The organism is Desulfobacter curvatus DSM 3379, from assembly GCF_000373985.1.
Taxonomy (GTDB): domain Bacteria; phylum Desulfobacterota; class Desulfobacteria; order Desulfobacterales; family Desulfobacteraceae; genus Desulfobacter; species Desulfobacter curvatus.
In genome coordinates, this window is the sequence record NZ_KB892946.1 from 1 (window position 1) to 57,671 (window position 57,671).

General features: G+C 48.1%; 46 protein-coding genes and 1 riboswitch (1 of these 47 running past the window's edge). Of the genes, 19 read left to right on the forward strand and 27 right to left on the reverse strand.

Features of this window, described 5'->3' with window-relative positions; all coding sequences use genetic code 11:
* Window positions 1–216 precede the first annotated feature (216 nt).
* From B147_RS0104990 to B147_RS30055, 10 genes are all read right to left on the reverse strand, one after another.
* On the reverse strand, window positions 217–2,442 hold the full coding sequence (locus tag B147_RS0104990; protein WP_157237784.1) for a hypothetical protein: 2,226 nt from the start codon (window positions 2,440–2,442) through the stop codon (window positions 217–219).
* 608 nt (window positions 2,443–3,050) lie between these two features.
* Window positions 3,051–3,296, reverse strand: a complete 246-nt coding sequence (locus B147_RS0105000) for a hypothetical protein (RefSeq protein WP_020586141.1) — start codon at window positions 3,294–3,296, stop codon at window positions 3,051–3,053.
* A 14-nt stretch (window positions 3,297–3,310) separates the two neighbouring features.
* Complete coding sequence (locus tag B147_RS0105005; protein ID WP_020586142.1) at window positions 3,311–3,724, reverse strand: hypothetical protein; 414 nt, start codon at window positions 3,722–3,724, stop codon at window positions 3,311–3,313.
* Between the two features lie 137 nt (window positions 3,725–3,861).
* Complete coding sequence (locus B147_RS30960) at window positions 3,862–4,302, reverse strand: class I SAM-dependent methyltransferase (protein WP_020586143.1); 441 nt, start codon at window positions 4,300–4,302, stop codon at window positions 3,862–3,864.
* Window positions 4,271–4,759: a hypothetical protein gene (locus B147_RS0105010; protein WP_020586144.1), complete on the reverse strand. Its 489-nt coding sequence runs from the start codon at window positions 4,757–4,759 to the stop codon at window positions 4,271–4,273. Before B147_RS0105010 ends, B147_RS30960 begins: the two co-directional genes overlap by 32 nt.
* A gap of 1 nt (window position 4,760) precedes the next feature.
* Window positions 4,761–5,333 (reverse strand): hypothetical protein, encoded by a 573-nt coding sequence (locus B147_RS0105015; protein WP_020586145.1) that lies wholly within the window; start codon window positions 5,331–5,333, stop codon window positions 4,761–4,763.
* 86 nt (window positions 5,334–5,419) lie between these two features.
* A complete protein-coding gene (locus B147_RS0105020; RefSeq protein WP_020586146.1) occupies window positions 5,420–6,889 on the reverse strand; it encodes a DUF1302 family protein in 1,470 nt (489 codons plus the stop codon).
* 9 nt (window positions 6,890–6,898) lie between these two features.
* A complete protein-coding gene (locus tag B147_RS0105025; protein WP_020586147.1) occupies window positions 6,899–7,729 on the reverse strand; it encodes an outer membrane lipoprotein-sorting protein in 831 nt (276 codons plus the stop codon).
* Between the two features lies 1 nt (window position 7,730).
* On the reverse strand, window positions 7,731–10,199 hold the full coding sequence (locus tag B147_RS0105030; RefSeq protein ID WP_020586148.1) for an efflux RND transporter permease subunit: 2,469 nt from the start codon (window positions 10,197–10,199) through the stop codon (window positions 7,731–7,733).
* A 25-nt stretch (window positions 10,200–10,224) separates the two neighbouring features.
* Window positions 10,225–10,839: a TetR/AcrR family transcriptional regulator gene (locus B147_RS30055; RefSeq protein WP_020586149.1), complete on the reverse strand. Its 615-nt coding sequence runs from the start codon at window positions 10,837–10,839 to the stop codon at window positions 10,225–10,227.
* 214 nt (window positions 10,840–11,053) lie between these two features.
* Here B147_RS30055 and B147_RS0105040 point away from each other — a divergent pair, with 214 nt between their 5' ends.
* The gene (locus tag B147_RS0105040; RefSeq protein ID WP_020586150.1) at window positions 11,054–11,569 is read left to right on the forward strand and encodes a shikimate kinase; all 516 of its coding nucleotides are present in this window, start codon (window positions 11,054–11,056) and stop codon (window positions 11,567–11,569) included.
* A gap of 24 nt (window positions 11,570–11,593) precedes the next feature.
* Entirely contained in the window at window positions 11,594–12,514 is a 921-nt protein-coding gene (locus B147_RS0105045; RefSeq protein ID WP_020586151.1) for a helix-turn-helix transcriptional regulator, read from the forward strand.
* A 54-nt stretch (window positions 12,515–12,568) separates the two neighbouring features.
* Here the strand turns inward: B147_RS0105045 and B147_RS0105050 are convergent, their stop codons facing one another.
* From B147_RS0105050 to B147_RS0105080, 7 genes are all read right to left on the reverse strand, one after another.
* On the reverse strand, window positions 12,569–13,900 hold the full coding sequence (locus B147_RS0105050) for a YdgA family protein (RefSeq protein WP_020586152.1): 1,332 nt from the start codon (window positions 13,898–13,900) through the stop codon (window positions 12,569–12,571).
* Window positions 13,897–16,038: an SF1B family DNA helicase RecD2 gene (gene recD2, locus B147_RS0105055; RefSeq protein WP_020586153.1), complete on the reverse strand. Its 2,142-nt coding sequence runs from the start codon at window positions 16,036–16,038 to the stop codon at window positions 13,897–13,899. Before recD2 ends, B147_RS0105050 begins: the two co-directional genes overlap by 4 nt.
* Entirely contained in the window at window positions 16,035–16,610 is a 576-nt protein-coding gene (gene gmhB / locus B147_RS0105060; protein WP_020586154.1) for a D-glycero-beta-D-manno-heptose 1,7-bisphosphate 7-phosphatase, read from the reverse strand. Before gmhB ends, recD2 begins: the two co-directional genes overlap by 4 nt.
* Before the next feature lie 169 nt (window positions 16,611–16,779).
* On the reverse strand, window positions 16,780–17,538 hold the full coding sequence (locus tag B147_RS33120) for a septal ring lytic transglycosylase RlpA family protein (protein ID WP_020586155.1): 759 nt from the start codon (window positions 17,536–17,538) through the stop codon (window positions 16,780–16,782).
* 133 nt (window positions 17,539–17,671) lie between these two features.
* Window positions 17,672–20,023 carry an endopeptidase La gene (gene lon / locus B147_RS0105070; RefSeq protein WP_020586156.1) on the reverse strand — a complete coding sequence of 784 codons (2,352 nt, stop codon included), beginning with the start codon at window positions 20,021–20,023 and terminating at the stop codon, window positions 17,672–17,674.
* A gap of 99 nt (window positions 20,024–20,122) precedes the next feature.
* Window positions 20,123–20,575 (reverse strand): Hsp20/alpha crystallin family protein, encoded by a 453-nt coding sequence (locus B147_RS0105075; RefSeq protein ID WP_020586157.1) that lies wholly within the window; start codon window positions 20,573–20,575, stop codon window positions 20,123–20,125.
* Window positions 20,576–20,695: 120 nt separating this feature from the next.
* Window positions 20,696–22,309, reverse strand: a complete 1,614-nt coding sequence (locus tag B147_RS0105080; protein WP_020586158.1) for a hybrid sensor histidine kinase/response regulator — start codon at window positions 22,307–22,309, stop codon at window positions 20,696–20,698.
* A gap of 144 nt (window positions 22,310–22,453) precedes the next feature.
* Between B147_RS0105080 and lnt the strand changes: the two genes are divergently transcribed.
* From lnt to B147_RS0105100, 4 genes are all read left to right on the forward strand, one after another.
* A complete protein-coding gene (lnt, locus tag B147_RS0105085; RefSeq protein WP_245568929.1) occupies window positions 22,454–23,950 on the forward strand; it encodes an apolipoprotein N-acyltransferase in 1,497 nt (498 codons plus the stop codon).
* Window positions 23,950–25,054, forward strand: a protein-coding gene (gene prfB / locus B147_RS0105090; RefSeq protein ID WP_211216912.1) for a peptide chain release factor 2 whose coding sequence is annotated in 2 segments (ribosomal slippage) — window positions 23,950–24,018 and window positions 24,020–25,054 — 1,104 coding nt in all. Because the reading frame shifts where the segments join, the coding sequence is not laid out codon by codon here. Before lnt ends, prfB begins: the two co-directional genes overlap by 1 nt.
* A gap of 174 nt (window positions 25,055–25,228) precedes the next feature.
* Window positions 25,229–25,783 (forward strand): HD domain-containing protein, encoded by a 555-nt coding sequence (locus B147_RS0105095; protein WP_020586161.1) that lies wholly within the window; start codon window positions 25,229–25,231, stop codon window positions 25,781–25,783.
* A 48-nt stretch (window positions 25,784–25,831) separates the two neighbouring features.
* A complete protein-coding gene (locus B147_RS0105100) occupies window positions 25,832–26,458 on the forward strand; it encodes a class I SAM-dependent DNA methyltransferase (protein WP_020586162.1) in 627 nt (208 codons plus the stop codon).
* An 84-nt stretch (window positions 26,459–26,542) separates the two neighbouring features.
* Here the strand turns inward: B147_RS0105100 and B147_RS0105105 are convergent, their stop codons facing one another.
* Window positions 26,543–27,574, reverse strand: a complete 1,032-nt coding sequence (locus B147_RS0105105) for a hypothetical protein (protein ID WP_020586163.1) — start codon at window positions 27,572–27,574, stop codon at window positions 26,543–26,545.
* A 427-nt stretch (window positions 27,575–28,001) separates the two neighbouring features.
* Between B147_RS0105105 and B147_RS0105115 the strand changes: the two genes are divergently transcribed.
* From B147_RS0105115 to B147_RS32750, 5 genes are all read left to right on the forward strand, one after another.
* Window positions 28,002–29,252 (forward strand): thiolase family protein, encoded by a 1,251-nt coding sequence (locus tag B147_RS0105115; protein WP_020586165.1) that lies wholly within the window; start codon window positions 28,002–28,004, stop codon window positions 29,250–29,252.
* Window positions 29,253–29,414: 162 nt separating this feature from the next.
* Entirely contained in the window at window positions 29,415–29,972 is a 558-nt protein-coding gene (locus B147_RS27470) for a hypothetical protein (RefSeq protein WP_020586166.1), read from the forward strand.
* A gap of 4 nt (window positions 29,973–29,976) precedes the next feature.
* The gene (yjgA, locus tag B147_RS0105125) at window positions 29,977–30,522 is read left to right on the forward strand and encodes a ribosome biogenesis factor YjgA (protein ID WP_020586167.1); all 546 of its coding nucleotides are present in this window, start codon (window positions 29,977–29,979) and stop codon (window positions 30,520–30,522) included.
* Window positions 30,523–30,963: 441 nt separating this feature from the next.
* Entirely contained in the window at window positions 30,964–31,476 is a 513-nt protein-coding gene (locus tag B147_RS0105135) for a PEP-CTERM sorting domain-containing protein (protein ID WP_020586169.1), read from the forward strand.
* A 71-nt stretch (window positions 31,477–31,547) separates the two neighbouring features.
* Window positions 31,548–31,667: riboswitch (cyclic di-GMP riboswitch) on the forward strand.
* 74 nt (window positions 31,668–31,741) lie between these two features.
* The gene (locus B147_RS32750) at window positions 31,742–35,632 is read left to right on the forward strand and encodes a carboxypeptidase regulatory-like domain-containing protein (RefSeq protein WP_020586170.1); all 3,891 of its coding nucleotides are present in this window, start codon (window positions 31,742–31,744) and stop codon (window positions 35,630–35,632) included.
* A gap of 187 nt (window positions 35,633–35,819) precedes the next feature.
* Here B147_RS32750 and B147_RS0105145 read toward each other — a convergent pair whose 3' ends face one another.
* The gene (locus B147_RS0105145) at window positions 35,820–37,019 is read right to left on the reverse strand and encodes a patatin-like phospholipase family protein (protein ID WP_020586171.1); all 1,200 of its coding nucleotides are present in this window, start codon (window positions 37,017–37,019) and stop codon (window positions 35,820–35,822) included.
* A gap of 130 nt (window positions 37,020–37,149) precedes the next feature.
* Between B147_RS0105145 and B147_RS0105150 the strand changes: the two genes are divergently transcribed.
* Window positions 37,150–37,515, forward strand: a complete 366-nt coding sequence (locus tag B147_RS0105150) for a VanZ family protein (RefSeq protein ID WP_020586172.1) — start codon at window positions 37,150–37,152, stop codon at window positions 37,513–37,515.
* A 273-nt stretch (window positions 37,516–37,788) separates the two neighbouring features.
* Window positions 37,789–38,154: a CGGC domain-containing protein gene (locus B147_RS0105155; protein WP_020586173.1), complete on the forward strand. Its 366-nt coding sequence runs from the start codon at window positions 37,789–37,791 to the stop codon at window positions 38,152–38,154.
* Window positions 38,155–38,374: 220 nt separating this feature from the next.
* On the opposite strand, the gene B147_RS0105160 is transcribed toward B147_RS0105155, so the two are convergent.
* On the reverse strand, window positions 38,375–39,235 hold the full coding sequence (locus tag B147_RS0105160; RefSeq protein ID WP_020586174.1) for an NAD(P)-dependent oxidoreductase: 861 nt from the start codon (window positions 39,233–39,235) through the stop codon (window positions 38,375–38,377).
* 644 nt (window positions 39,236–39,879) lie between these two features.
* On the opposite strand from B147_RS0105160, the gene B147_RS0105170 reads away from it, so the two are divergent.
* The gene (locus B147_RS0105170) at window positions 39,880–41,664 is read left to right on the forward strand and encodes an SLC13 family permease (RefSeq protein ID WP_020586176.1); all 1,785 of its coding nucleotides are present in this window, start codon (window positions 39,880–39,882) and stop codon (window positions 41,662–41,664) included.
* 19 nt (window positions 41,665–41,683) lie between these two features.
* Here the strand turns inward: B147_RS0105170 and B147_RS0105175 are convergent, their stop codons facing one another.
* The 7 genes from B147_RS0105175 to B147_RS0105205 all read right to left on the reverse strand — a co-directional run bounded on the left by B147_RS0105175 (window position 41,684) and on the right by B147_RS0105205 (window position 52,257).
* Window positions 41,684–42,394, reverse strand: a complete 711-nt coding sequence (locus tag B147_RS0105175) for a TerC family protein (protein WP_020586177.1) — start codon at window positions 42,392–42,394, stop codon at window positions 41,684–41,686.
* Between the two features lie 95 nt (window positions 42,395–42,489).
* The gene (locus tag B147_RS0105180; protein ID WP_020586178.1) at window positions 42,490–43,446 is read right to left on the reverse strand and encodes an SdiA-regulated/phytase-like domain-containing protein; all 957 of its coding nucleotides are present in this window, start codon (window positions 43,444–43,446) and stop codon (window positions 42,490–42,492) included.
* A gap of 34 nt (window positions 43,447–43,480) precedes the next feature.
* Window positions 43,481–44,332: a sirohydrochlorin cobaltochelatase gene (locus B147_RS0105185; RefSeq protein WP_020586179.1), complete on the reverse strand. Its 852-nt coding sequence runs from the start codon at window positions 44,330–44,332 to the stop codon at window positions 43,481–43,483.
* A gap of 138 nt (window positions 44,333–44,470) precedes the next feature.
* Window positions 44,471–47,542, reverse strand: coding sequence for a type I restriction endonuclease subunit R (locus B147_RS0105190; protein ID WP_020586180.1), 3,072 nt, complete (start codon window positions 47,540–47,542; stop codon window positions 44,471–44,473).
* A gap of 23 nt (window positions 47,543–47,565) precedes the next feature.
* Complete coding sequence (locus B147_RS0105195; RefSeq protein ID WP_020586181.1) at window positions 47,566–48,549, reverse strand: virulence RhuM family protein/type II toxin-antitoxin system death-on-curing family toxin; 984 nt, start codon at window positions 48,547–48,549, stop codon at window positions 47,566–47,568.
* Window positions 48,550–48,566: 17 nt separating this feature from the next.
* Window positions 48,567–49,877, reverse strand: a complete 1,311-nt coding sequence (locus B147_RS0105200) for a restriction endonuclease subunit S (protein WP_020586182.1) — start codon at window positions 49,875–49,877, stop codon at window positions 48,567–48,569.
* Window positions 49,870–52,257 (reverse strand): type I restriction-modification system subunit M, encoded by a 2,388-nt coding sequence (locus tag B147_RS0105205; protein WP_020586183.1) that lies wholly within the window; start codon window positions 52,255–52,257, stop codon window positions 49,870–49,872. Before B147_RS0105205 ends, B147_RS0105200 begins: the two co-directional genes overlap by 8 nt.
* Before the next feature lie 332 nt (window positions 52,258–52,589).
* On the opposite strand from B147_RS0105205, the gene B147_RS0105215 reads away from it, so the two are divergent.
* The 5 genes in view from B147_RS0105215 to B147_RS0105235 are tightly spaced (at most 52 nt apart) and all read left to right on the forward strand, a layout consistent with a single transcriptional unit that may run on beyond the window.
* Window positions 52,590–53,453, forward strand: coding sequence for an SPFH domain-containing protein (locus B147_RS0105215; RefSeq protein WP_020586185.1), 864 nt, complete (start codon window positions 52,590–52,592; stop codon window positions 53,451–53,453).
* Window positions 53,450–54,580, forward strand: coding sequence for a FecCD family ABC transporter permease (locus tag B147_RS0105220; RefSeq protein WP_020586186.1), 1,131 nt, complete (start codon window positions 53,450–53,452; stop codon window positions 54,578–54,580). Before B147_RS0105215 ends, B147_RS0105220 begins: the two co-directional genes overlap by 4 nt.
* Entirely contained in the window at window positions 54,577–55,377 is an 801-nt protein-coding gene (locus tag B147_RS0105225; protein WP_020586187.1) for an ABC transporter ATP-binding protein, read from the forward strand. Before B147_RS0105220 ends, B147_RS0105225 begins: the two co-directional genes overlap by 4 nt.
* 29 nt (window positions 55,378–55,406) lie before the next feature.
* Window positions 55,407–56,465: an ABC transporter substrate-binding protein gene (locus B147_RS0105230; RefSeq protein ID WP_026259523.1), complete on the forward strand. Its 1,059-nt coding sequence runs from the start codon at window positions 55,407–55,409 to the stop codon at window positions 56,463–56,465.
* 52 nt (window positions 56,466–56,517) lie between these two features.
* On the forward strand, window positions 56,518–57,671 hold the 5' portion of the coding sequence (locus tag B147_RS0105235; protein WP_211216913.1) for a TonB-dependent receptor plug domain-containing protein. It continues 958 nt past the right edge of the window; only the first 1,154 of its 2,112 coding nucleotides appear in the window; the start codon lies at window positions 56,518–56,520; its stop codon lies beyond the right edge, outside the window.

Here is a 57,671-nt window from a genome sequence, read left to right on the forward strand (position 1 = left end):
TGGGAGGAACCGGTTTTTTCCTTGACTTATCCTGGAACGAAGTTACAAATTTTTGGGGGTAAGGGTAAAAATACAATGTATGAGACGACAATTACCGATCCTAAAATCCATTTAATGTGGTTTAACAGGCGTCAATTACAATGAAGGATTGAGTCAGTCTGCTAAATGTAAAGATCGTAACAAAAACGGAACAGAATTTATGCACTCAAAAAGCATTTATTGATATAAAAAAACCGGACAAGATAATTGACGCGAACCGGACAAAGTAATTGACATTTGATATCCGGGCAATATGTCTTCTAATCGTTCCTTTAATTCTTCATAGGCGAGCAGCGCTTGAGGTTCGGTTAAGGAAAAATTAAAATCATATGTATGCCAATCGTTTACGTGTTCGATTTCAACTTTATGCCGCCCTTTTTTCAATGAAATCCTTCTGCCTTTGACCTCCTTGTCATCAATTAACACCCTGGTGGCGGAGTTACCGGAATCCATATTGATTTCCATCTCTTTGTCTTTCTCCAGAACGACATTGCCAATCCAGAATGCACCGAAATTCTCAGGGATTATCCCATATTGGTATACTATGGCCGATCCTGTACTGTTATTTTTTATCTTGCCGGAACTATTGACTGAGGCATCCTCAACAATGCCGATGAATTTCGGCTGGCCCGGATTGAAGATATCGAAATAAAAGGCTTTAAAGGCTCCTGTCGGGATGTCTTTTGTTGCGCCAAGGGGTTCAGCCCAGGATTTTCTTTGGACCTCCGGTTGAATCTTTCTGCCCGGCATATATTCCCGGGTTCTGTTCGGATCAACATATTTGGTTGCCACCGGATTAAAAACAATATCAATTTTTTTGGGATGTTCAATAAAGATATTATAATCCGGTGATACATCTGCAAAACCGATATACCGGTATTTTTCCCGGTCAAGTATCGTTTCCGGCGCTTCTATTGTATCTGTTTGATCCGCCCCGCTAAAACCCGCCGGTAATTTTCCGGTCAAGGCAAGGATTTGCAGAGCAGCTTGTTTGAAGGTGTCTTTTATGTTTAATCTTTTTCCGCGAACAGGGATGAATCGGGTCGTATTCGCCAACTTGAAAAAATGATAGATGGGTATATTTTGAGGAAGGTTTTTAATAGATACGGCGGCGTTTTTGGCAGAGGTTACAACTGCGGCAAGTTTATCGGTATTGCAGCTTTTAAAATCCCAGGTTGCCCGTCTATATGAGGTTAAAAAAAGCACAACCGGTTTTTTTGAGTCTTTAAGGATAATATCCACTGTTTGATCCGGAGATTGGCTTTTCTGCACCCCGCAGTAAATCGAATCAAAGTCCCCAATCCCTTTCAGATAGGCGGCCAGTTCGTCATATTTTAGGTCTTTGGCGGTATCTGTGATCGACACATTTAATTTTGCCGCCCTGGATTCTACTTCGGGGTAGGCCACAAACATAACCTCGTGCCTTCCCGGCTTGAACTTATGCTGATAGACCTTTTCACGGGAATTTTTCCCCCGCCAGACAGACCTGCCGTCTATTATCAGTTCAGCCCTAAGTCCCTGGTGTGAAATTGTAAATGTTTTATCAATTGGTTTTAAAACTTCAAAGTACCCTTTCCAGTTACCTTTGATAAAGGTGCCGTCAAGGGCAGGTTCCTTGACAACCTGGGTTTGAGTAACCGTATTATTCTGCTGTTGAACAACCAGGGATTCGACAAACGAGTTGACCGGATACGGGTCAGTCCGGCCCGGAGCAGCACTATCCGAAGCGCTTATCGAACCGTTTTTTGGGGGGAGGTCATTTGCTTTGGCCTGGAAAAATTCAGGGATAATAATATTGCTTAAACCATATTCTGTGAATGCATAGTCTGCATTTTTCCCGGTAAATGCCCGGATATCATAAGAACTCTTGTATGCGTTCCTATTTGCCGGCAATTCATAAACAGGTGCAGGAGAGGTCATTGCAACCGTACTTCCGGGTGATCTCCCGCGAAGCACTACACCGGTAATTTTTGCATTGTGAGGGTTGTTGAACACCCAGTTGACTGCCCGGTAACTGTTTAAAAAAATAAAAATCGGTGCCGATGATCCGGGTAGTGTAACGAGAATTTCATTGTAATTATTTCCGGCGGTATTGGCGCTTGCCTCGTAAGCGCCTAAATAAACTATTTTAGTCGAGTTAAAGTCTATATCTTTAAATAGTTCCACAGCTGCCGATTTGTCCAATTTTTGATAATCGGTGAAGGAAACGTTGAAAGAGGTTGTATGCCAATGGTTATGTAACTCAATCCTTATTTTGTTATCGCCTTTGTTCAGGGTGAACCGGACTATTTTAGAATCGTCTCTCCATTTATCCACCAGATCATCATTCACGTATAAGGCGACATCTCCCTTTGAGACATCGAAGTGAGCCTTGACGGATTGCCTTTCGTTGAGAACGGTCATCGTACCTTTCCAGACACCATAGAAATTATACGAATCTATTCCGTGAAAAGAAAAGTTTAAATTTATAGATGGCCTTTTGACGGACTCCGTAAACCGGAGTTTTGAGACTATATCTTTTATTGTCCCGTCGTTGCCTTTGCCGGGATTCTTTCCATCATTTTCAGTATAATAATATGCTTTAAAGGGACTGATTCCTACATTTTTAAGGTTAATCTGGGCCTTCCCTGGTTTCGTTTCTTCAATTTTATTTTTTGGAGATGGATGAAAAAAATCGCTTTTCTGACGTTCTTGATTTTCGCATGGATAATCCTGAAATTTTAGGGTTCCATCGCTTTCTATGCATTTATATATTTCCCCGTAGGCGCTTATTATAAAGGATAGATGTAAACAGATAACCAAGAAAAGCAATTTCAGATTACGCATATTATTTATTCCCAATGATTTAAGCATTCAATTATGGATAGTTGGGGCTGCCGTCTAATATCTTTTGGCTTTTGAAATTTTTTGATTAATTAAAAGGTTCTTACCATTACCCGAAATAATTCGTAAAGAACTTAATTCAAAAATTGAATTGTGATTCAAGAAAAATTTGATCATTTCCCCCAATGTCATTGAAATAGGCAGGTCCCCTGACTGGTAAAATACAACGTTTCCCCATATCCTGCGGTTAAAAATGTCAAGGTCAGGGTTTCGTGCAGAAAATCTTTTTCAATGCAGGCGACCCATTGAAGCAGATCTTCATTAACGCTGTTAGGATCGTTTTTCAGTTCGCTTTGATATTTAAAAAGATGCTGGTTTACCAGTTTCAGAGTGATACGGGTATCTGTGAAAAGCAGCGCTGGCCAGCCAGTCATAGTGAAATGCCGGATTAGCCACCGGATGAAATTAATGGAAAAATTGAAATCCCTATCCAAGTTATAAAACCTAAAAGAATTATTAATTGTGATGATAAATATTTTTTCATATATTTATCAGGCAATTGAAGAGTTTTCAGTTTTTTAAAGGAGAAAACCTGTATTACGATCATGAACAATAAAATTGCAACTAAGAATAAAATATAAGGAATGAAACCATTAAAATGGAATATTTTTTCAGCAAAGAAAAAAAATCCTAAAATCAACACTAATGGAATCAAATTATACATTCGCATTTTTGAGAAAGAATCAAGAATTGAAATTTTCTGTTCAGGCGATAACTGTTTAAGCGCTTTTTCAGAAATTATTTTGCTTAGAATTATTGCAGCAAATAAAATTATAATACTAATTGTTGATAACTCATTCATTTTATTATTCCATATTTGTGGCTAATTATTTTGTTCACTGTTATGTAATGTATGGATAAATAGTCGGCGACCATCTTTTGTAGTTACCGCTATGTGTAGCCTGCCGTTTGCCGCCTTGGCATCGGCGGTGAGTTTTGTTAAACACGTTTTGCCACCAGCATTTCTTTGGCACCTTTTTGAAATTCATATTCAACTGAAACCAGTGAAGTACTGATCCCACTGCTTAATAAAGAGGTCATGACAGGATTAAGATGCTTTGACTGTTCATTATCTTCAATTGACAGTAGTGGATATATTCGAACTTCTTTGGATACACGGCATAACTCTTTCAAAGATAAAATATGTTGGTTTAAAGTTACATGTTCACTATATAAGAATAAATAATGAGAACATAGCGCCAGTTCGAATTCGTCATCATTGAATGGTAATACAGGTAGTGATCCATTAATATATCTCCCCGCCTTCTTTCCGATAATTCCATGATGCTTTCTTGTGGTACTAATCAGCGCGCGACCATTGGCGCCAGCGACATTAGCATTATTAAATTTATTCTGACGTACAGGTTGGTTCTGACTCATATCCAAGATAATAATAACCTTGCCAAATTACGGAACTGTTTTTTGATATTGAAAATTGTACTCCTTCTGTAGTAGTGCAATAAGAAAATTTTAATCCAGATATAGATAGCTCTTCAGGATTCAGGAGTCCAATTGCTAAATTCACAGGCCGCTCTGATTTGATTATATAAAAAAAATATCCAGCATTCTTGTTAACACTGGCTCTATCATCCATCAGTGGGTAGCATTCTTCACTCTCCGTCGTTTTTTTTAGGACTATAGCTTTTTCAAAAGTTACTTCGTCGTCAAGATGCACCAATTTAATTTGATACTGAGGAGGAATGTCAGCGTTTTTTATTGCCAGGCATCTTCCATGTAACCAACCTATCTCATTATCCAAACCATTATTATCCTGCTTTGATAATGGTGAACAGGATGTTGCCATTACAGCAATTATAAAAAGAATAAATAGTTTCATTTTATCGTCCATTGTATGACCAATGAGGAGCATCTGTTTTTAATTTTTTTACACCATAAGACTCTCCAATAGAATGAAGTATTGTATTGGTATTTACGTTTGGAGAGGATGTGACAGACACCGCTGTTCCGTCCTTTTTTTTCACTTTTATAGTGCCGGTCCATGTGATGGTCATATCAATCGCTTTGCCACTTATATGATTGCTTGTCAAAGAAGGAGGATTAATGCTCCTGGGCGGAATAGCTAAGCCAAAACCGTTCACCATCTCAAGTGCGCCTGATTTGCTCTTGGCCAAATCCCCATGATTCCACTCTATGTCGACTCCGATCATCTTCTGTGCATCAGAAGGTTTACACTTGCCTTGTGAAATCTTCCATGACCAATGAAAAAGATAGGCCCTTTTATCACTTCTTTTGGTTGTTGATACATTCACTGTGGCGCCAGCATCTTTTAATGCCTTTATAAAAGCGGTTGCAGCGTTTTTAAATGAGACTTCGAGATCATCAACTTTGTTGCTGTTTTTTGCATGAGCATTGGCCCATGTAACCCAATATATTCCACTTTTAGTAGCCATTCTTCTCCTATAACTATCTAAATAGACAAAGATATTTGAATTTTAAACTCTTACCATTTCCCGAAATAAGTCGTAAAGAATTTAATTCAAAAACTGAATTTTAACTCAAGGAAAATTTGATCATTTCCCCCAATGTCATTGAACATAGGCAGGTCCCCTGACTGGTAAAATACAACGCCTGCTTTTACTGTAACACTGTCTGCAATGTCGTATTCTGCTGAAACCCGCTGGTAGGCGCCGCCTTGCCACTTTTCCCCATATCCTGCGGCTAAAAATGTCAAGGTCAGGGTCTCATGCAGAAAATCTTTTTCAATGCAGGCGACCCATTGAAGCTGATCTTCATTAACGCCGTCAGGATTGTTTTTCAGTTCGCTTTTATATTTAAAAAGATGCTGGTTGACCAGTTCCAGAGTGATCCGGGTATCTGTGAAACCACTGTATTCAAAACCTGCCATGGCGTCCAGCCGTGAGAATTCGTCATTGAGTGTATTAGTATATTTCAGTCCGTCCCAATATGCTGATTCGGCTTTGATAATCCAGTTCCCTTTTACCAGGGTTGATGACGCCCCGAACATCTTCACCCGTTCATGTTTTTGTACCGGGACAGGCGTGATACCATCTGAACCGTTTTCAAGATAAGTGTCCGGATGGTATATATCTGCCCAGTACAGCCCTAAATCCAAACCGGAGAACCTTCCTTTAAGCGCCAGCGCAAATTGGCTGTTCTCTAAATCAGAGTCCGGTTTTTCTTCATATGCCGGGGCTTGGGAATACGGATAAAATCCAGACCCGTAAGATGGTGTTTCATTGAACCGGACTTCATGGATCATGATACCGGATAGATTAAAGGGACCCAGGTAATAGTCGATTTTGCTCATGGCTACAGGCAGCCGAAGATCTTCAATGTCCGTGGTGCCGGGATTTTTAAGATCAAGAGGATTTAGAATGTCCACCACCCGGACATAATCGGATGTCCCCCATACAACAATCTGGCGGCCGGTTTTGATGTCCAGCTGCTTTGCAGGACTTGCCTGAAGATAAAGTTCGCGCAATTCCGTTTGATTTTCGTACGCATCCAGAACCTCATCCGTATAATTTTCACGCCCTTTGACTGTGTAGATGAAATCATACCCGGCAAGACCACTGGCAAATACAACCCATTTAAATATGGACCATCTATCTATTGGTTTAATTTCAAGTTCCAGCAGCATTTCCGTCTTCAGGCTTTTAACGCCCTGCCAGTCTGTGTCTTCCCGAACCGGTGCATCATGGGAAAAGTTATATGCACCGGCAGTTTTAATATGCCCTGTCAGACGAAAGATTTGTGGGGCGTGGGCGGCGTTACCGGTTAAGGCATCCCCGGCATTATCATCTTTTGTTGTTTCAAGATCCTCAAATCCGTCAAGCAGCGCATCAGATCCGTCATGGGCCAGGGCCGCCTGACACAGGATTCCGGAAAGTATCATGAATGAAACTAAAGACCAAAAATGTAAGGTAAAATTGGGTGCCGCAGGCGCCTCGCCCTTTTGTTTCTTGTATCTTGTTTCTAGTTTCATGTAAAAGCTTTACAATCCTTTTTCCATCTGCCGGACGGAAAACAGCCCTTCATCCAGATCCTGGTTAAATTTAACCCCGTCCAGGGTCAGATCGGTTTTATGAATAATCTGTTTTCCTTTCTTACGGGTGATCTGCAGGTGTGTGGACACCCATATGCCGTCAATTTTGTCCAGTTGACGGACCATCATGTATTTGAGGTCCGGGCTGTTTTCCACCCAGCTGATGGACCGGATCACCACATCGTTGTCCTGGCGGACAAACAGGAGTTCCTTGTCGTATCCGGTCTCTTTGATGATCTTTTCTGATCTGGGAATGGCCCATATGGCCCAGGTTTTGACACCGTCAAAAATTTGCTCCCGGCCTTTTTCATAAAACCTGTAATCATAGTATGTCAGTTCGCGGTCGGTCATGTCCGAGTAGTTCAGGTCCGAGCCCATGAAACTGCCGCTTTTATCCGCAGATGCAATGCGTTTGGTTTTTTTCAATGCCGGCAGATAGAGCCATTGATCGTCCTCATGTTCTGGATCATCATAATCAATGTTTAAAAAGGCGGTTTTATTCACATCCGCCGGAGAAAGGAAAAACATCAGGGACAGGGTGTCCGGCCCCTTGTCTTTGGTAAATGTTTGGATTTCTCGAATCCGCTGGCCGCCGTTCCGATCGGTCAGGATCATTTCCATTTGCGCGACCCGGTTGTCCCCGGTGTCCCTGGCATCCACCTGTTCCATAATTTTGCGTGCGGCAGGGTCATCGGCCAGTGCCGGAGCCGAACTCAATATCAACAGCACCAAGGTAAATAATCCCTGCCAAAGCCACCTGTTTCTTTTTTGTTTTTTCATTTTATATTCCTTTGAGATTTTGTATGTCGTTTTGACCGGCTGCTTTGGCGACTGCTCCTAACGCCGGTTCCCGCCGCTTATAAATCAGTGCCAGAAGTGCCGGCAATAGAACCAGGTCCGCAGTCAGGGCAAACAGGACAGCGCTGGCGGTTAATATGCCGAACCGGACATAACAGGATAGATAAGCGGTGGTATAAATTAAAAATCCCCCGCAAAGCACAATGCTTGTGATCACCAACGCCCGGCCGGTATTGTGAAGGGTCTCTTTGACCGCAGTTTCAACGCATCCGCTCACATCATAGGCCCTTCGGAAATGGTGCAGGAAATGGATGGTGTCATCCACCACCAGGCCTAATACAATACTGCCCACAAGAATGGTCACCATGTCTATGGGGAAGGAAGCCGTCCCCATGATCCCGAAAATCATTACAATGGGAACAATATTGGCAATCATGCTCATCAAACCGATTTTAAAGTTACCCATCATCACCATCATCATGAGGGTAATGGCCACAAAGGCGAACAGATAGCTTTTGGCCATGCTGGTGATAAACATCTTTGTGATGCCGATGAACAGCGCCATGTGGCCTGTGAGGGTGACGGCTTCATGGGGGAATTGACGGTCCAGGTAGGCTTTGATCTTTTCGACATAGTCCTTGTAAAGGATTGAGTCGGTAAAGGGTGCCAAAACAGACATGCGCGCCTTTTGGTAAGTCCCGTCCGCAAGTTCGGCCAGATCATCACTGCCGCTGGATTCAAACAGGATCAGTTCCTGGGCTGCCAGCTGCCGGGTGTCCGGCACAATGTAAGCGGACTCAATGTCTTCGTTCAGGGCCCGGTTGGTCTCCTTGAGAACATCGACCATGGAAACCACTTTGCCGGCCCTGATATTGTGTTCGCAGATTGTTGGAATCGTTTTACCGGCTTGATCCATGCGCAAAAGCAGGTCCGGGTCATGCAGCCCGTTTTCGCGTCCTGCGTCAATGATAACTTCCAGCATGACCGTGCCTCCGTTTTTTTGGTCCATCAGCCGGGTGCCCACCCGGGCCGTGGAGTTGTGGGGCAGCCAGGACATGGCATTGTGGGAAAACCGGACATTGAACGCAGCCAGTGCGGCAAGTAAGAATAAAACAGTCCAGACTGCCGTGATCACCAGGGGCTTGTGCGTTGCCGTTTTGGCAATGCCGTCGAAAATCCGGTCCGCAACGGGCGGTTTTCCTTGGGTCCGTAGCTGCTTTGTTTTTATGGGAAAGACGGCAACCAGGGCCGGCAGCAGAAAAAGCGTATATAAAAATGCAATCATAACCCCTGCCGGTGCAATATACCCCAGGTGGGAGATGATGGCCACATCGGCCCAGACAAAGGATAACAGCCCGCAGGCGGTGGTCAGGCTGGTCATGAGGACCGGCAGCCCGGAATGGCCCACAGCGCAGATGATGGCTGCTTTTTTATCCGGGTTATGACCCGGGGACTTTTGGAGATTGCGGTAGAAGATAGTGAGGATATGGACGGCATCCCCGACACCCACAACAATTAGAAAGGTGGGCAGAATCATGATGGCATTGGAGATGGGAATCCCCCAGACCGCCATAAGCCCCAGGGAAGAGATCAGCGAAAGCATCACAATGATCATCGGATATATCACACCTGAAACCCGCCTGAAGAGGATGGATAAAAATATAATGATCAGTAGAAATGACAAGGGGGTCATCAGACCCAGATCTTTTTCAAGCCCCCGCTGCAGTTCCGCTGCAAAGACCGGGGTGCCTGCAAAGAAAAATTCAATGCCCCGGCCGCGATATGTGTCAACGATTTCACGAATCCGGTCATTGATTTCAATATTTTGTTGGTTGTCCAGGTACTGGGCCGCAGATGGGGCGTTTTCGGTGATGTCCGATTCAAACCCGGTTAACAGGTCATCCTGGGGTGGTTGTACAAAGGCCTGGGCCTTGACCATAATCATGGCCAGGGTGCGGTCTCCTGAAACCAGAAAATCTTCATAAAGGGGATAGTGGTCGATCAGTTTTATAATACGCTGATTTTCGTCCCGGGTTTCCGGCGGTTCCGGGATCAGATCCTCCACAATGAGCGTATCGTTGTCCGCCCGGACAATACGTCCGTTGATCAGGCTGTCCACTTCGTCCAGATAAGGGACATTTTTTTCCAGATCCCTGTGAAGCCGGCGCATTGTTTTAAAAAAAGATGGGGTCAAGCCCTTTTCAGGTTTCATGGCAATGAAAAAGATGTCGTCCTGGCCAAACTCATACCGGAACCGGTCATAGGCCACCAAGGTGGGATCATCCGGGTGGAAAAAACTTTGATCCCTGGTGTCCATGGTCAGCCTGGGCAATTGAGCCGCAAGCATAACTGACATCAGGAAGATAATGATTAAGGTTAAAACGCCATGTGCATAAACCCACGTTGCAATGGCTTCGAAGAAAGATTCCAGTTTTTTATGAATCACAGCCATGGATTGTTCCTTTATCTGTTTTGTGTCACTGCATTTTCGATGGATTTTCAAGGCCGGTAAGTGTCTGCCTGTTCATTTTTTCCGCCATTTCTGCTGCCATTTTTGGGGTAATGGCCGGATCCCGGAAAAACATAATCTCCACACCAAAATACTGCGAAAAAAGCGACATGGACAGAATCATGCTGTCCACGTCTCCTGCCATCCTGTCTGCTGTTTTTTCATCTTCAATTATGGTTACAAGGCGGTTGAGAAAGCTATCAATATCCTTGCGAAGGGCAGGTGTATCCGCTTCAACTTTTAACACCGTGCTGCTGAGCAGCTCGCGGTATAAATTTCTGTTTCCATCATAAAAGATGAACATGGTCAGCCAGATATGTTTTATACGCGTGGCTATGGTGCCTTTGGCGGGCATGGTGTTTAAAGCGCCCTCCCAGGTCCGCCCGATGTCTTCGGATAGGGCCGCTTCCATGAGCGCGGTTTTGTTTTTAAAATGAACAACAACAGACGCGGCAGAGACCCCGGCTTCAGCCGCAACCCGCCGCATTGTGCACCGGCTGAAATTTTCTTCAAAAAATAGCTTTCTGGCTGCTTGAAGGATTAGCCGCCTTGTTTCCTCTTTAGATGCTTGTTTTCGGTTCATGGCCCCCCACCAAATTTAATTAAACATGTTTAATATAAAAACACGTTTAATTAAATTTGGTGGGTTTGTCAACAGGCAGGTTTTTAAATTTTACGGGCTGTGAAGGAATCAAAAGAGGCGGGCCTATATTGAAACACAAGGTTTATTTTGATATAAACGAACCATTATCCCTGCATTATTCACCCGTGAGCAACATTATTAAACAAAGAAAAAAATGAGATCCCAAGACTTGAACCTTGCGTTAATAGGCATGCCGGCTGTTGGAAAAAGTACCGTCGGGGTGCTTCTGGCAAAACAGCTGGGCTATGCTTTTCTGGATACGGATATTGTGATCCAGACAAAGGAAAATATGACCCTTGCCCAGATCATTAAAAAGAAGGGACTTAATGGCTTCCTGGACATTGAGGCCGGCCACCTGCTCGGTCTTGGCGGCAAACGCCAGGTCATTTCCACCGGCGGTTCCGTCATATACCGGGAACGGGCCATGCGCCATCTTAAAAAAATTGCCACGGTTATCTATCTGCATGCTGATCTGCCCACCCTGCTGACCCGGCTGTCCGATATTGAAGCCAGGGGGGTGGCCATTGATCCGAGCAGCAGCATTGATTGGCTTTATAAAGAAAGAACACCTTTGTACGATAAATTCTGTGACATAAAAATAGAATGTGGTCAAAATCTGCCGGGCCAGGTGGCAGCCGATATTGCCACGGCATTGGCAGTTCAAATGTGAACAAATACCCCAAAGGCATACAATATGGACGAAATGTTGACCACGCGACAGGTGGCGAAATATCTCAATGTAAACGAGAAAATGATCTATTCCCTGATTGCGGAAAAGGGACTGCCTGCCTCTAAAGTAACGGGGAAATGGCTGTTTCCCCTTGAGCTTGTCCGCCAATGGGTTGAAAACGGCACCCGGAATTTTCCGGAACAAGCCAAGCTGCCGCCGTACCACGGACTGGTACTTATATCCGGTGCCAACGATCTGCTGCTGGATACCCTGATTTGCACATTCAATCTGAAACACAGTGAACACATGGCTCTGTTCGGCCTGACCGGCAGTATGGGCGGACTCAAAGCCCTGAGAAAAAATCAGTGTCACATTGCCGGCTGCCGGTCGGCTGATGAACACAGCAATACCGGTTTCCCGTTCATGGATAAAGAAATTGTCCAGGCCATGGCGGTTGTAAACTTATGCCATAGAGAACAGGGCCTGATTATTCAAAAAGATAATCCCCTGGGGATTTCATCTGTAAAAGACCTGTCCCGGAAAGATTTAACCATGGTGAATCGCCGTTTGGGTACCGGTTCCCGGCAACTTTTGGACCGGGAATTAAAACGGTTTGACATAGACGGCGAGTCCATTAACGGATATGAAAATTGTGTATCCCGGCATATGGATGCAGGCTTGGCCATACTTAATGGGAAAGCCCATGCCGCGCCGGGCATCAGATCCGTGGCCAACCTTCTTGGATTGGATTTCATTTCTTTATACTGGGAGCGTTTTGACCTTTTTGTCAATAAAGACAGCTTTTTTGACCAGGGTGTTCAATTGTTTTTGTCCATGCTCAAAGGTAAAGTGATTCAAAGAACAGCCGATGAACTGGGCGGATACGATCTGTCCATGACCGGAAAAATGGTTTACCCTGAAACGGGCAACGATGATGAGCAATGAGTTTTGCGCCATTGCCCGCTGCCGGGGAAACACCACCCCGGCAGCGGAGAACACTTACTGATTCAGTACCACCTGATTCCCGTTAAGAAACAGTTTATCTTCCTTGATGTGCATATCAAGGGACAAAAGGTCGTCTTTGATAATGAAAAACCCGGTGGCCATTCCGGGGAACAGCGGTCTAGTCAGATTAGGGATACCGCCTGCAAGGGCATAGGGCATGTTGAGTTGCGCATCCAGGTTAAAATATGAAAACATCGTGTCCGGCTGCATGGCAAAAGCAAGAACGTTGGAGGGGTCCAGATCTTTTTTTAGCGTAAGATCCAGGCTTCCGGTCAGCTTTCCCTCGGGCAATTCGATATCCAGTCCGGAGATTTCTATACCCAGACCTTTCTTAAGTAACCCATTGAGTGCGGACATGAGTTGGGGCGTGTTCCGAGCCATTTCATCCTTCAGGATCTTCTGGAAATCACCGGGGTTCCCGCTTGTTTTTTCAAAACGCCGGCCCGCCTGGGTCATTATGCCTGAGTACAGGGCCATGCCCTGTTCAAAAGATGCCGTATCGATCTGTTTCACTGTAAATGTGCCGGCCCAGTCAGACAACGGCTTGCCGCCCAGTTCAATGCTGTCTACATGAAAGTCCATGACCATGGTCACTGTTGTTTTATCCTCGGACGCACTTGTGTTGAAATTGAAGGTGAGTCCGGAAAGATTTACGGGATCTGATTTCCCGTCATTTATTTTCAGTTGTTCCAGTGAAATTGTATTTTCCCCAGCCCAGATGATGTCTGTGAGCTGGTACAGATCAGATGAAAAAGTGACCGGTCCCATCACAAATTCACCACCCTGGGACAAACCTTCCCACCGCCCTTTTGTATCCAGGGTTTCAAAGCCGTTCCCCGTGGAAATGTCAAGATCCAAGGTATGAAAATCGACCGTTTTTCCTTTACCTTCAATGGAAAAGGCGTTCATATGTATTTTGGAGCCCATAGTGCCGGCAAGGGAAAACCGGGTCCGGATGGACAAAGGATCTTTGCCGTTCAGATGGGTGTTCACCCATTGCATGTACCAGGGATTTTCTTCAAGACTTGTTTGTGAATTCACACTGAAAAAACCGTGCGTCCCCTGGTTTACCAGCACTATCTGCGCCATATCTTTGCCGCGAAAACCACCGGGATTCTCAATGCACCACTTTACCCGGGAAGAAAACAGGCCCCGGTCATATTCAAGAATCTTGATCCTAAAATCGGTCCCGGTTTTGGCGGCTCTGTTGTTATTTTCTTCAATAGCTGATTTAATCGTACGTTCCATGATAATGCCGTTGGCAATGGGCAGGCCTGCAGCACAGACAACAGCCAGGCAGATTAAAACGATCAACAATTTTTTCATAAGTTTTCCTCCAGACGGTCTTTCAGTCCGGACCGTCGCAAAGCGGTCCTGTTATTGTCAAAGGCCGTTTTAAAGGCCCGGGTGGATCCCACAATAATGACAAGAAATTTTCCACGGGTCATGGCCGTGTACAGCAGATTTCTCTGCAGAAGGGGAAAATGGGCCGTGGTCAGGGCAATGACAACGGCATCATATTCCGAACCCTGGGATTTGTGAACGGAAATCGCATAGGCCAGAGTCAATTCATCCAGTTCCGGCAGATCATAGGCGACGGGTCTGCCCTCGTAATCCACAAGCACTTGGCCCGTGGATTTGTCTGCCTCTATCACTCGTCCTATATCCCCGTTGAACACCTCTTTGTCATAATTATTTTTAAGGTGCATAACCTTATCTCCGGTCTTAAATGTGTGACCATGGGACTCAATACCGCCGGGAGCATCATTCAAAACCGCCTGCAAGCGTTGGTTTAGGCTGATGGTGCCGGCCTCTCCCCGGTGCATGGGGGTGAGTACTTGGGTTTCACGGATGTGGGGAAAGGCGTTTGGAATTCTTTGGGCACACAGTTCACAGATGGTGTCAGCCACCCGGGCCGGTGTGCCGGTTTCAATAAAATAGAATTGGGAGAGCTGGTCCCCAGATGCCGATTTTATGTCCGGCATCTGCCCGTTTCGGATACTGTGGGCATGCATGACAATGGGGCTTTTCCGGGCCTGGCGGAAAATCCGTGTCAAGGCAAACACCGCCACTTGTGCCGAGTCAATAATATCCGACAATACATTCCCCGGCCCCACAGAGGGGAGCTGAAAAGTGTCCCCCACCAGAATCAGACCGGCTCCGGCCGGCAGGGCCTCGGACAGGCGATACATGAGCTGGGTGTCCACCATGGACGCTTCATCCACCACCAGAAGGTCCAGGTCCAAAGGATTGGTGAAATCATGTTCAAAGGTTTCCGTGTCCTGGTTAAAGCCTAAAAGTTTGTGAAGGGTTTTGGCTTTCCGCCCGGTCACTTCGGACAGACGACGGGCTGCCCGGCCTGTGGGGGCGGAGAGCATCACCTTGAGGCGAAGCGTTTTGAATACCACGCACAATGCCTTTATCAGGGTTGTCTTCCCTGTGCCGGGACCGCCGGTGATAATGGAAATTTTCTGACCCATAATCCGGGTCACCACATCCAACTGCTCCCGGGACAACTGAACGGCCATGGCGGAGAGCACCTGGGCCTGGATTGAATCTTCGTCAACGCGGACATCAGGATTGGGCATGGATAAAAGCGCTTTGATGCGACGGGCAATCCCGGCTTCAGCTTTATGTAACGGCGCAAGATATACCCTGTCATTTTCAAGTACCACCTCGTTATCCGCGTCCAGAGCCCCGAGCGCATCTAAAAGCTGTTCCCCGGACACCCCCGCCCGTTGAATACAGGCCCGGATCAGCTCTTCTTTATCTTCAAACACATGTCCGTCCTGCTCCAGGTCCAGCAAGCGGCAGACCAGGCAGGCTTTAAGCCTTTCTTCCGTATCCCTTTCCACACCCAGTGCCCTTGCCAGTTCATCCACGGCGGTAAAACCAATGGCAGGAATGTCCCGGGCAATGCGAAAGGTATCCTGGGTCAACACCTCCAGGGCGCGGTCTCCATATGTTTTAAGGATGGCTGCGGCCTTGGCCGAATCAATACCGGTGCCCTGCAGCGTCTCCATGACCCGCCGCACGCAGTGGTGGGTATTCCAGGCCGTTTCAATCATTTTTTGTTTGGTCTTGCCTATCCCGTAGACATCAAGGAGCTGGTCCGGATCATTTTCAATGATTTCCAGGGTCTGTTCCCCAAAGGTATCCACAATCCTGTCGGCCAGTTCCTGGTTAATACCGGGAATAATACCGGAGCTTAGGTATTTTCGAATACCTGACATGGATGAGGGCAGGGTGACTTCAAACGAGGCGGCCTTAAACTGCTCTCCATATTTAGGGTGGCTGGTCCATGTGCCCTTGAGTTTAAGTCGTTCACCTTGGGCCACTCCGGGCAGATGACCGACCACGGTGATGGCATCGGCCACCTTGGGCACGGCCACACGACACACAGTGTAGTGATTTTCCGGATTCTGGAATGTAATCCGGGACAGGGTGCCGCTGATGGTAATCATAACGCCATATTGCCGGAGGGAAAATTATCGGTTATCCAACAGGCGGCCTCGTAAAGATTTCCGGCAATAAAATCGGGTAAAATGCCTTTTTTTGTCAAATCGGCCAGGGCCTTTTCCCCGTTACCGGTTTTAACCAGAATGGTTTTGGCACACCCGGCATTTTTGCCGCATTCAATATCTTTGGCAGAATCTCCCACCATAAAGGATTTCTTCAGATCAATGCCATGGCACTTCACGGCCTGGAGAATCATTCCTGGCTTGGGTTTTCGACAGTCGCATCCCTGGTCCGGGGTATGGGGGCAGAAAAATATATCCTTGATCCGCCCACCGGCCTGTGCCACCCCGCGGGCCATTTTTTTTAAAATGGCATCAAGGGTCGGCCGGGATATCATACCGCGGCCCACAGCCGATTGGTTGGTGATCAGAATTACCTGAAACCCTTTGGCGTTCAAAAGGGCAATGGCGTCCGGACTTTTGGAGATAAAATGGAACTCGTCGGGATGTTTGATATAGGCGTCGGAATCATGGTTGATCACACCGTCCCGGTCTATAAAAACCGTATATCCTGCCATTCTTTCTAAACTTCTCCTAACTCGTGTCTGAATAAAAATCCGTGTTTGGACGAAAAGTTGCCCAGATGCAAGGCGCAGAAAAATTTAAAACCGGAGCATACTAATGTATGTGAGGATTTTAAATTTTTTTGCAACGCCGCAGGTGGGTGACTTTTCGTTCAAACATCAATTATTCGGCTACGGCAAAGGCGTGGTGAAAACCTTCCCCGGCCATCAATCTTTCACTGAACGTCACGGCATCATTGAGGTTGTTGAATTTACCGATTCTTACCCGGTAAAATTGCCCCCGGTCGTCGGCATAGGGAACAATATGGGCGTTAAGATAGTCCTTAGACAACTTGATCCGGTATGTCTCCGCATTGGTCCTCATCTTGAACGCCCCCACCTGTACGGTAAAATTGCCTTTCCAATAATCCACAGGCTTAAAGTTGACGGGGGAGTGGTCTTTTTTGGAGTAGGCCGTTGCCTCTCCAAGGGCCGTTACCTTTACCCGGGCCGTGCCGGGCCCCACGATACCAATGCGCTGGGCTGCCTTATAGGACAGATCTATAATCCTGCCGGCCACAAAGGGTCCCCGGTCATTGATGCGCACCGTGGTCTGCCGGCCGTTGTCCAGGTTTTCAATCCTGACCCATGTGTTCATGGGAAGGGTTTTATGGGCTGCGGTCATGGCGTACATGTTGTAGGTTTCACCGTTGGATGTTTTCCGGCCGTGGAATTTTCGGCCATACCAGGAGGCGCGTCCCTTTTCCACATACCCGTTAGCCGAGGCCATGGGATAATAGTGTTTTCCTGCAATGCGATAGGGGCGCTGGGTGGCGTCGGTATCGTTGTATCGTTTATCCGCAGGTCTGCTATGGCCGGAATTATAGGTTCCGGCACCGCATCCAGCAACGGTAACCGCCAGGCAGAAAATAAGGACCGGCATCAATGTCCTGGTCGTGTAATTCATACAGAATATCATTATTTTATATAATAGTTCCAATGAGTTGCCAAATTATATTTCATGTTTTGTTGTGGGCTGTACCTGGGAGTTGGCAGACCAGGCCAGCCCATGGCTGTTATTCCATGGCCGTTTTAAGAACATCTTTCATTTTATCGGTAAAATAGAAGGTCATGGTGGATTTAATATGCTCCGGAATATCTTCCATATCTTTTTCATTCCAAAGCGGCAGAATCAAAGAGCGGATACCGGCCCTGTGGGCCGCAATCACCTTATCCTTGATGCCTCCCACAGGCAGGACTTCACCCCTCAGGGTAATCTCACCGGTCATGGCCAGACGGGATTTTACCTTTCTTTTGGTGATCAGGGAGGCAAGGGCGGTGAGCATGGTCACCCCGGCAGAGGGGCCGTCCTTGGGAATGGACCCTTCGGGCACATGAATATGGATATCATGGGTATCAAAAAAGGTGTCATCCACATCCATCCGGTCGGCATTGGACCGGATGAAACTTAACGCGGTGGATGCAGACTCTTTCATGACATCTCCCAGCTGTCCGGTGAGCGTCAGGCCCTTGCCGCCCTTCATGGCCACGGCCTCCACAAAAAGTACTTCTCCCCCCACAGGGGTCCAGGCAAGACCCACCGCAACGCCCGGCACGTTGATCCGGGTGGCCATATCAGGCATGTTCTGGATGGGGCCTAGGTATTCTGGAAGTTCTTTGCGGCCAATGGTCAAATTTTCAACCTGGCCTTCGGCGATTTTAGCGGCAACCCCCCGGCACACAGCCCCGATCTGGCGTTCCAGGTTGCGTAGACCCGATTCCCTGGTATATCCGGAAATAATTTGTTTGACCGCGCCCGGAGTTATTTTGATTTGGCCGGCGTTGATGCCGTTGGCCTCCCGCTGTTTGGGGATGATATACCGGGTCGCGATTTTAAGCTTTTCCTCCTGGGTATACCCGGTAAGCTCAAGTACCTCCATTCTGTCCAGCAAAGGGGGGGGGATGGTGTGCAACACATTGGCTGTGGTCAAAAACATGACATCCGACAAATCAAAGGGGACATCCAGGTAGTGGTCAACAAAATTCCGGTTCTGCTCCGGATCAAGGACTTCAAGCAGGGCGGATGAGGGATCTCCTTGGTAGGAGGAGCTGACCTTGTCAATTTCATCCAGCATGAAGACGGGATTTTTTTTCCCGGCCGTTCTTAAATGCTGAATGATCCGGCCTGGCATGGCCCCCACATAAGTCCGCCGGTGTCCACGGATTTCAGCTTCATCCCTGACGCCGCCCAGGGCAATGCGGACAAATTCCCGGCCCAGGGCCCTGGCAATGGATTGGCCCAGGGAGGTTTTTCCCGTGCCCGGAGGGCCGGCAAAGCACAGTATCGGGCCTTTGGAGTCTTTTTTGAGTTTACGTACGGCCAGAAATTCCAATATCCGTTTTTTGGGTTTTTCAAGGCCGTAATGGTCCTGGTCCAGAATCTTTCTGGCCTCGGCAATATCCAGCCGGTTTTCGGCATATTCGTTCCAGGGCAAAGAGGTCAGCCAGTCCAGATAGGTAGAGGATACGACATATTCGGAGGATGAGGGGTGCATCTTTGCAAGACGTTCCAGTTCACGCTCGGCTTCTTTTGTGGCCGCTTCGGGCATGGGATTGTCCTGGATCAGGGTTCTGTATTCCCGGATCTCCACAGATTCCTGGTCGGTTTCTCCAAGCTCTGCTTTAATCGCTTTGAGCTGCCGGCGCAGGTAATATTCGCGCTGGCGTTTGTCCATGTCTTCCCGGACCTGACTTTGAATTTTAGAGCCCATTTCAAGAATATCAAGCTGGTCATTGACCAGACGGGTGACCTTTTTCAGACGGCGGTTCACGTCAAGCAGCTCAAGGACTTTTTGTTTTTCATTAACCGGAGCATTAATGGTGGACGCCACCATGTCGGCAAGGGCACTGGGTTCCTGCAGGGTTTTGACCATCTGGCCTATTTCCGCCGGCAGGCCCGGCGAAAGCGCTACGATTTTTTCGTACTGTTCAACAATGTTGGCCATCAAGGCCCTGTTTTCCTTGTTCCTTTCGTTGTTACGGCTTTTGAGAACGGCAATGCCGGCATGCATATAATCATGGTCTTCCAGATACTCCACCACCTTGAACCGGTGCAGGCCCTGGATCAGCAGCTGGGCCTTTTCGTCGTCCATTTTGGACATTTTAAGAATTACGGCGACGGTACCAATGCGGCACAGGTCGTTGGCCGTGTGTCTGGAATCGATGTCCGAGCGCTTTGACAGCAGAAGGCCGAGCATACGGTTTCCGGACATGGCATCGTCAATCAGGTCAATGGCCTCTTTCTGGATCAAAACCAGGGGCAACACCATTTTGGGAAACAGATTGGTATCCACTATGGGAAGAATGGGTAGTTCGTCAGGTATGTCGTCGGTGGTGATGGGGACGGAGGGATGGTTTAATTCATCCATTCGTTTTCCTTTTTATGTACAATCAACTAATCCATTGGGTTTTTACCTTTTCGAGGGGGCATCCCCGGTGTCAATAGACTTTGGTCTATCCCATGGCTGTTACAAAAAATCAATGGGCATTTTGGGTTCCGGCGAATAATTTGTCTTGAGTTGTTTTCCTAATTTCAGTTCTAAAAACCCGTTGGCGTATGACGCCGACACTTTTTTCATGTCAATGACACTGGGTAGATACAGAACCCGCTCAAAACGTCCGAATTGGATTTCAGCAAGTCTGTAGGTGGCGGTGGGATCCGGCTGGCTGCTTTTACGCACCCCGGAAATTTTTACGGCCTTATCCGAGAGTTCAACAACCATGTTCTCCTTTGAAACCCCTGCGATTTCAGCATGGATAATGATTTCATCCCTGGTTTCAAAAATATCCATCTGGGGTCTCCAGATCCGTTTTGAAAAGCAGAACATAGGGTTAACGGATTGAAACATTTCTTCAAAAGATTTCTCTTCTGTAGCCGATGTTTCAATATGATTCCCAAATCTAATTTTTATCTGTTCCATAACATGCTCCTGAAAATGGGAAGGAACCACCCTGAATGCTGTTGACCTGTCCCGTAATCAATTCTATCAGATTACCATCTGGCATAAATGTTGTAAAGCTCTATAAAAATTAAATGGTTATCAGGCCGGTTTGTCAAGTATCTCGCGAATAACCCTTGAAAACCTGTCCATTGAAAAAGGTTTTTGTAAAAATTTGTGGCATCCGCCACGAAGCATCATCTTTGTTTCTTCATCTATGCTGACACCACTGGAAATCAGCATCTTTATGCCGGGGTCCAGTTTTTGGATTCGATAAAACGTCTCCTTGCCGTCCATGACGGGCATGACCAGATCGAGAATTACCAGCACAATTTTGCCCGGGTACTTTGTTACCAGATCCAGACATTCCACACCGTTGCGGGCCTGGAGGACCTGGTACCCCAAGGCGTCAAGAAGGTCTGCGCCCACCTGAAGAACTTCTTTTTCGTCATCCACAATAAGAACGGTCTCTCCTCCTTTGGGCATCAGATCAAACGCGTCGTTCTCCTCTCCAAAACGTTGAACATCCACGGGTGCCAAACCGGGCAGAGCCACCCTGAACAGGGATCCGGCATTTTTTTTGCTCTCCACGGTGATGAATCCACCGTGATTTTTCACAATGCCGAACACCGTTGACAATCCTAATCCCTGTCCTTTCATATCCCCGGGTATTTTGGTGGAGAAAAACGGATCAAAAATTTTTTTCTGAATGGTTTCATCCATGCCGATTCCGGTATCCTGAACACTGATTTCCACGTAAGCACCGGGTGTCACGGCAAAATGGAATATGTCGGTAGCATCTATTGTTATATTATGGGTCGCTATGGTCAGTGTCCCGCCATCCACCATGGCCTGGGCGCCATTGACCAAAAGATTCAGCAGCATCTGTTCAAGCTGGGAACGGTCTGCGTTTACCTTGTAAAGATCCGGATCCAGCTTTTTTTCAATGACAATATTTTCTTTTCCCGGCTGGAAAACAGTGAGGGCAATCTCCACGACCTGGTTAATATCCAGGGGTTCGACCTGGTACTTCCCCCCCCGGGCAAAACCTAAAAGATTACCGGTAATCTCAGCGGCAGTCTCAATCAGCCTGTTTATCTGCCGGATATGGTGCTTGATTTTTTCGGGCCGGTTTACGTTAACCCCCATCAGGGATAAATGCCCCTGAAGGGCCATGAGCAGATTGTTAAAATCATGGGAAATGCCCCCGGCCAAAACACCGATGGCCTCCATTTTCCGGGCCTGGTTTTCCCTGATCTGTTCGGATTTTATTTCCGTAATATCCGATACGAAGATTAACAGGCCCTGGGAATGGTCACCAGGATCCAGCCGGCAGGCCCGAAGGCGGCAGTCAAACGCGGTGCCGTCTACCCTTGACAGCCGGGAGTCAACTGTGGCCGATCTTGTCTGGTCAATTTCTGTGATAAACGTATTATGCACACGCTTAAATTCTTTATCCGTGGGAAAAAGGGTTCTGGCGGATTTGCCTTGCAGGCTAAGATATTCATGGCCGGTCATGGCGTGACAGGCGGGATTTGCCCAGTGGATCCTCATGCGATGAAGAATACAGATACCCACGGGGGCGTAGATTAGTACATTTCTAATGTTTTCCCGGGAAAAAAAATCGGAAACGGCACAGTAAGTGGGCTTGTGGGCAGGCCTGTCCTGCTGATTCAGAATGGAGTTCGAAGATGTACGATCATGCCCCTGGGTCATAAAACACCACCTTCCAAAAAATTGACGAGCGCTTGAATTCTCTGGTAAATATACCAGAAATTTTAATTAAGGTCACCCTAAATGCACTTCAAACCCATATACAGCGCTCCATTACCCCTTGTACCCGCATTGGCCGGCGGTTTAATGCTCTTTTCCGCATTTCCGGCGCCAGGCCTTTATCCCATCGCTTTTTTTGCCCTGGTCCCGTTATGGTTTTCCATTGACCGGCTGGGTTCGACACAGGCATTTTATGCGGGTATCGGCACCGGCATTTGCTTTTATCTGCCCTTGATTTACTGGATCTATTTCACCCTGACCAAATACGGCGGCCTGAACGCTTTAGCAGCCCTGTCTTGCCTGTTACTTCTGGTCCTGTACCTCTCTGTTTATACGGGTGTTTTTGCCCTGGCCATGAAAAAGATCCCTGTCCCTGACGGTCTTGTCCCATTCTGGGGGGCTGTGGCCTGGGTCGCCCTGGAATATATCAGGACCTATTTGTTTTCCGGCTTTCCTTGGGGATTGCTTGGCTACAGCCAGTACCCCAACCTTGTATTGATTCAGGCGGCGGACATATCCGGGGTTTTGGGAATCTCTTTTCTGCTGGTGCTTGCCAACGGGATTATCGTGATTGCCTTTAAGCATTTTTTTCAAAGGACATGGCCTGAAAAAACAACTATGGCAGGTTTAAGTCTTGCAATGGGGCTGATTTGCTTGGGCTTTATTTACGGCCATTTTGAACTGGTAAAAATCCGTGGGCAGATCAAAGAATCACCTTCCCGGAAAATTTCGGTTGTCCAGGCCAACATCTCCCAGGACCGGAAATGGGATAAAACATTTATTGATGAAACCCTAGACCGGTATTCCCGATTATCTCTCCAGGCGATCCCATGCGATCTTGTGGTGTGGCCGGAAACGGCTGTGCCCTTTTATTACGGCATGGACCCTGTGCCCTCGAACCGGGTGGATGCCATGGTGAGACAGGCAGGTACCTTTTTTCTTATCGGCATCCCTGCCGCCCAGCCTTCGGACCAGGGGTTCCTGTACTACAACCGGGCCTGCATGCTCACCCCTCTTGCCCTGCCAAAGGGCTATTATGACAAACATCACCTGGTGCCCTTTGGGGAGTATGTGCCTTTCAAAGACCTTCTCTGGTTTGCTCAAAAACTGACAGCCGGTGCCGGTGATTTTTCCAAGGGGAAAACCGGGGCGGTGCCGTTAAAATTCGGTACGGGAACAACCGGGGTCTTAATTTGTTTTGAAATTCTTTTTCCCGATATTGCCAGGGATTTTGTGCGCAATGGGGCGGATATTTTAACCACCATGACCAATGATGCCTGGTTCGGCCGGACCCAGGCTGCGCTCCAGCACTTTTCCATTTCCGTATTCAGGGCTGTTGAAAACCGCCGCAGTGTGGTCCGGGCCGCAAATACAGGCATCTCTGGATTCGTTGATCCTTCGGGCACCATCCTTGAGAAAACAGATATTTTTACTGCTTGCTCCCTTACCCGGCAGGTTCCGGTCCTGTCCGGCAAAACCTTTTATACCCGCCACGGTGACCTTTTTGCCAAAGCCTGCCTGGTTGCATTTCTTTTGATTTGTGTGATAAAACCCATGAGAAAAAAATTTAGGAGATTTTTATAATGAGTGTAGAATACAAACAGATCATCTCTTCTATCACTGCTAAAGCCAACCGGCTTAAGGAGTATCTTTGACCTCCCTGTAAAGGAAAAACGGCTTCGGGAACTTGAGCTGTTCATTGCCAGGGAAGACTTCTGGAATGATGCGGATAAAGCCACCGAGATGTTAAAGGAACGCACCACCATCGCCGGTCTTATCGACACCTGCAATGACATATTTTCAGAAATTGAGGATGTGGAGGTGATGCTGGAACTGGCAAGGGAGGAGTCGGACAAGGCGGCCGAAGAGGAAGCCGGCCAGATGCTGGCTCAGCTGGAGAAAAAGGTAAAGCGCTTTTCCCTGGAGATTACCCTTGACGGGGAGGATGATGCCAGGGATGCGATTGTCTCCATCAATGCCGGTGCCGGGGGCACGGATTCCCAGGACTGGGCGGAAATGCTGTTCCGGATGTATACCCGTTGGATCGATAAAAAGGGTTACAAGTGCAAGGTCATTGACTTTCAGGAGGGAGACGAAGCCGGTATCAAGGGCGCAACCCTTCATGTTTCCGGTCCAAATTGCTACGGGTTCATGAAAGCCGAATCCGGGGTGCATCGTCTGGTCCGGATTTCCCCGTTTAATGCCGGAGGCAAGCGCCAGACCTCTTTTGCTGCCGTTTTCGTCTATCCGGAGATCAATGATGAAATCAATATCGACATTGATGAAGGGGACTTGCGCATTGATGTGTACCGGGCCAGTGGGGCCGGCGGCCAGCACGTGAACAAAACCAGTTCGGCCGTACGTATCACCCATGCGCCCACGGGCGTCGTGGTTCAGTGTCAGCAGGAATCTTCCCAGCACCGGAATAAAGAAATCGCCATGAAAGTGCTTAAATCACGTCTCTATCAGCTGGAAAAGCAGAAGCAGGATCAAAAAAGGCAGAGCCTGCACGACGGCAAGGATGACAATGCCTGGGGCAGCCAGATCCGCTCCTATGTGCTGCATCCCTACAGAATGGTGAAAGATCATCGTATTGACCTTGAAATCGGGGATGTGGACCGGGTGTTGAACGGAGATCTTGATCCGTTTATTGAGGGGGTATTGATGTCCGGTGTCCTAAATAGTTAGTGTTTGGATGAAAAATCACCCATCTGCGGCGTTGCTGCACAAACCTAAAATCCTCACGTACTAAAGTACGCTCCGGTTTTAGCTTTGCTTGCGCCTTGCACCTGGGCAATTTTTCATCCAAACACGGGTTCCCATTTAGTCGCTAACTGTTAGACAGACAGATTCTGAGTTTTTATGCCGATAGATCCAGTGGAAATTATCAGTCAGTTTTATGATCCGGATTCAAAGCTTTTTACCCTCCTGGTGGAACATAGCAGAAAGGTGGCCGCAAAAAGCCTTGAGATTGCAAAGGGCGTTGCCCACCTGAATCCGGACATGGACTTCATAGAAAATGCAGCCATGCTCCATGATATCGGTATTTTTAAGACCAGTTCTCCGAAAATCGGCTGTGCGGGAAAATACCCCTATGTGTGTCACGGATACCTGGGACGTGAACTTTTAGACGGGTTGGGCCTGCCCCGGGAATTTGGCCTTGTGTCCGAACGTCATACCGGAGCCGGCATCACCCTTGAAAATATTATTGAAGCGGATTTGCCGTTGCCCCACCGGGACATGGTACCCGTCACCCTGGAAGAAAAAATCATCTGCTGCGCGGACAAATTCTATTCAAAAAGTCCGAAAAAACAAAATAAAGTCATGACCCGGAAAAAAATTGAAAAATCCCTTGCCAAGCTTAATCCGGGCCATGCAGAGAGATTTGCCGCCTGGGCGGATGAATTTAATCTGTAAGAAGTGAAGATTTAAAAAAAATCCATAACAAGAAAGGGGGACTTAAAAATGATTAGCAACAATGAGACGTTGGAAAAAGTATATACTGCGGAAAGTCATACAGAATTGATGGATGCGTATAAAGAGTGGGCCGGCGATTACGACCGGGACACGGTGCAGGAGTACGGATATACCGCCCACATTGAATCGGCAACCGCACTGGACAGCGTTTTGGACAGCAAAGAGAGCCGGATTCTGGATGCCGGATGCGGCACGGGCCTGGTGGGGCTTGAGTTGTCCCGGCTTGGATACCAGCACATGGATGCCTTGGACTATTCGGCAGATATGTTGGCCCAGGCAAAAAAGAAGGCCGTATATAATGAACTTATCCAGGCCGATTTGAGTAAGCCTTTGACGTTACCTGATAATAAATACGATGCCGTGAATTGTACCGGCACTTTCACTTACGGCCATGTCGGGGCAGATGCCTTTGATGAACTGATCCGTGTGACCCGTCCCGGCGGAATCGTCTGCTTTACCATCCGTGAGGGAGCCTATGAAGAGTTCGGTTACCAGGATAAAATGGCGGAACTGGAAAAGAAAAACGCCTGGGAGCTTATGGAGCTTAAGGATGCCCAATATTTTGAGCAGGATGATGTGAAATGCAAGCTGTGCACATATAAGGTGACACATTGAAAATAGAAAAAGCCCCGACCGACAGCTGTCGACCGGGGCTTTAAATTTTATCCCGGCGTTTTTTAGGTAGAAAGATGATCTTTTTTAAAAATCAATCTGGAATTTCATGCCGTAGTAGAGTTCATCACCTTCATCATTGCCGCTCATATCATCCATGGCATCAAGGAAGCCGATTTCCGGAACGATAGTAACGCCGCTGGCCAGAGTGAATGCGGCCTGTACATAGTAAGCCATGGCCTCATCTTCATCATCAGCATCATCCAATTCGGTAGAAACATAGCCGATGCCGGCCTCAAGGGTAACCATATCATTCACTTGAAAGCCGACCACGCCAACTAGGCCATAGGCATCGTTGTCCTTCAGCTCTCCGCCTACGATCGCGGGATCATCATCAGGCGCACATGCCAGGCCATAGGGGCCCACGTTCTGGCCAAACCAGGCGTCAGCAGCAATGTAGGCCGGACCGAAGTTGAATTTACCAGCCAGGGCCAGTATGTATGAATCCACATCGAATTCATCATCAATTTCATAGGTCTGGTATCCGGCAGCCGCCTCTATGGAAAAGCTGTCCATGGACAGTTTGTACTTGGCTTCCAGCTTGGGCATCACGACTTGCCTCTCATCTGTTGCATCATCCCCGTCCAGATCATGATCGACATTCGGCGAAATAGCTGCAATCTGGAATCCCCCGAAAGTCAAGCGGATCATGGGCCGGCGGCTTGCATCCACTTTGCCGTATTTCTTTAATCCCGCATTGTTGTCGTAGACCTGATTGCTTATGCCAAATTTAAGCAGGCTGTCGGTCTGTCCCACCAACAGCTTTCCACTGCCGAAATCCCACTCGCCGTATAAGTGACGGATATTGGCAACACCGTCGTCGGTTCCGTATTCAAAACGGCCGGCAAGCGTATCGGAGACCTTGACTTTGGCGCCGATGCGTGAATCGGTCTGAAGGGTTTCGCTGTAATTGGTTTCTGAATCTCCTGTGCTGTCTTCTACATCGCTCCAGAAGGCTTCAATCCTGGCGCTGCCGTAAAAATTCCAATCCGCCGCCATAGCGTTTGAGCCCACAGCGAGTCCTGCCGCTAACACAACAAGTGCCATAAAACGTTTCATCTTTTTTCCTTTCTAAAAAAATTGAATTTTCCGGCTATGCAGCCGGAGCCTGTTCTTCAGCCCGTTTGCAGTCTAACGCCTTAAAATCCTGAAAAGGTAAAAGGCGTTAGATTTTTTATAACAGCCACGGGCTGACCTGGTTTTTCACCGTGGTTCAGCCCACAACGAAAGTTGAAAGATCTGTGTTAATTACCCAGACTTTCTTATAAAAAAACGGTCTGAATTGATGGGCCATTTTCTGCGGGTCAGGTTAGGCTGTTATTTTAAGATTATTAGTTTTCGACTAATCTTCAATAGGTTGCGCCAGGCGCAAAGAGGCAATATGGCATTTTTAAAAAAACCATTCTCGTTAATGGCCCGGTCCATGGTAATCTCCTGAAAAATATTTTAAATCAAACGATCATTTAAAAGAAAAAAGGATATATTTATGAAAGACGTTGTCATTGTATCAGCCTGCCGCACGGCCATAGGAGCCTTTGGCGGCACATTAAAAGACTTGAACGGTGCCTATCTTGCCGGTGTTACCATGAAGGAGGCCGTCAAACGGGCAGGAATTGATCCTGCCGTCATTGATGACGTGCGTTACGGCACCTGTGTGGAGCACCACGATACCTTGAACACCACCCGGGTGGCTGCGCTGATGGCAGGTATTCCGGACACAGTGCCTGCCGTCACCATCAACCGGGTGTGCATTTCAGGAATGGAAGCGGTCTTGTCCGGTATGGCCATGATCCAGGCCGGCATGGCCGATGTGATCCTGGCAGGCGGCACCGAGCACATGTCCGGTGTGCCCTATGCCGTGCCCAAAGCCCGCTGGGGATGCCGTCTTCAGGATGCCAATTTTGTGGATGCCCTGATCCACTCACTGTATTGCGGGTCTCGTCTTCTGCCATTTGATGAAACGTCACCTGTGGACACCACCCAGCCCCCGGCCTCCGATTTTCTGGGCAAACCATATATTATGGGGCACACTGCGGAGTTTCTTGCACAGCTTCTGAACATCAGCAGAGCGGAAATGGACGAGGTTGCGCTTCGTTCACATAACAATGCGGAACGGGCCACCCTCGACGGCAGCTTTGCCGATGAAATCGTCCCCGTTGAAGTGCCCCAGCGCAAAAAAGAGCCCATCATCTTTGACAAAGACGAACATTTCAAGCCCGGTATCACCCTGGAAAAACTTGCGGCCTTGCCCCCGGCTTTTATTCCAAAAACCGGTAAGGTCACTGCCGGCAACGCCTCGGGCATTAATGACGGTGCCACCGGTATGGTAATCATGTCCGCAGACAAGGCCAAAGAATTGGGGCTTACCCCCATGGCAAAAATAAAAGCCACGGGCATGGGAGCCTGCCATCCGTCCGTCATGGGGCTCTCTCCGGTTCCGGCGGTCAAGGACCTGATGGCAAAATCCGGAATTACCATCAATGATTTTGACCTGATTGAGGTGAATGAAGCCTTTGCCGCCCAGTACCTGGCATGCGAAAAAGAGTTGAATCTTAACCGTGAGATTACAAATATTAACGGTTCCGGCATTGGCTTGGGGCACCCTATAGGCTCCACAGGGGCCCGGATCATGACCACGTTGATATATGCCATGAAAAACAATAACAAGCGCTTGGGTCTTGCCACGCTTTGCGGCGGCGGCGGCGTATCAATGGCCTGTGCAATCGAGATGCTGTAATGCCGTTCAGGCGTAAAAACAGAAGCAGTATATGTTGAATTTAAGCATAACAGATCTGCGCAGGTCCCTAAAATCGTCAAAACAAGTAAAAGGATTTGCCTTTTCACCTAGAACCGCGTAGAGATAGACATTAATTCTTACCCTTTTGCGAATTTTTGTCCCATGAAAGAAAATAAAAATATCAAGCTGTTCAGACCCTTTATCATAGATGTGGAAGCATCAGGCTTTGGCTGCGAATCCTATCCCATTGAAATCGGATTAGCGCTTGAAAAGGAAAACAGGTACTGCAGTCTGATTAAACCGGCGGATTGGTGGACCCATTGGGATATGGCAGCCCAAAAGATCCACCACATTCCCCGGGATATTCTGACCCAACACGGTAAACCCCTGGGTCACGTGGCCAGGGAATTAAACCATATTTTAAAAAGCCTGACCGTTTATTCGGATGGATGGACCACGGACAAACCCTGGGTAACCCGGCTTTTTTCCGAAGCCGGTATCCGCCAGACCTTCACCATCAGTCCCCTGGAATGCATACTGACCGAACCCCAGATGGAAATCTGGCACGCCACCAAGGAAAGCATTATCGCCTCCATGGACCTGACCCGGCACAGAGCCTGTTCGGATGCCTTCATAATCCAGGAGACATTTTTTCGTACCCGGATGAAAACACAGGACAAGTCACTGAACCTGCAACCCATTTTAGACATAAAAAGCTAGAATAATGATGTTACCCCCAGACAACACCCCTGATGCGCCACTGCCTTTAAGCAAAACAAAGAAAAAAAAAATTGCGGAAAACCTTCAACAGCTTGGAGAGGATTTAAGCCTGCTTTCCGTCAGCCAGCTTGAACTGCTCGACCTTGATCCGGACCTGTTTAAAGCCCTGGTCGAGGGAAAATCCATTACCGCCAATGTGGCGGCCAGGCGCCACAGGCAGTACATCGGTACCTTGATGAGGCAGGTGGACCCTGAACCTATTCTCGCCGCACTTGAACAGTTGAAAACCGCACCCACCGGTATTTACAGCCCCAAATCAGATATTGATCCACAAACAGACAAGGACAGCCGGGCGTTGTTGGACAGGTTGCTGGCCTGGGATGATGATGCCATGGAAACAATCCTGTCAGCCGATCCCGATATGGACCGCCAGCACTTAAGACAGTTGGTTCGAAATGCCAACAAAGATATATCCACACAGAAAAAAAATTCAAAATCGCTGCAGGCATTGAAAGAACTAATTGCCCGGTTAAAAGTTAAGGAAGTATAGGGCATTGTCCTCATTGGCGATGGTGCTCCATGGATATGGGAATAAAGCCTAAAACTTAGCCATTCATGGGTACATGATTTCTCCTTTTTGTACAAAAATTTTCTTAATCATATGTTCTTTTTTTCTTAATCATTTATAAGTATTTTTCAAGTCAGGTCCATTGTAAATGAATTTGTCCAAGCCTAAAGGCCGATAGCCGGAAATATGGATCAGCCTAAAGCGGTTGTCTATATTTTTTTTCAGCATTAGGTGTAAAATTTGCTTTCCACATAAAAGCGATGTGTCTATGGTCGTAATCGTTTCATTGGAGCGGAGCAGCTTTTCATTATAGCTGTGTCAGAAGTAGGTACATGCGACACCAGAAACTAGGAAATGGAATACTGGACTTAGAACGGATCTGAGTTCAATTCATTTGAATTATAATCTTTTTGGGGAGATGCAATGAAACATCTAAAAATTTTTTGTCTTTGTCTTTCAGTATGGATCTTTTTAGCCGGTATAGCTTTGGCAACAACCATTACAGCAGTTGCAACTGATATTGAGAACACCACTTTAAATCAAGATCTCTGGGAATATGAATTTACGGTATCTGGTTACGATTATAATACTGAAGATGGGTTTACTATTTACTTTGACTACAATTCTTTTGGTGCCATTGATCCTGATGGCGTTGTAGCTGCTCCAAATTCAGATTGGGATATACAAACCTGGAACCCTGATACTTCATTACCGGATGACGGCGGCTATGACGCCTTTGCTCTGAGTGATGATTATGCATCTTTTACCGAAACGTTCACCGTTCAGGCCGTATTGCTGTCTAATGGTAATACCACAGCCTGGTATTATGAAACCTATGAGGCCGGTCAGTGGGACACTGTTCCAGAGCCAACCACAGCACTTTTATTAGGTATCGGGCTGATAGGGGCAGCAGGGGCACTCAGAAAAAGAGAGTAATTTTAGAGCTGTCTGTTCGAGGTTCGCAAGGCAGGGCTATACGCCCTGCCGGCAGCGGCTCAAATACCGCTTCACGAAAAAGCCAAAGAATCGTCAACACATTTTAAAATGCCATTGACGGTTATGCGGAAAGCCACGGGTTCAACAAGTTATATACTCTCTATAGGGCATTGAACAGCCGGGTTGCCGGAAGTTGAAAGCATCAACCTTCAGTAATCCGTTTTTTTATTTTTTAGCAGGTTAACAAATCATTAGGAGGGAGCACATGAAACAAGTCTTGAAGTTGTTATGGATGTGGGCGGCGGCCCTGGTACTTGCCGTTTCCTTGTACGTCCCCCAGGGTTTGGCAGCGGTAGGGCCAAATGATGATCTAACCGTTTCAAATTATACTTTAATTTCGAAACAGCGGGTGGGCCGTACGTATTTTGTTTATACGTTTAAGGCGGATATTGCCAATTCATCTGTGTATGACTACCAGTCCATAACCGCCACCATCACCAACAGTTCTTCTGGCACGGTAATGCAGGACGGCAGCTTAAGCTTTCCCGATGTGAGTGCCGGGGGGGCCGCGACCTCAACCGACACCTTTTCATTCAAACAGAATAGACTGATTGCCTTTAGCTGGGACAACATCACTTTTATAGTAAGTGCTACCCAGGCCAGCGTTGAACCCACCGATACGGACAATGACGGCACTCCGGATGACGAGGACGGTTGCCCCACAGATCCCAATAAGACAGAACCCGGCACCTGTGGTTGCGGTGTGGCCGATACGGATACCGATACCGACGGAACGCCTGATTGTATTGATAGTTGCCCCAATGACCCCAACAAGACAGCGCCTGGTATCTGCGGCTGCGGTGTTATTGATGCAGACACTGACGGTGACGGAGTAGCGGACTGCAACGACAACTGCCCCAATGATCCGGAAAAGATAGAACCCGGCACTTGTGGTTGTGGTGTGGCCGATATGGATACCGATGCCGACGGAACGCCTGACTGTAGTGATGGTTGCCCCAATGACCCCAACAAGATAGCGCCTGGTATCTGCGGCTGCGGTGTTATTGATACAGACACAGACGGTGACGGAGTAGCGGACTGCAACGACAACTGCCCCAATGATCCGGAAAAGATAGAACCCGGCAGTTGTGGTTGTGGTGTGGCCGATATGGATACCGATACCGACGGAACGCCTGACTGTAGTGATGGTTGCCCCAATGACCCCAACAAGACAGAACCTGGTAGCTGTGGTTGCGGTGTTGTCGATACAGACACAGACGGTGACGGAATAGCGGACTGCAACGACAACTGCCCGGAGATTGCCAATGCGGACCAGGCTGATACAGACGCCGACGGCGATGGCGATGTCTGTGATACAGATACACCCATTAACATTACAGGTGTTGTTACAGGCAGCGGGGCATTGATCGCAGGTGCGACCGTAACCATTGGAACTACGGATCTTTTTATATCAACGACAACAACGGATTCAGGTGTTTTTACAATCACTTCACAACTGTCGGCTATTGGCGATATAACCATCGGCAACAATTTGTTGTTTCCCGTAAAGGTTGAGGCCCAAGGATATACTACAGGATATTTTAAAGTTGCGTGGGTAAATGGACAGAATTTCTATGAGGGTGTAGAAGTTATTCTTTTGCCGATTACCACAGAGATCGACGAAAACGACGAGCTTGCAAGTGGTGTCAATATCGTTCGGCAGACATCGGGAGGGAGTGAAACCATTGGAAAAATAACAATTTCCGATGATGTCATCGACGCGTCAGGCTATACAGGTCCCATTACAGGCAAAATCACCTATATTGATCCTACAACATCCGATATCACAAGTATCCCGGGCGGCGATCTGCTGGCCCTACAAGGAAACGATCCAAACAACCCTGAGGACATCGTCTCTCTGGAAAGTCTTGGCATGATGGAATTCGATCTTGTGGATGCCAACGGAGTGGCTGTTAAAGCACTCGACGGAACTGCCGAGATCTGCATGAAGCTACCCGATGGAATTGATGCTGATGTAGACGAAACCATTCCATTATGGCACTATGACCCGGATCAGGGCCTCTGGATTGAAGAAGGCTCAGGTACTGTGTCAGAAATTGATGGAGAACTTTGGATCTGCGGCAGTGTCGAGCATTTTACCTGGTGGAACTACGACCGCCCCGTTACCGATCATGCCTGTTTTAAATTTCAGATTTTGGATCTTTCTTCAGGGAATCCTATCAGCTATTCCAGTGTTTATGCCGAAGGGGTAAACTATGACGGTACATCTCCTGCAAGGCCCTGCGACTGTGACAGTGACGATCCATCTCCTTGTCCTGGCAGTTCAATGTATTCTTTTACCCTGTTGAGAAGCACGGCAACCAAGACCTATAATTTTGTAATTTATACGCTTATATCTGGTCGGAATTATTACTTTATGAACCATCCAGATCAGGATACTTATCCTGGCGCATACCGGCTCACAACCGACGAGTCCTTGGCCAGACGCTTTGAAACGCCTACTCTCCAGGGCAGTTGCTTGAATTCTGTTAACGTTGAAAACTGCAGCCTCCTTCCCGAAGCCGGATCCGATACCCCAGCTTCGGACGGAACCATAATCGTGGATACGCAGAACATCAACTTTGCCCCCAGCATCTACAACCTGACTATTCCGGCAGAACTGGAAGGCGGAGCAACCATTGAGGTCTCCGCAGATGTCACGGATATTAACGACGGTGACACTGTCAGCGTGACCTGGTCGGCCGGTTGCGGAAGCATTACTGATTTGTCTAATATTTCAGACACAATAGGGCCCGTGACTGTAAGTGCACAATACACAGCCCCTGAGACACTGTCCTACTGCAGGATCACGGTTACGGCAACTGACAGCAATGGTCTATCTTCAACAGCATATCAAAATATTTTGGTCAAGGGTGACGCAACCTACCGCGATATTTCAGGCATTCTGTACGGACCTGATGGAAATTCAGTTTCAGGCCAGGACGTCACATTATTGTATTATTACACTAATGAGGATGAGTCTGAAGTATTTGAAACAGTTACAACCGATGGTGATGGCCGGTTCACCTTTGAAAACGTTCCCATCTGTATGAACCTGGATGGCGAAGCAACAGGATTTCGAGGGTATCTTGAAACCACCCTTTCGGTCGGCAACGATGCCACGGGCTGGACCGCTAACCGGTGGATTTCTTTGGACGGTTGCTCCAACGAGGATTTGGATATTTCAAGCTGCAGTTTTAACATCAACTATCCTCTCTTCTGGGGAACAGTATCGGGCGCATATTATGGTAGTGATGGAAATATAGACACAAGCCAGTCAGATTCCTTATATTTAAGTGTACTGCCTGGTCTGCAAGGCAGTTTAAGTTTATGGACCGAGGTCCCTATGATAAGCGGAAAGTACGGTCCTGTTTCCGGTCCTGTTTCATCAGCAACATATATATACTATTGGGATGGAACAATGGAGTGGGCTAGTGAACTCTCTGATTTGACAACGGTATCACAGTCCATTGTCCGGGATTTCGGCCCAGTTGTAACCGTCAATGTCTCAGGCACGGTCTTTGGTAATGATGGTAATCCGCTAGCAGGAGCGACTGTTTACTGTCGAGGGTATGACAATGAAGAATTATTAGGAAGTACAACTACAGGGGATAACGGCCAATACAGCTTCAGTGCTTTAACTGCTCCTGTTTCAACGAATTCCGATTTGGACTGGTCCTATATGTATGCATACATCACGGTGGAAGATCAGGACCTGACCCAAAATAAAACCAGGTTCTATTTTGATGAAAAAGACATCAATAAAACCGTGGATGTCAACGGGCAAGGATGCACGGTAAATGGCAGGGTGGTAGATCCGACCGGAATACCGATTGAAGGGGCCGTTATTGATTTTTCGAATGATGGCCGGTCGGGGGATGTTACCACAGGTGAAAACGGGGAATTCTCCCTTAGCGGCCTATCCACCGGAATGATTTATTTTATAATAAATGACCTGCCCGATGAATATGATAATGGGAATGAATACTACTATTGGGGCTATTATTATTCCTATTTTGAATTCGCCGGTCAAGCAAAGCAGATTGATATGCAGATTAATAGCTTCTTGGATGATTGTTCCCTTTACGGATACTAATTTGATGGATGATCGGGATTATTTTAAACAGGCAAGCGATGACGAAATATAAAAAGATTGTCTCAAGCCTGAAATATGGCCCCTGCGGCTACGGCCGGTAGACTCAAGGGCAGGTTCGGTGGTAGTTTTTCCCCGTTTCCTGCCCTTTTTTATTGAACGGGCTGTTCTGAGACAATACGAATTGCAACTATTCAGGATTAACAATGAAACCCGGCGGGGCCTTTTCCCACGGATACCCCTCCCGGGCCATCTGAAAGCCCCGATCAAACAGTTTTTCCATATATACCGGGTCAAAGCTTTCCGCAGGCTTTTCTGTGAAATCAGAAGGGATCCATGCCAGATTGAAATTCGTTCCGTCCCTCTGGCACAGGGCATAGATCTGGTAAAAATCACCGATTCCCTGGGTCCGGATCAGGGAATCCACGGACCGGGTCGCAATGGGAATCAGCTGGGGTTTTACCCCGTTGACATCAGATTCCAGAAAGGAGTTGCGAATCACATACACTTCAGGCGTTCCCTGGACCTTTGAACGCTCCATGATGGATTTCCAGTCAACGGTAGCTGGATAAACAAAGACCTGGGAGCTGGTTCCGCCGTCCACATGAAGCTCATCAAACTTTTTTCCATTGGCCTCAACTTGAATCATTACCGGCGGAAAGGCAACTGGGATGGCGGCAGAAGCTCTGAGAATTTCATGGATCAGTTCAAGTTTGCCTGAATAATTACTCACGGCAATGGCCCCGATGTCCCAGATGACCGAACGGTCCGCATCAAGGTTGAATGTTCCGATAAACAGCCGTCGTCCCTTTTTGTATTCCCCGGCAATGGCGTCAACGATATATGCATTGATATATCTGGCGATCATGGCCTTCAGAGGTGTTGTGTCCACCATGGAGTCGCTGAACAGGATTGCAAAAGCACTTTTCTTTTTAACGATGTCCTTGGTGGATATCGTTGTATAGATGGTTTTCAGGGTATCATCATACTTTGACCCAAGAAAGGCAAAGGGCGCGGTTAGCGCACCGGTACTGATTCCTGTGACCATGGTGAATTCCGGCCGGGTCCCCGCAGCAGACCATCCGCACAAAAGCCCTGCGCCAAAGGCCCCGTTGGCGCCGCCTCTGGAAATGGCCAGGTAATGATGACGGGTATTGTATAAGCTTGAGGCTTGGCTAAGGTTTGACTCCGATGCTGTGCGCAGGGCCTCTGGCCATTCATCCCCCCAGAAACGGGCACGTGGAATACCGGGGATTTCTACCTTGGCACTCAGCTCGGGAGGGTCGGAGTTCCTCAGTGCCGCGCCTCCACAGCCTGTTATTGCAACGAGTACCGCCATGACGGCAAAATAGATTACGGTTGTGTGAATAGGTTTACGCGAACCAGGCATGGGTATTAAATCCTGTCAGTTGAAATGATTGTTATCCTATATACAGCCATGCATGCTATTATAAATCATGCAAACCCTGTCAATCGTTTTTTCTTGACAATTCGCTTCTGGTTTTGAGAAATAAATTTAAATGAAAAGAGTGGTAGATGAAATAAAAAAACGGTGGAAAACTTTAACCTTGATTATTTTAACAATAATTACGGTTTTTTCTCTTTTGCCGTTAGATGCATTACCTCCGGCACCCGGCACCGATAAAATACATCATTTCATTGCCTACGCCATGCTCATGTTGCCGGCAGCAGTTCGAAAGCCCGCTAATTGGGTACTGTTGGGTTTGTTTTTTGTCTTATACAGTGGCGCCATTGAGCTTATTCAACCGTTTATAAATCGCTATGGAGAATGGATGGATATGTTTGCAAATTCTTCAGGTGTCATATGTGGGGCGGTTATTGGCGGGCTGATTAATTTCATCATATCTGAAAAACAGGCAATGTAATCAGTGCATTAATACAATTTAATCAAATTGCATCAGCCGGTTTTTGAATTCAAGATAGGGTTGCACCAGTGCGACTTGGTGCCCCTGATTGATGATACGGTTTTTGTTCCAGGAAAATAGGAGCCATTACAGGATTATAATAATATATTGAAAACAAAAGTAAATTCGAATTGTTCTATTGCTTTTGTTTTATGTGGCACAACCATTGCTTTAAATCTTTCCTTGTGAGGTTGATTAAAAATTTAAACCCAACACTAAAGAGGAGAAAGGGACATGGAAAAAGTATTGATAGTCGGTTGTAAAAAAGCGATGGATGATGTTTGCATCGGGTGCAGCAGATGCCTGGTGGGATTCAACCGCAGAGATGGTGAGTTCGCGGCTTACAAAGACACGGACGCAGAGGTCATGGGGATGATCAACTGCGGTGATTGTCCAGGGGCAACCATTGTCACCCGGCTGGCCCAAGTTAGTCTGTGGAACAAGCCCATGGGCGAAAAAGTAACCAAGATTCATATTGCCCCCTGTATCACTGATCATTGTCCCCATAAAGATACAATCATTAAAAAGATCAAGGCAAAATCAGGGGTTGACGTCATCGAGGGTACCCATCCTTATAAACCGGACAATATTTTTGCTTGAATAGCGTCCAGGTGAGTATTAAGGGACTCGGAAAGAATACTTCCCAAAAAATTGTTTGACTTCTTTTTTGTATCCACGGCGAAAAATTTGTGGAATTTATCTCCTCCGAGTCCCTGAATTTACCGTTTTTATAAAAATTATAGGCAATTGGGGGGATTATTAACTCCCAGTTATACCCTTACCCATATTTGATTAATCCGTAAAAAGTCCAAAGGCCGGATCAGTTTTTCATAAACTGATAAATTGCGGAAAAATCTTTCCGGCCAAGACCGTCTTGTTTTGCAGCGGCATAAAGTTCTTTTGCCAAGTTTGCCAATGGCAGAGGCTGACCCTGTTCATATGCGGTCAGGGCCGCCAGGTGCAGATCCTTGTGCATCCATTCCAAAGGGAACTGGACTTCAAAATCGTCTTTGCGGATCATTTCCGCCTTGGCTTGAGTAAACGGAGCAGTGACCGACATTTTCGGCAGGGTATCCAGTAAGAAATCCCTTGGGAATCCAAGCTGTTCCCCGAGCAGTATGTTTTCCGAAAGCGCCAGCATAGACTGGGCTAACAGCGAATTCACCAACATTTTGAATGCCGTACCTTTGCCGGGTTCTCCCACATGCATAATTTTTTCTCCCATATATTCCAACAAAGGTTTAACGGTTTCCAGGTCATTTTTTGCTGCACCGACGATGAAAGTCAGGTCTGCGTTTTCCGCATTGGGTTTTGTTCCCGATACCGGCGCATCCATGAACCGGATGCCGCGCTTTTTTGCTCGTAAGAAACTTTTCCAGGAAAAAGAAGGGTTTACGGTCGAGCAATCCACCCAGACAGCATTCTTTTTCATTTCCGGCACAAAGCCCACCTTCGAAAAGGCGACTGTTTCAACCACTTCCGGGAGGGGCAGCATAGTAAATACAACTTCGGCATCCTTGACCGCATCTCGATATGAATCCGCAGCAACCGCCCCTTGTTTTACTAATTCTTGAATGGGGTCGGCAGACCGGTTGAAAACCGTTAAGGTTTTATTCTTCTTCAATAGATTTGCAGCCATCCGGCTGCCCATGATTCCCAGTCCGATAAAGGAAACTTTCATTTTACCCTCCCCTTTTTATAAGAAAGTTCCAATAAGTTGTTGAATTACTTTCTTACTTTGTTGTGGGCTACACCTCGGTGCTGATATGTCAGGTCAGCCCATGGCTGTTATATGAACGTACCAATAAGTTGCTAAGTTACTTTCATGTTTTGTTGTGGGTCGAGCCTGGGTGTTGATAGACCAGGTCGGCCCATGGCCGTTATTGGACATAGTGTCGTCATTATGTTTTTTTAAATTTTAGCCTACCATTTTGTTTGCGGGTATTGAAATAATTATTTTTTGAACTAACTTATAAAAGTTAGGCATTGCTGTCATTTGCCTGAATTGGAATCTAATCTTAATACACGGAGGTGTATGATGATATTAGATATAGAAAACAGATGGTGGAATATATTTATACCCCGGGAAACATCCGAGAACGATGATATTTGTCCAGGGTTTCCGATGAATGAAAGTCGTGCCTGGCAGAAAGGGCTTGTCAATTTATATTGTCCATGTAAAGCGGATTCAATGGACGCCGAGTGTCAGTTGTTGTTAACCTGAGTGTAGATTTACCCCGGCACTGTATACATGTTTATACCTGTTAGGACGGAGGGTAAAACATTCTTGCAGTGTTGGGGTGGAAACAAAGAAAGTTTATCCCCATGATGACTATGCCTATTGTTGTGGTGTCACTTATTCTGGTCCTGACTCTGGTTCTTTTGATTTCCGAAAAAATATCGGTTGATAAAACCGCCATCGGCATCATGGTTCTTCTCGCACTGACAGGTATTCTCACTCCGGCGCAGGCTGTGGCAGGGTTTGCCAATCCTGCCGTGATCACTGTTGGGGCAATGTTTCTGTTGAGCCGTGGGCTTATCCGCACCGGCGCCGTCGGTTTTCTGACGGAACTGGTTCTAAAATTTTCCCAAGGAAACCGGAAGTCTGCGTTTTTTATTATTCTTGCGGCCGTTGCCGTGTTGTCGGCGTTTATCAATAATACACCGGTTGTGGTTCTTTTTATCCCCATTGTCATGGCCTTGAGCTGTGAGTGTGATTTTTCTCCGTCCAAGCTGCTCATTCCATTGTCCTATGTGTCGATTCTGGCCGGCACATCTACGCTTATCGGCACGTCAACCAATATCATTGTAAGTGATCTTGCCTACATTGAAGGCTATGACCAGCTTTCCATGTTTGAGCTTGGACGCCTTGGCGTGCCCATCGCTCTAATGGGCATCCTTTTTTTATTCTTGATTGCACCCAAACTGATGCCCGGCCGGATTGGCCCCGTATGCGAGCTGGATGAAGGCAAGGAAAATAAATATATTGCAGAACTGATGGTCACTGAAACAAGTCCATTGATCGGGGAGAGCAATATCAGTCAGTATGCCGGTGAAAATTTAGATCTGGATGTGGTTGAAATTTTCAGGAACGGCAGCATTTTTGATCCATCCAGACAGGCTGTGACCATAATGCCTGGCGACATTCTTCTGGTCAAGGGGGCGGCACAGGACCTGATCTCCTGTTTGCAGAGTAAAAAGTTATCATTAATTAATGATGATAAAAGTCTCACCTTTGGCGGGAAACCCGAAGACGATCTCATTGTAGAACTCATCATCCCCCCGGTTTCATCCCTTTTAAGGGAGCCTTTGATATCTGCAGAACTACAATACGATTCGGATATCCGTATTATCGCAATACGAAGCCGCATGAGTTATTTTTCCTACCGCAAAATACAAAAAGTGAAACTTAAGATCGGCGATATTATCCTGGTTCAGTGCCCCAGGAATAAGTTGGATAAAATCAGAAAAAGTTCAGACTTTGTGATCATTGAGGATATTCACCACACCATCATTGACAAAGAAAAGGCCGGTATTGCCTCCGGCATTTTTGCCGCCGTCGTTCTGGCGGCCACTTTCGGACTCAGCGACATCATGATTTGTGCCCTTGCCGGCGTTTTTTTGATGACAATTACCCATTGCCTGAGTTTGAAAGATGCCTACAGGTCTCTTCAGTCTGAAGTGCTTCTCCTGATTATCGGGACCCTTGCTCTGGGGCTGGCCATGCAGAAAACCGGTGCAACCGAACTCTATGCCCAGACGTTTTTAAATCTGTTCAACGGCAAGGGACCGCATATAATCCTTTTTGCCATCATTTTTTTGACCAGTGTCTGCAGCCATATTTTAAGTAATAACGCAACCGCCGTACTCCTGCTTCCCATAGCCATATCTACAGCGGTCTCGCTTGGCGTTGATACCAGGCCATTTATCATCGGCATCTGCTTTGGCGCAAGTGCCTGTTATGCCAGTCCTATTGGATACCAGACAAACCTGCTGGTCTATGGTCCCGGAGGGTACAAATTTTCAGATTTTATCAAGCTGGGCTTGCCGTTGAATATATTGGTCATTGTTATGGCAGGCCTTTTTATACCTGTTTTCTGGCCGTTTTAATACCGGACGTTCGTAAGTGTTAAAGGGAGCCGGCTTTTTCCTTTTTGGCCTTGTTATGTTCATACCTGAGTTGCAGCGCTTCCACAAAGAGAGCAAATCCCATGGGCAGATAAATATAGGCTTTGGGTACATGCTTGTGCATTCCTTCCATGAAAATGGTGATGCCGATGGTGATTAGAAAAGAGAGGGCCAGGATTTTAATGGATGGACGCTTGAGGATAAACTCTCCCACAGGTTTTGCAAAGAACAGGAGCACGGAAAAAGAGGCAATCACCGCGGAGATAATCACCCATACTTTGTCAGTAAGGCCTATGGCAGTGATCACCGAATCTATGGAAAAGACAATGTCCAAAAGTACGATCTGGGAAATTGCTGCAGTCATAACAACCGAGCCTCCCGATTGTTTTTCGTGGTGCTTTTCTTCCTTTTCAATGGTGTGATGAATTTCCGATACTGCCTTCCAAAGCAAGAACATGCCCCCGGCCATTAAAATGAGATCGCGAATCGAAAATTGCGAAATAACCGGATTGGTAAGGGTCGCCAGCTTCAGCAGTATAAAGAGCATGATAATCCGTACTACCATGGCCAGAGAAAGGCCTATAACCCTGGCAAAATCGCGCCTCTCCTTTTCAATTTTTGACACCAGGATGGATATTACTAAAATATTGTCTATACCAAGAACCAGTTCCAAGCCGATGAGCAGGGCCAGCAACGCCATCGAATCTGTCATTTCATTCCTTTCTATTTAAAATTTATTCATAAAAAATAGCACCTTGGAAAAGGTAAATCAATTTAGAAGATTTACGGCCCTTAATATTCGTCAGATCAGCGTGTCCGCGGGAATATGGGCTCAACCACATAGATGGGCGCAGGTTTTTTTTCCGATGTAATAAAAATGTTTCCACTGGTCTGGTCAAGTCCCAATGCTTCACGCTGGACCAGGGTCTGGGAGGCAGAAGGCAAGGTGATCTGCAGGGGTGGATTTGAAAATACCGGGTCCCAGGGTTGGTCCGGGGTGCGTGAATATACATAGGCGTGCTTGTAGGTTAAAATGTAAAGGGTGTTACCGTCGGCACTGATATCCATGGCCGTAGGCAGGGATCGGAAGTTGGCATAGGGTTTCTTTGGGGCTTTCGGGGGGTGCCCGGAACTGTTTTTGATCTTAGCCACAGCTCTGGCCGTATACATTGATTTTTTGCAGGGCATGTCCAGGGGCAGTTCATATAGAACAGGAGGGGTGCTGCGCTTGCTCAGCAGATAAATTTTTTGGTTTGCCGCATCAACGGCCACGGCTTCACAATCCTGGGGGCCGTTCTCGTATCTGAATGTCATTTCCCATTCAAGTTGCATTGTGCCATTGCTTTGGTTGCCAGGTGCCGGTTCCTTTACACAATAAAGCGTATTAAATGGACGCGCCGACCAGTTGTCCCCCACATCTCCAATGACAAGGAAATCTTCTCCCCTGTAGCGGAACCCGGCAAGGTCTTCCCAGTCCCAGTTCGTTGCGCCGCTGACTTTATAGGTTTTAAGCAACGTCCCTTTGGTGGAAAGGCCGTAAACCACAGGGGGATTGCCACTGTCATTGATTGCCCACAACAGCCCAGGTGTTTTCCGGGAAACCGCAAACCCGGAGAGTTCTGATAGCTGAGGGGATGATATGCGCCCGCAACGGACCGCATCCTTATATGCTGTTGGTTGGTGAGTTGTGTCAGCCCGGCAGGCCCCGCAGAACAACAGTATTGCAATTCCTGCAGCCAGGGGTGGAATGAACAGGTTCTTCATTGGATAGTCCTATTTTGTCTTTTGTGGAACGGCCTTAATAGTGTTTCATAAGATCCAGTGCCCGCTTAAGTCTTTGGCAGAAAAATTGGATGCACGGTTTTCTATATGCCAATCCCTTGAAATATTCCTGTGCCCCGCAGGTGATGGTGGGGCAGTCCACTTCAATTCCCATTGCTTCAAATATTGTGCGCCAGCTCTCCTTGTCACCCATAAGGTCAGCTTCCACATGTCTGCCGGCCAGAAACATCATGGGGATCAGGCGAATCCGGGTAAACGGTGTCCGGGCATGGTCTTTTTTAATCTGGTTGGCAACGCTTTGGATATTGGGAACCCCTTCAACCGTGGCGGCATAAACATTGTCATACATACCCGAAACAAGATGATTGATGCCCATATATATCGTGTTCACCGGATCTGCCGCCAGAGGCGTTCCGTGCAGGGCAAGCAAGTTGATCTGATCCTCCCCGATGAGAAAATCCCCTGACACCTCTTCCAGGACCGCTTCAATAAAATTCCACCGGTGGCACAGGGTTTCACCCACGATCACCCGCAATCCGGGGAAATATAGAGAAGATTCCCGGACCTGCTGGTACTCTGTGCCGGGAAAAATATGCAACGGCTGAACAACGGCTTTGCGATACCCGTCAGACTCTACTTTGGCCAGGGTTTCCAGAAGACTTGGCAATCCTTTTTTCCTGCGGATGATCTCCGAAGTATACGCCCAGTATATTTGATGGCCGGCAAAATTTTCGGAAATCTGGGTTTCAACTGCGTTCATGGCAACCTGGCCCTTGGTTGAAGAGCCAAAGGTTGCAATAATGATTGCCGGGTGATCCTTCAGTTTCGGCAGCCGCATTTTGCGGCCGATGTAGCCATGCTGGTGCATTATACTATCCTTTTTATCTTAAAGTCCTAATAGGGGTGTTAAATCTCTGTTAGGTTTTGTTGCGGGGTAAGTTTGGGTGTTGTTGATAGCCTATGTCAGCCCTTGGATGTTATTATCCGGCTTGAGCCTACGGGTCGCTTATCCATCCACAATCTGTCTTAAACTTTGCTGCATAGCCGACTTAAATACGGCATCCCCTGCCAGAAGTCTGTATAGTTCCAGTTCGTCTCGCCGCTTTTTGAGCATGACATCCTCAAATATTTTTTGAAAGGCCAGAATTCGGGTCTGGGTATCCTGATTGTTTTTATATTTGTCATTAAAGTCGGGGTGGGCCTTGATGCTGTCTGCAATGCTCAAAAATTTAATCCGTTGCTCCTGGGGCGTTGCGCTCCAGCCCTGGAACCAGCGTTCATTGAAATTGCGGATGATTTCATCTAAAGGATCATGTTCGTCATCCCCGCCGTGGGCACCCCGGGGATTGGGGTTCTGGGGCTCAACGACGGTTTCTTCGTCATCCAGACGGATGGCGTGGTTTAATTTCACCCGCTGCAATCCATAGGAAGATAGGTCAACCGAGTTGAGCAATTCATCAATTTCATCTGCCTTGGGATCTTTGACGATCAATTTGGGGATCAGAAATTTTAAAAACCAGAATAATTTTTCCCATTCAATGATCTCAAAGGGCATGATGGCGGCCATCTGCCCGTAAATTTTAACAAACTGCTTGGCCTTGATCTTAAAGTCAGCCTTGTCTTCATCTTCAAGTTCAAGGTCTTTGTTAAACCGATCGGCTGCAACGTCAATAAAGGGGCTTAACTGCTGGGCATCGGCGTTGTTGAAATAACGGGCCACAAATTCTTCTACTTCTTGCTGTTCATACACCCCTTGCTCATCCAGGAACTCTTTGAGTTCATGCAGAACATTGACATCTGTGGCCCGGGACAGGCTTGTGGCGGTATAAAACCGGTCAAAGGCGGTTTTGATATCCTCCACACTGTTGAAAAAATCAAGGATGAACAGGTCTTCGGTCTTTTTGCCTAAACTTGGCGCGGACCGGTTCAACCGGGACAGGGCCTGGACCGCCAGAACGTCCTGCAGTTTTTTATCCACATACATGGCCGACAGCCTGGGCTGATCAAACCCGGTCAGGTATTTGTTGGCCACCACCAGCAAACGGTAATCGTCCCCATCAAACCGGTCTCTGGTTTCGCCGTCGCTGAATCCGTTCATCAGGCTTTCGGTATATTCAATGCCGTCCACCGCTTTGGAACCTGAAAAGGCAATCAATACCTTGAAAGGATTACCCTTTTCATCCAGCAACCGGGTGACGGCCTTGTAATACCGGATGGCGGCTTCAATATTCTGGGTGATAACCATGCCCTTGGCTTTGCCTCTAAGCTTTTTGGCGTTCACCACCTGGGGGATAAAGTGGTCAAGGATCACCTCCGCCTTGATATCGATGGTCTGCTGGTGACGTTCCACATAGGCCCGCAGTTTTTTCTGGGCTTTCTGGGTGTTGAACAACGGATTATCCTGTATGGATTTCTGGATTTCGTAATAGCTTTTATAAGTGGTGTAATTGGCCAGGACATCCAGGATAAATCCCTCTTCAATGGCCTGTTTCATGGAATAGAGGTGGAATGGCTTAAATTGTCCGTCATCCTGCTTGATGCCGAATTTTTCAAGGGTGCTGTTTTTGGGGGTGGCGGTAAAGGCAAAATAAGAGGCATTGCCCCGCATTTTTCGTTCGGCCATGGCTTTGAGAATTTTATCCTGGGCGTCCAGGACCTCATTGTCCCCGGCGCTTTCCCGGTCCCTTGCCCTGCCCATGGCCCTGTTCATATTGTCATGGGCGGAACCGCTTTGAGAGCTGTGGGCCTCGTCAATGATCACGGCAAAGTTTTTTTGACTCAAATCACTGATCCCGTCCAGGATAAAGGGGAATTTCTGGATGGTTGTGATGATCACCTTTTTGCCCTGTTCCAGGGCTGCTTTTAAATCTGCGGCCCGGTATGCCGGGGCAATGATGTTTTTTACTTCGCAAAATTCTCTGATGGTCTCCCGCAACTGCTTATCCAGGAGCCGCCGGTCCGTGACCACAATGACCGAATCAAACAACGGGCGCTCCGTATCCTTGGCGCCGGGGACCAGGCCATGTTGCGGATAGGTCTCAATGAGCTGGTAGGCAGTCCAGGTGATGGAGTTGGATTTGCCGGACCCGGCCGAATGCTGAATTAAATAGGTCTGTCCCACCCCGTTTTCCGCCGCGTGTCCCACCAGTTTGCGCACCACATCCATCTGGTGGTATCTGGGGAAAAACAGGGTCCGTTTATTCAGCGGATCTTTGGCTTTGCCGTCCAGGCGTACAAAATGCTCTATGATATTGGCAATGCTTGCCTTGCTGAACACCGCTTCCCAGAGGTAGGCGGATTTATGCCCGTGTGCATTGGGGGGATTGCCGGCACCCTGGTCATGGCCCTTGTTAAAGGGCAGGAAAAATGTGGATGGACCGGCAAGTTTGGTGGTCATATAGACCTCATCGGTATCCACGGCCATATGGACCAGGCACCGGCCGAATTGGAGCAGGGGCTGTTTGTTGTCCCGCTGGATGCGATACTGCTTTTGGCCGTGGAATCTTGCGGTCTGGCCGGTCCAGGGGTTTTTCAATTCCAGGGTGGCAAAGGCAAGGCCGTTGATAAACAGCACCAGGTCAATGGATTCACCGGGGTTGTCCAGGGAATAATGAATTTGTCTTGTGGCACTGAACACATTGCTTTGAAACTGCTCTTTTACCCGAAGGGCAGAGCTTGCCAACGGCGCCGGATAGAACAATGAAAAATGGGCATCATCAACGCCCAAGCCTTTTTTGAGCAGGTGCAAAAGCCCCTTGGTTTTGATCATCCGGTCCAGGCGCTCAAGGATCTTTCGCTGCCATTCATCGCTTCCCGGTCGTTTGCATTTCAGCTTTTCAACTTCTTTTTCCTGGGTAGTTTCAAGAAAGGCCCAGAATTTTTTTTCATCTACGGCAAATCTTGGATTGAAATGCTGGGGATATCCGATCTCATATCCATGGTGGGTGTCAAAGGGCGTACGGGTTTCCGCCACTTCGTCCAAATCCCGGGCCGCAGTTTTGAGATCTTCGAGGCAGGTACCGGTCAACTTTCTTTCAATGGCAGCTTCCAGGGCTTGTTCATTGGTTTGGCTGACCATGTGACACTCCTTTTTGAAAAAGGTTAAAATTCCGGTTCGCACAACAGATTCATTATCAGTTTGATCAGGGTCTCTTTTTGCTTTGGATCGGACTCGGCCACCAGCAGGGTCAATGCCGCTAGCCCTGTGTCATTGATGATCGGCGCACCGTTTGCTCTTATCAGGCGACCGTTGCGGTGAAGAAAATCCACGAATAAAAACGCACCGCTCCGCTTGTTGCCGTCAATAAACGGATGGTTTTTCACCACAAAATATAACAGATGGGCCGCCTTGCTTTCAACGGTGGGGTAGGCAGGCTCCCCGAACACGGTCTGGTCGAGATTACCGAAAATCGCCTCGATGCTGTCAGGCCGGGACATGCCGGCGAACAATTCCGATGCTTCACCTTTTGCCGTCAATTGTTTTTTCAACTCCAGGATGGATGCCATGGCCTCTTCGGGGGTGGGAAGGGTGCCGCCGGAAATCCCGGCCGGACTTTTCAGCAAGCCTTCGTCGTACTGCTGGAGCCACAGAAAGGTGTGGGTGTAACGGCCCATGATGTCGATGAGTCCCCGGCCCATGTCCGTGGCAAGGGCCGGGGATTGGGCCGCCTTTTGGATCAGGGCCAAGGCCTGTTTTAGTTCTGCTGCGTTTTCTTCAAAGCGTTTCTGATTGACGGCATAACCCTGAATTAAATAATCCCGTAACCGCTGGGTTGCCCATCTGCGAAATTGAACACCCTGTTTGGATTTCACCCGGTATCCCACAGAAATGACCACATCCAGGTCATAAAGGGTCACCGGTTTGTCGGAAAAAGCAATTTGCATTTTTTGCAAATTGCTTTTTTCGCTGACTTCCCCTTCCCGGAGTGCATTTTTTATGTGGCGTGAAATCACGGACACATTCCGGCCGAATAATTCCACCATCTGGGCCTGGGTCAGCCAAACCGTTTCCTGTTCAAACCGGACGTCCACACAGGTTTCGCCGTCCGGGCTCTGGTAGATCTGAATGCGGCTGTCATCGGTCATTGGGGTCTCCTTTGCCGTCATGCCACCACCTTATTCTCTGCCGGGTCCGGCACCTTGATTTTCCCGGTCACAGCAGCGTTGATCAGGGTGGCCTTGTACTCTTTGAGCTTTTCGATCATTTGCTCCTGTATGGCTATGGTCCGGTCTATTTTTGTGGATTGGGTCTGGATGTGGGTATAAATAGATTTCTGTTCTTTTTTAGGCGGCAATAAAACCGGTAAGTTTTTTAATAATTCCTGGCTTAATGACGCGCGAATGACGATATTCATTTTTCCAACAAAATACGCCCTGTGCATATTCGCACAAAAATAATATTTTGAATATCCTGGTTCTAAAATTTCAGGTTTTGGGCGAAATCTAATTAAAAAACCTGCAAATGTTGAGTTAGGAATGGTTTCCATACAGGCAGAACTAAAGCCAATTTCCTCAATGGTTTCTGATGTCCTGGTAAACAGGACGTCCCCCTGTTCAACTGAATAATGGATTTGATCATTAATTGAAGATTTTGCGAGTCCTTTGACCGAACGAGGTAATTCTCGGTTATTATAAACATCACTGTAACTAACAAATGGATAACCAGAACCAAAGTAATCAGCTCCGGCACTTATGCCATTTTGAGTTTTGCCAATAAACCTAAGCCTTTTCACTTTCCAATGCGCCGGTATCTGCCCAATCCATTCCACACCTGAATCGGCCATGGGAACATTGGGATCAAGGCCTTTTGTTACCGCATTCTGAATTAAGATCTGCTTGCGCTCTTTGAGAAGCCGGATCTGCTTCTCCTTGATGGCAACGGCCTGGTCGATTTTTGCGGTTTTGCAGTCGAGGAAATTTGCGATTGCGATTTGTTTATTTTTATCTGTTGGGTAACAAATCAAAAAATTTTGGATTAATGGTAACCGAAGACTATCCACTGTTGATTTAGCGGTGCCCAGTATGGCTACATTAAAAAAACTATTGCTGACATATCTATAAAGATATTTTCCAATCACGTTTTTAAAATCACTGAATTTGTAAACGCGTTGATGGTAATCAAATTTCCCATTTACATAGTGATAAACTTTCCCTACACCTGCACCGTCTCCGGCAGTCAAAATTGCTTCGCCATCATAAGAATATGAATTGATGGTTTCTGGGATTTGTGACCTTACATAAAAAGGATATAAGCCATTAGTTTCCTTATCTTCCGTATTTTTTTCTCCAGTTTTAATTGACACAAGGAATTTAAATCTATTAACTATCCAATCTTCCGGAATTTCCCCAATCCACGCCACTCCGGAATCCTTATAAGCCTCATATCTCGGCATCACGGGCAAAAGTTCAGTCATGGTTCATCCCGTCAAGGCCCAGAATGTCGGCAATCAACCCCTCGGCCCGGCTTTCCAGGTCCAGGATGTCTTGGGCCACCGCTTCCATGCTCCGCAGGGGCTTATGGCGGTAGAAATATTTATTGAAACTGATCTCATAGCCGATCTTCACCGAATCCAGATTGATCCAGGCTTCGGGCACATGGGGCAGGACTTCCGCCTTGAAAAATTTATGGATATCCCCTTGCAGGGGCACGGACTCATGGTCCCGGAGATCCGGGCAGGGTTCAAAGGTCCGGTATTCTCCCTTCTTGTCCGCTACGGGATAAAAGCCGAAGTCCGGCAGGTCGGCTTGTCGGCATCCCAGGTGATCCAGCAGGGTTTCAAGCTTGTCTCCCGACAGCTTGACCTTTTTTTTGACCACCCGCCTGGCGGTTTTATCGTACCTGGACACGGCTTTTAAAACGGCCTTTTTCTCCGGGGCCGACAATTTCAGGTTCAAGGTCTTCAGGGTGGTATCCACCCGGGACTTAAATTGGTTGAAATCCTTGGATTCATCTTGGTCCATGGCCGCCATGAGCGTTTGGGCCGCGTCCACCAGGGCTTTATGCTTTTTCCAGACAGCCAGGCTGAACAGCTTTTTACGGCTCTTTGTGTTTAATGCAATGCCGTTGTCTTGGCAAAAGGCCAGGATCTTCTTTTCATGATCGGTAAGAAACCCTTTGGTATAAACGTCATCCCCCCACTGGTCGTATATCCACGCCATGGGAACGGCAAAGGCCTTGTCAAAACGCAGGGGCGCAATGCGTTCTTCCGTAAACTGCGCCGATCTCCTGTCCGGCCGCTCAACGGCGACCTTATAATATCCAAAGTCGCTGTTTTCAAATACCTTGGCCGCAATGCCGGTGTCCTCGCCGTTTTCATCCTGTACCGGCTCAATGGGCTGCATCTTGACACAGGCCCCGGCAATTTCCCGGATATGATCGCCTGAGAACTCGCAGTTTTTGTTCCCCAGGTTTTTTCTCAACTTTCGAAAACACCTGGATGCGTCAACGAGCAGGACTTTTCCTTTTTTGGCATCGCATTTGTTGTTGGACAAAAGCCAGATATAGGTGGTGATGCCGGTGTTGTAAAACAGGTTATTGGGCAATTGGATAATGGCTTCCAGCAGATCGTTTTCAATGATGTGGCGGCGGATATTGCTCTCGCCGCTTCCCGCATCTCCGGTGAACAGGGAAGAGCCGTTGTGAACCGAGGCGATGCGCGACCCGAACACGTTCTGGTCCGGTGCCTTCATTTTGCTGACCATCTCCATGAGGAACAGCAGCTGGCCGTCACTGGACCGGGGTGCGGCGTCCACCTCCATGGACTCGCCCCAATAGTTGTTCAGGGTCACCTTGAACCGGGGATCAATGACAGTGGCCCCGTCCTTGATAAATTTCTGCTCACTGGCCCAGCTTTTCCCGTAGGGCGGGTTGGAGAGCATGAAATCAAAGCGCGTCCCTGAAAATTCATCCGTGGAAAGGGTGGAGTTGGGACGGATAAAGCCCGGGTCATTTCCCTTGATCATCATGTCTGATTTGCAGATGGCATAGGTTTCGTCATTGATCTCTTTGCCGTACAGGTAAATATATCCGTCGTCGGCCTGCCGCCCGGTTTCCCTTTTAATAAACGCCTGGGATTCCGTTAACATTCCGCCGGACCCACAGGCCGGGTCATAGATGGTGATCACCGGCGGCATCCGGTCCTTTACCGGTTCAAAAACCAGCCGGGTCATCAGCTCAATCACTTCCCTGGGCGTAAAATGCTCGCCCGCCTCTTCATTGTTTTCTTCGTTGAATTTGCGGATCAGCTCTTCAAACACATACCCCATGCCCAGGTTGCTCAACGGCGGCATGGGGTTGCCATCCGGGTCCGGCTTTTCCTGGGGGGTGAGGTTCAGATAAGGCGAGGTGAATTTTTCCAGGACGTCCAGCAGCACGTCCTTGGCCGCCATATGGCGGATCTGGGCCTTGAGGTTGAATTTTTCTATGATCTCCCTGACGTTGGCGGAAAATCCCGAAAGATACTCCTCCACATTGGCTTTTAAAACCTGCTGGTTGTTGCCGGCCACGGTGTACAGTTTTTTCAGGGTCCATTTGCTGGTGTTGTAAAAGACAAAACCTGCGGCGTCTTCAAGGCCCTTGCCGTCCAGCTCCACCAGCCCCAGTTGGGTTTTCTGAAAGTCCACTTCCTTGAGTACGGCTTCCTTGGAGGGTTCCAGCAGGCTGTCCAAACGGCGCAGCACCACCATGGGCAAAATAACATCCCGGTATTTTCCCCGGACATAAATGTCCCTTAAGCAGTCATCAGCAATGGACCAGATAAAGGATACAATTTTGTTGTGTACAGCGTGATTCATTTGCTTTGCTCCAGGTGGGCCGTAAAAACATAGTTTAGGCCGGAATGCATATAATCGGCAACCGATTCCCGGCTAACATTTATCATTGGCCTGTCTATTCGGACAAGGCTTAATTTTACCCGTTTTCTATGGATATTAATTCCATTTTTTTTCTTTCTTCGAATGGGTATGGACCGTTTAAAATTTTCTAATTTTGCCAACTAGTTAAAAAAATTAATTTTTTAATCTGCCTGGGCTTTGGCGGAGTCTCTGAAAAAAAATGTTGACGGGGCCTTGAGCCGTATTGTAGTTGAACAGCTTTGAAGGTTTAAAACTACATATGACGTTTAAAGATGCAATTAGGGCTGAACGCAACAGATTCCGTGGACACCATGGCAAATCAGGTCAGCCCAAATGTGGCACTGAACCCCAAAGGTCCGGTGGGGAGGGATATGGTGATGATCGCTTTGTGGAAAATTGGATTTATTTTGCTTATCGCTGTGTTTCTTCTGGGGTCCATCAGAATCAACCGTCAATATGTCCGGTCTGTGATCTTCAGATTTGGGCGCCTGAAGGGTGTGAAAGGCGCGGGGCTGTTCTGGATCATTCCGGTGGTGGATCAAATCGTCCGGGTGGACCTGAGAACCCGTCAGCTTGACGTGCCCAAACAGACCATCATCACCCGGGACAATATCAGCGTGGATGTGGATGCCGTGATTTATTACCACGTCAATGATCCGGCCCAGGCGGTGGTGGAGGTTGAAGACTATGAAGGGGCCACGGCACTCATTGCCCAGACCATGCTTCGGGATGTTTTAGGGCAGAACGAACTGGATTCAATCCTTTCGGACAGGGAGGTGCTTAACCAGAAAATTCAAGCCCTGCTTGAAACCGTAACTGCGCCCTGGGGTGTCCATGTGGACATTGTCACCATTCGCGATATTGCCCTGCCTGAAAACATGCTCCGGGCCATGGCACGCCAGGCCGAGGCTGAGCGGGAAAGACGGGCCCGGGTCATCCTCGCGGACGGCGAATGCCAGGCATCCCAGCGGATGAGCGAAGCAGCCAAGGCCTATGAAACTACCCCGGCCGCTCTCAAGCTCCGGGAGTTCCAGACCCTGTCTGAAATTGCCAAGGAACGCAACCTGATCGTGGTTACCGGCACAACAGATGCCACCGGGGCCATGATCGGATGTGCAAAGGCCATTGACAGATGAGACAGGCGCTAATACGGGCCACTCCGGCGCTATCCTGGCGGATCTCCGGGAGAAGAACCCGTACCGGAAAAATGACGCCAGCGCAGCAGGCCCACGCCGGTTCCGTCCAGGGCAAGTTTTTTTTCCTGGGCGCCCTGCTCTTGCTGCTGATCATTTCGGCAAGTCTCATCATCACTCTGGGACAGGTGCCCATGACTGTCCGTCAGGTTTGTCTCACCCTGTTCGACCGGCTGATCCCAAGCGGGTTTGATATTGATCCCATGATCGCCCATGTGGTCTGGCACATCCGCATGCCGCTGATCACAGGCACCGTGATTTGCGGTGTTGGGTTAGGCATCTGCGGGTGCGTGATGCAGGCGGTTTTAAAAAATCCCATGGCAAGCCCCTTTACCTTAGGGATCTCTTCCGGCGCCCATTTCGGTGTCTCTTTGGCCGCAGTTTTCGGTATCACCTTCCTGGACGGACCCTATTTTTTGGTGGGGAATGCCTTTATTTGCGCAGCCCTTTGCTCGGGATTCATCATCGCCCTTTCTGCCCTGAGGGGGGCCACGTCCGAAACCCTGATCCTTGCCGGCATTGCCGTCAACTATCTGTTCCAGGCCGCCAACCAATTGTTTACCTACATTGCCGACGATGAGCAGCGGACCATCATGTCCTACTGGGGCATGGGATCTCTTTCGGATCTCAACTGGCACAGCCTGTGTTTTTTGGGTGCCATCTGTCTGGTCTGCCTGCCGTTCCTTTATCGCAAAGCCTGGGATATGAACCTGATGACCACGGGCGATGACTGCGCCAAGAGCATGGGGGTGGATGCCAACGCGGTCCGCATGGCTGTCATGGTGGTGGCAAGCCTGATGGTTGCTGCCATTGTGGCCTTTACGGGCGTTATCGGATTTGTGGGGCTTGTGGCACCCCACATGGCGCGGATCATCATCGGCAATGATCACCGGTTTCTGATTCCGGCATCCGGCGGCATTGGCGGAGCTTTGCTTTTGATTGCCAATGCCGTGTCCATGAATATCCTGGGCGGCGTTGTTATTCCGGTGGGCATCATCATGTCCATGCTGGGCATTCCCTTGTTTCTCTATCTCATCATCAAGGGCAAACGCCGGGAGTTTTGGGCATGATCAATAAGCTCACAGTGAATAATTTGACCTTTGGCTATACCGGCATTGATGTGCTGCGCGACTTTTCCATGACCATCGGGGACGGCCGGATCGTCAGCATTGTCGGTCCGAACGGTTCGGGCAAATCAACCCTGATCAAATGCATCGACCGGATTCTTGAACCCCGTTCCGGTGATGTGCTGGTGGACCGTAAAAACCTTTTGAAAATGAACCGGAAGCAGGCCGCGCGCCGGGTTGCCTATGTTCCCCAGAATTCGCTCCGGGTGTTTACCCATACGGTCTTTGACGTGGTGCTGATGGGACGCAGGCCCCACCTGGGATGGAAGGCCAACGAGCAGGATGAAGGCAAAGTATGGGAAGTCCTCCGGCTGCTGGGCATTGAGGAGCTGGCGTTAGCGTTTTTCAGTGAGCTGTCCGGCGGCCAGCAGCAGAAGGTGCTGATTGCACGGGCCCTGGCCCAGGACACCGGGATACTGCTCCTTGATGAACCCACCAGCAATCTGGATATCTGGCACCAGATCGATGTGATGGAGATCCTGCGAACCCTTGTCCGTAAGCAACGGCTCACAGCCATTATCGCCATCCACGATCTGAACATGGCGGCCCGGTATTCCGACAGGATGCTGATGATGAAAAAAGGAAAAATTCTGGCCAACGGTGTACCGGATGACGTGCTGATCCCGGAAAACCTTGAGGCGGTCTATGGCATAAAGGCCACGGTGAAACGCATCGGGGATTCGCCGTTTGTGATCCCGCTGTCACGGGTTTTGGCTGACGGCCGCAGCAGGATGGGATGATTAAGAAGATCAAAGGTGAAAGGAAGGATATGATGATTCGAAAATTAACTGTTTTTATCAGCATAGTGATGCTGACAGCTCTTTTCACGTCAGGTGTCAGAAGTGCCGACCCGGTTGCCGGGTCATACCGGGAGATAACGGATATGGCCGGCCGGAAGGTCAACATACCGGCAAACATAACCAAAGTGCTGACCACATCTCCGCCGCCGGCAACATTTGTCTATATGATTGCACCTGAAAAGCTGGGCGGATGGTTTTTCTCCCCTGCCGGGCAGGCCCAAAAGTATATCCCGGAAAAATACCGGCATATCCCGGTGCTGAGCTGGGGGCGGCAGGTAACCAACTATGAAGCGTATATTGCCCAGCATCCGGACCTGGTGTTCGAGCTGCACGAGACCGGCTTTGATCCGTCACGGGTGGATTTGGTCCAGGAAAAATTCGGTACCATCCCCGTGGTCTGCGTGGACAATGCCAGAAACGCGGTGGGATATGCAGGGACCCTGCGGTTCATGGGGGAGGTGCTTGGTGTACCTGAGCGGGGCCGGGCCTTGGCGGACTTTTACGAGGATCTCCTGCAAGAGGTGCAGCAAAAGGTTTCAGGGATTGCCGACGGAAAACGGGCGCGGGTCTATTATGCTGAAAAGGAAAACGGGTTGGCCACCGATCCAGCCGGTTCCTGTCATTCCCAGCTGATTGAGGTGTGCGGCGGCATCAACGTTGCCCAATGTAAAATCGCATCCGGCCGCGGCATGACCCAGGTGACCATGGAATCGGTATTGATGTGGCATCCTGGAATCATCATCACCACAAGCCCGGAATTTGTCCGGCATGCCTATGAAGACGGGACATGGAAAAAGGTGCCCGCAGTCCAAAATCACCAAATTCATTGCGCCCCCCGGATGCCGTTTAACTGGTTTGACCGTCCGCCCGGGGTCAACCGCATCGTGGGCATCCCTTGGACAGCCCATGTTCTTTATCCGGAAATTTTTCCGGAAAAGTGGGCCAAAACAAGGGTGAAGACCTTTTTCTCCCTGTTTTACCACTATGACCTAACTGAAGCTGAACTACTCTCGCTGATAAGGAGCTGACCAGGCAACACCGTTGCCAAAAGAAAATGAAGAAAGGGAGATGAGAAGATCGATGTGCTATAGCGAAATGACACTAAAAAAAATTATTTTTCTTGTGGGATGTCTGATGATGGCCCTGATTTTAAACACATCCCATGCAATGGGTGCTGAAACCAGTGATGAAAATAAGGAGACGGAAACAGAGGTCCAGGAACTGGCACCCCTCACCGTGACAGGATCAAAACGGTCAACCCGTCATGATCTTCAACCCGACAGTTTGACCAATCCCTACCGGACCGAAGCCAGTACCGAGTTTGCCACGGAGGTATTCACCCAGGAGGACATTAAAAATTTTAAGCCAAAGGACCTGAACGATCTGATTGACAAAGCTGCAGGGATCGATATCACATACCAGGGCCGGAAGAGCCCATATTTTATCCGCCAGCGAGGCGGCGGAAGTTTTACCTACATCATCGACGGTGCGGTGCTGCCGCCGTCGGTCAACCGGATTCTTTACAAGTTTCCGGTGGCGTCCATTGAAGAGCTGAAGGTTGTCAGGGGGGCCACCTCCCTCACCCTGGGGCCTACCATCCCCATTGGCGCATCCAGCTCGGGATCAGGTATCAACACCGGTTTTATCATTATCCGGACCCGGCAGCCGGAAAAAACCGAAGGTACCTTGCGCGCATCCATTGAAAAGGCCATTGGCGGCCATCCGGCCGGCTATTCTGCAGATCTGTATGTAGGTACCCGCATGAAGAACGAAGCCGGCACCGAGGCATATGTCGGCGTTCTGGGTTCTAAAATGGACCGGTCAAGCCAGGACACCTGGTTTGACGGACAGGAGTCCTATGGGGGGATGGCCAATGCCGGATTCACCACAGGGAAATTCAGCCTCAACATGATGGTGTACCAGGACACCGGACGGTTCGAGATGCAGCGTGGTGTCCTGGAGGACGGAAGCCTGGACGATGCCAAATGGTACTATGATCCCCTGAAAGTCAGGGTATTGTCAACGGACGGGAGCCTTCAATGGACCCCAAATCAAGTAACGCTTTTTAACGTGTTCAAAACCGACTATGAGCAGCATGAGTATAACGGATACTTTGATTCTTCAACTGTTACGGAAAAAGAAGAGTACACCGAGGAGACATCCGGATTCGGTCTGCGGCACAATGCCCGGTTCGGCGGCACCCTGATTCAGGCCGGGATTCAGATGTCCAACAG

What these genes read in the sequence shown, in the direction of transcription:
- B147_RS0104990 (WP_157237784.1), bottom strand. Translation starts at nt 2,442, where the DNA reads ATGACCGTTCTCAACGAAAGGCAATCCGTCAAGGCTCACTTCGATGTC.
- B147_RS0105000 (WP_020586141.1), bottom strand. Translation starts at nt 3,296, where the DNA reads ATGACTGGCTGGCCAGCGCTGCTTTTCACAGATACCCGTATCACTCTG.
- B147_RS0105005 (WP_020586142.1), bottom strand. Translation starts at nt 3,724, where the DNA reads ATGAATGAGTTATCAACAATTAGTATTATAATTTTATTTGCTGCAATA.
- B147_RS30960 (WP_020586143.1), bottom strand. Translation starts at nt 4,302, where the DNA reads ATGAGTCAGAACCAACCTGTACGTCAGAATAAATTTAATAATGCTAAT.
- B147_RS0105010 (WP_020586144.1), bottom strand. Translation starts at nt 4,759, where the DNA reads ATGAAACTATTTATTCTTTTTATAATTGCTGTAATGGCAACATCCTGT.
- B147_RS0105015 (WP_020586145.1), bottom strand. Translation starts at nt 5,333, where the DNA reads ATGGCTACTAAAAGTGGAATATATTGGGTTACATGGGCCAATGCTCAT.
- B147_RS0105020 (WP_020586146.1), bottom strand. Translation starts at nt 6,889, where the DNA reads ATGAAACTAGAAACAAGATACAAGAAACAAAAGGGCGAGGCGCCTGCG.
- B147_RS0105025 (WP_020586147.1), bottom strand. Translation starts at nt 7,729, where the DNA reads ATGAAAAAACAAAAAAGAAACAGGTGGCTTTGGCAGGGATTATTTACC.
- B147_RS0105030 (WP_020586148.1), bottom strand. Translation starts at nt 10,199, where the DNA reads ATGGCTGTGATTCATAAAAAACTGGAATCTTTCTTCGAAGCCATTGCA.
- B147_RS30055 (WP_020586149.1), bottom strand. Translation starts at nt 10,839, where the DNA reads ATGAACCGAAAACAAGCATCTAAAGAGGAAACAAGGCGGCTAATCCTT.
- B147_RS0105040 (WP_020586150.1), top strand. Translation starts at nt 11,054, where the DNA reads ATGAGATCCCAAGACTTGAACCTTGCGTTAATAGGCATGCCGGCTGTT.
- B147_RS0105045 (WP_020586151.1), top strand. Translation starts at nt 11,594, where the DNA reads ATGGACGAAATGTTGACCACGCGACAGGTGGCGAAATATCTCAATGTA.
- B147_RS0105050 (WP_020586152.1), bottom strand. Translation starts at nt 13,900, where the DNA reads ATGAAAAAATTGTTGATCGTTTTAATCTGCCTGGCTGTTGTCTGTGCT.
- recD2 (WP_020586153.1), bottom strand. Translation starts at nt 16,038, where the DNA reads ATGATTACCATCAGCGGCACCCTGTCCCGGATTACATTCCAGAATCCG.
- gmhB (WP_020586154.1), bottom strand. Translation starts at nt 16,610, where the DNA reads ATGGCAGGATATACGGTTTTTATAGACCGGGACGGTGTGATCAACCAT.
- B147_RS33120 (WP_020586155.1), bottom strand. Translation starts at nt 17,538, where the DNA reads ATGCCGGTCCTTATTTTCTGCCTGGCGGTTACCGTTGCTGGATGCGGT.
- lon (WP_020586156.1), bottom strand. Translation starts at nt 20,023, where the DNA reads ATGGATGAATTAAACCATCCCTCCGTCCCCATCACCACCGACGACATA.
- B147_RS0105075 (WP_020586157.1), bottom strand. Translation starts at nt 20,575, where the DNA reads ATGGAACAGATAAAAATTAGATTTGGGAATCATATTGAAACATCGGCT.
- B147_RS0105080 (WP_020586158.1), bottom strand. Translation starts at nt 22,309, where the DNA reads ATGACCCAGGGGCATGATCGTACATCTTCGAACTCCATTCTGAATCAG.
- lnt (WP_245568929.1), top strand. Translation starts at nt 22,454, where the DNA reads ATGCTCTTTTCCGCATTTCCGGCGCCAGGCCTTTATCCCATCGCTTTT.
- B147_RS0105095 (WP_020586161.1), top strand. Translation starts at nt 25,229, where the DNA reads ATGCCGATAGATCCAGTGGAAATTATCAGTCAGTTTTATGATCCGGAT.
- B147_RS0105100 (WP_020586162.1), top strand. Translation starts at nt 25,832, where the DNA reads ATGATTAGCAACAATGAGACGTTGGAAAAAGTATATACTGCGGAAAGT.
- B147_RS0105105 (WP_020586163.1), bottom strand. Translation starts at nt 27,574, where the DNA reads ATGAAACGTTTTATGGCACTTGTTGTGTTAGCGGCAGGACTCGCTGTG.
- B147_RS0105115 (WP_020586165.1), top strand. Translation starts at nt 28,002, where the DNA reads ATGAAAGACGTTGTCATTGTATCAGCCTGCCGCACGGCCATAGGAGCC.
- B147_RS27470 (WP_020586166.1), top strand. Translation starts at nt 29,415, where the DNA reads ATGAAAGAAAATAAAAATATCAAGCTGTTCAGACCCTTTATCATAGAT.
- yjgA (WP_020586167.1), top strand. Translation starts at nt 29,977, where the DNA reads ATGATGTTACCCCCAGACAACACCCCTGATGCGCCACTGCCTTTAAGC.
- B147_RS0105135 (WP_020586169.1), top strand. Translation starts at nt 30,964, where the DNA reads ATGAAACATCTAAAAATTTTTTGTCTTTGTCTTTCAGTATGGATCTTT.
- B147_RS32750 (WP_020586170.1), top strand. Translation starts at nt 31,742, where the DNA reads ATGAAACAAGTCTTGAAGTTGTTATGGATGTGGGCGGCGGCCCTGGTA.
- B147_RS0105145 (WP_020586171.1), bottom strand. Translation starts at nt 37,019, where the DNA reads ATGCCTGGTTCGCGTAAACCTATTCACACAACCGTAATCTATTTTGCC.
- B147_RS0105150 (WP_020586172.1), top strand. Translation starts at nt 37,150, where the DNA reads ATGAAAAGAGTGGTAGATGAAATAAAAAAACGGTGGAAAACTTTAACC.
- B147_RS0105155 (WP_020586173.1), top strand. Translation starts at nt 37,789, where the DNA reads ATGGAAAAAGTATTGATAGTCGGTTGTAAAAAAGCGATGGATGATGTT.
- B147_RS0105160 (WP_020586174.1), bottom strand. Translation starts at nt 39,235, where the DNA reads ATGAAAGTTTCCTTTATCGGACTGGGAATCATGGGCAGCCGGATGGCT.
- B147_RS0105170 (WP_020586176.1), top strand. Translation starts at nt 39,880, where the DNA reads ATGATGACTATGCCTATTGTTGTGGTGTCACTTATTCTGGTCCTGACT.
- B147_RS0105175 (WP_020586177.1), bottom strand. Translation starts at nt 42,394, where the DNA reads ATGACAGATTCGATGGCGTTGCTGGCCCTGCTCATCGGCTTGGAACTG.
- B147_RS0105180 (WP_020586178.1), bottom strand. Translation starts at nt 43,446, where the DNA reads ATGAAGAACCTGTTCATTCCACCCCTGGCTGCAGGAATTGCAATACTG.
- B147_RS0105185 (WP_020586179.1), bottom strand. Translation starts at nt 44,332, where the DNA reads ATGCACCAGCATGGCTACATCGGCCGCAAAATGCGGCTGCCGAAACTG.
- B147_RS0105190 (WP_020586180.1), bottom strand. Translation starts at nt 47,542, where the DNA reads ATGGTCAGCCAAACCAATGAACAAGCCCTGGAAGCTGCCATTGAAAGA.
- B147_RS0105195 (WP_020586181.1), bottom strand. Translation starts at nt 48,549, where the DNA reads ATGACCGATGACAGCCGCATTCAGATCTACCAGAGCCCGGACGGCGAA.
- B147_RS0105200 (WP_020586182.1), bottom strand. Translation starts at nt 49,877, where the DNA reads ATGACTGAACTTTTGCCCGTGATGCCGAGATATGAGGCTTATAAGGAT.
- B147_RS0105205 (WP_020586183.1), bottom strand. Translation starts at nt 52,257, where the DNA reads ATGAATCACGCTGTACACAACAAAATTGTATCCTTTATCTGGTCCATT.
- B147_RS0105215 (WP_020586185.1), top strand. Translation starts at nt 52,590, where the DNA reads ATGCAATTAGGGCTGAACGCAACAGATTCCGTGGACACCATGGCAAAT.
- B147_RS0105220 (WP_020586186.1), top strand. Translation starts at nt 53,450, where the DNA reads ATGAGACAGGCGCTAATACGGGCCACTCCGGCGCTATCCTGGCGGATC.
- B147_RS0105225 (WP_020586187.1), top strand. Translation starts at nt 54,577, where the DNA reads ATGATCAATAAGCTCACAGTGAATAATTTGACCTTTGGCTATACCGGC.
- B147_RS0105230 (WP_026259523.1), top strand. Translation starts at nt 55,407, where the DNA reads ATGATGATTCGAAAATTAACTGTTTTTATCAGCATAGTGATGCTGACA.